Below are 56,393 nucleotides of genomic sequence, written 5' to 3' on the forward strand. Positions count from 1 at the left end.
GCATCCCGGCCGCGGGCCGCCGCTGCCGGCGAGCGCCTGCCGACCCGCTTAGGCAGCCAGTCCGGTGGCACGCAGCGCGACCGCAGCCAAGGCGCCAACGAGCACCACCACGAGGTATGGGGCTTTGAAGACCAGCGCGATCGTTGCCGCTGCCAGCGCACCGATACGCGCGTCAATGACAAGTTCCTGCCCGCTGGTCACCGCGTTCATGGTGACCAGCGAGGCCAGCAGGGCAACGGTGAGGGTTGCTGCCACATGGCTCATCAACGGAGAATCAAGTACTTTTCGCGGCACAAAATAGCCGCAGATCTTCAGCGCGAAGGCTGCCGCGCAGGCGCCGAGCAGCCACCAACTCAATTCGCTCATGGCTTCTCCCGATCTACTTGCTGCAGGTCTCCGTGTTCGGTCGCCGGTTCGGCGCGGCGCCCGGTGAGCACCGCAAACGCCACCGCGCAGCCGGCGGTGATCAAAATTGGCACGCCGGGAACCGTCAGCGGCACGGCAAACGCGGTGACCACGGCCGCGGCGAAGGCGACGATAATCGGCTGGGCGGATTTCAGCCGCGGCCACAATAGTCCGAGGAACGCCGCGACCGCGGCTCCGTCGAGTCCCCACGCGGCCGGATCCCCCATCCGTTCGCCGAGTAGGGCGCCAACGAGCGTAAACAGGTTCCAGAGCGCATACACGCCGAGCCCGGCGGTCCAGAAACCACGGTGCCGCTCGCTTTGGCTCGCCTGTCCAAGGCTTGTTGCGGTGGACTCGTCGATGGTGACCTGAGCCATCAGCGGAACCATGCGCACCCCGGGGCGCAGGGTCTGTTTGAGCTGCATCCCGTACACCGCATTGCGCACTCCGAGCAGTGTCGCCGCAGAGAAAGCCGCCGAGGCGGCCCCGCCGCCGGAGATCACCCCGATGAAGGCGAACTGCGACCCGCCGGTGAACATCAGGGCGCTCAACGCCACCGTCTGCCAAAGGTTCAGCCCCGCGGCGATGGCCAGAGCGCCAAAGGAAATCCCGTAGAGGCCTGTCGCAAGCGCGATGGACAGGCCCATCTTCGTGGCCGGGGTCAGCCAGCTAGACGGTGTGGCGGGCATCGTAGCGAATCTTGTAGACACCGCGTTTGACCCGGGCTTGGCCAATTTTTACCTCGTCCAGCTGCTCCACGTGTTGCACATGGGTTCCACCGCACGGTTCGCTGTTCACTCCGGCGATGCTAACCGTACGGTGGCCCTGCTCATCGATCAGGGTGCTGATTTCGCCACCCCGGGAAATCAGCTCATCCACCCGCTGCTGCAGCCAGGCTTCCGCCGCTGCCCGCTCGGCTTCGTCGCCCAGCGGCAAGTCCACGCTGGAGGGGTCAAAATCCAGGCGTGACTGTCCCTGGAAATGCGAGTGGCCGCGGTGCTCCCAACCGCGCTCTTCCCCCGCAAAACCAAGAATATGCCCCGCGGTGTGCAAGGCCGCATTGCTGCGCCGGGTTTCGGCGTCAATGCTCGAAGTGACTGTTTCCCCGACGGCATGGTCTCCTGCGCCGTAGAGAATCACCGTTCCGCTTGCCGAGCGGCCCACATCGACCGCAACGCCGTTGACCGTGCCCCGGTCCTCCTGCTGCCCGCCGCCGCGCGGGTGGAAGATGTTCGGGCTCAGCGCAATCCAGTTCCCCGTCTCGTCGCTGCCCGAGCCGATGACCGCGGCTTGGGCGGTGAAGACGTAGGAATCGTGAAGATACAGCTGATATTGCGTAGTGGTTGTTTCGGTGCTCATGATTGCTCTAGTTCCTGCCGGAGTTCTGCCGGGCGGTTGCTGGTAATTTGGGTGACGCCTAAGTTGATCAGGTACTGCGCGTCGGCGGGGCGGTCAACCGTCCAGATCCGGGCGGTCAATCCACGCTCCAGCCACCTGCGCACCAGCGGCTCGTTGGCTCGGACCCAGGCGTTGCCAGGGCCAATGATACCGGCGCCACCGGCATCGATGAGTTCGATGCCCTCGGCCACCGAACGGCGCATGACCTCATAGAGCGCCGCGCGTCCGGTCTGCCCGCCGGCCATCAGCTCGGTGACGTATTGCGGATCGATCTCGGTCATCAGCTGGCAAAGCTGTGCACGATTGACCGTACGCGAGAGGAAGCGGAGGCAGTCCGGCTCGAAGCTCATCAGCGTCACCTGGATCTGCCCCCTCCGACCGGCTTTGCCAGTTTGCGGGTCGAACCCGAAGCCGGCAAGCACCTTCAGCGTTTCCTCCTCCAGCAGGTGGCCAAAGGGGCTCGGATGCTTGAGCTCTACGGCCAGCCCGATGCCGAGGCCGCGTTCGTCGATGAGCTCAAGGAGTTCGCCAAGGCTCAGCAGCTGTTCATTTTCCGCCCCATACTCCGCGGGAACCGCTACCGGCATGTAGGAGGAAAAGTCCATGGATCGCAGTTCGTCAAGCGTGTATCCGGCCACCTCTCCGGTGCTATCCGAGGTGCGGTCCACGGTCGGATCGTGGTGGCAGACCACAACACCATCCCGGCTCAGATGCACATCGCATTCGATGCCGTCCGCCCCCTCATCCATCGCCTGCAGATAAGCGGCACGGGTATTTTCGGCATATCTGTGCGAACTGCCGCGATGAGCGTAGAAGAGCGTGTCCATAACCCCTACGCTACTGGTTTGCCCCTGTGGCGCACGTGATTAATGCCGTGCCGCGCACTGGGTAAAGTGGGGCGCATGCCAGAACTTCTCGATCAGCGCGCCCAGGACCTCCGAGGGATGAAGCGTGTAGCTACCCTGCTCTTCCTGCTGATGTGTGCCCTGTTCATCATCAGCGTGCTGTTCCAGGAGCTTGTCCCCGGGCTTAGCTACCTGAAGGCGGCCGCTGAGGGCGGCATGGTGGGCGCCGTCGCCGACTGGTTTGCGGTGACCGCGCTCTTCCGGCACCCCTTCGGACTGAAGATCCCGCATACCAATCTGATTCAACGGAAGAAGACCGAGCTGGGCGCCTCGCTAGGCGACTTCGTTCAGCAGAATTTCCTCACTCCGGATGTCATCTCAGCCAAATTGCGCCAAGCGGATCTGGGCCTGCGCGCGGGCCGCTACCTCTCCAGCGACCCGGGGGCGCAGGCCACGGCGGCACAGGTTTCCGCCATGGCTACCGGTGCTTTGAATTCCCTGGACGATGAGCAGGTGCTGACGGTGCTGCAGGTGCTGGCCACCGATTACATGGTCGCTCCCGAATGGTCCACGACCTTAGGCACGCTCGGCCAGAAACTCATAGATGATGGGCACCATGAGGCCGCGGTCGAATTGCTTGCGGAGCGGGCAGGTTCCTGGGTGGCGGACCATCCGGAGGTTTTCCTCGAGGTAGTTTCCGGGCGCTCCCCCTCATGGGTTCCGCGTTTGGTCGACGAGATGCTGGCGCAAAAGGTCCACCAGGAACTGCGTGGATTGCTTTTTGCGGTGGCCGGAACTAAGCGCCATCCGCTGCGGCTGGCGCTCACCGGCTGGTTGGCGGAATTCACCGTGGCAATGCAGCACGATCCCGAAACCATCAACAAGGTTGAAGGGTTCAAGCACTCGCTGCTCGGCGATCAACAGCTGCGTGAGCTGGCAATGCGCGGCTGGGCTTCGCTGAAGACCGGGCTGATCGATTCCCTGCAGGACCCGGCGTCCCCCTTGCGCAGCGCACTCCGTGCGGCAATCGCCACCTTCGGCGAGCGCCTGCAAAGCGACACGCAATTGCGTGGAAATTTGGAGGACCGCGCCATCGATGGCGTTGCCTCGCTCGTCGCACGGCACGGTGCGACGCTGGCCGGATTGGTCAGCGACACGGTCCAGGCCTGGGATCCGGCCGAGGCCAGCGAGAAACTCGAGCTGCAGGTGGGCCGGGATCTGCAGTTCATCCGAATCAATGGAACCGTGATTGGCGCGCTGGCCGGCGTGGTCATTTTCTCTGCCGGGGAGCTGATTTTGGCTTTTTCGAGCTGACCTGCCAATTCTTCCGTTCGTCACACCCGTTGATGCATCTTTCCATCGAGGCCGACAAGAGATTAGTATTCAAGCAGTCTCAATAACTGTCGAATAAGTATTTCTCACTATCGAACCGGCTGGCTAGAGTTGCCATGAACGTCGCTACAGCCTTCAGCGCGGATCGACGATCGGAGCATCCATGGAAACCAGACTTTTACGCTACTTCGTCGCAGTTGCCGAAGAACGCCACTTCGGCCGCGCTGCCGAACGGCTGCATATGGCCCAGCCCCCGCTCTCGCAGCAGATCAAGCAGCTCGAAGAGCAACTGGGGACCCAGCTTTTCATCCGCACCACCCGCAAGGTGGACCTCACCCCCGCCGGAGAGCTGCTGCTCACCCGCGCCCGGGCGCTGCTCGAAGAGCACCAGCAGCTGGCTCGTGACGTGCGCACCGTGGGCGCCGGGGCCAGCGGCGTTTTGCGCTTGGGCTCCACCGGCAGCGCCACCTACCGCATCATGCCGCAGGTCATTGCAGCGACCAGCGAGCATATGCCAGGGCTGCAGCTGAACGTCCAGGGGGAAATGCTCACCCCGGAAATGGAAGAAGCCCTCGCCGAAGGCCGGCTCGATATCGCGATCCTGCGCCCACCGGTGCACAACGAGGAGGTTGAATACTCCCTGTTGGAGAAGGACTTGCTCGCCGTCGCTCTGCCGGCCGGGCACCGGCTGGCTTCGCACGGGGAAATCGATATCGCCGAACTGCGCACCGAGGACTTCATCTGCTACCCCACCGCGTCGGCGGTCAACACCATTTTCGTTGAGACCTGCCGCAATGCCGGGTTCATCCCGCGCACCGCGCAGGTGGCCCGCGAAACCTCAACCTTGCTCACCTTCATCGCGGCGGGCCTGGGCATTGGCATGGTCCCGACCTCCAATTACCTGCCGCACAGCGAGCGGATCGTCTTCCGGCCGCTGCGCAACGCACCGGCAGTGGATCTTGCGGTGGCGTGGAAGGCCGGCAACCAGGCTCCCCTGGTCCAGAACTTCTTGAAACTCTGCACCACCTTGACCTCCGTGGAAGGAAATTCCGAATGAAAATTGCGCGCATCGAAGCGATTCCCTACGCAATCCCCTATACCCACCCCTTGCGTTTCGCCAGCGGCGAGGTGCATACCGCGGACCACGTGCTGGTTCGCGTGCACACCGACGAGGGGATCATCGGCACCGCCGACGCACCGCCCCGCCCGTATACCTACGGCGAAACCCAGACCTCGATCCGCACCATCGTGCAAGACATCTTTGGCCCCCAGGTGATCGGCCTGGACATCTTCGACCGGGAAAAGATCCGCCAGATCATGGAGCGCACCATCCACAATCAGGTGGCCAAGGGTGCGCTGGACATCGCCATCTGGGACGCTATCGGCCAGGCTGCCAATACCCCGGTGCACAAGCTCCTGGGCGGCTTCACCGATTCGATGCGGGTCTCGCACATGCTTGGTTTCCGCCCGGCCCAGGATTTGCTCGACGAAGCGCTGCGCTTCGGCGAAGAGTACGGAATCACCACCTTCAAGCTCAAGGTGGGACGGCGCCCCTTGGCGCTGGATATCGAGGCTTGCCGGGTTTTGCGCGAGGGCTTGGGCGAAAACGTCGAAATCTACCTCGATGCCAACCGCGGCTGGACCGCCAACGAGGCCATGGAAGTCCTGCGTCAGACCGAAGGCCTCGGGCTGACGATGCTCGAAGAACCTTGCGACGCCAAGGAAGCCATGAGCCGGCGCCGCCTCGTCGAGCACTCCCCGATCCCGATTGTCGCCGATGAATCCGTGCCAACCGCCGGTGATGTCTCGCGCGAACTGCTTTCCGGCGGTGCCAACGCGATCTGCATCAAGACCGCCCGCTCGGGTTTCACCGAAGCCACCGAAATCCTGGGCCTGTGCACCGGGTTGGGCGTGGATGTCACCATGGGCAACCAGATCGATACCCAGGTCGGTTCGCTGGCCACCGTCACCTTCGGCGCCGCCCACCAAGCAACCACCCGCAAGGCCGGCGAGCTGTCAAACTTCTTGGACATGACCGATGACCTGCTTGCCGATCCACTGGTTATCACCGATGGCCGCATTTCGGTGCGCAACGTTCCAGGAGTCGGTGCCGCCATCGACGAAACCAAGCTGGCGCACTACCGCCAGGACTAGCAGTAGCCCACCCCAACTTTAGGAGAACCCATGTTGTTCCTTGCACGTATGGACGTAACTTTCCCCGCATACCTCACGGCCGAAGAGGTCACCGACTTCCAGGTCCGCGAGAAGGCCTATTCGGCACAGCTGCAGCAAAGCGGCAAGATGCAGGGCCTGTGGCGCATCGTCGGAGAGTACGCGAACCACTCGCTATTCAACGTCGAGTCAAATGACGAGCTTCACCAGATCCTCAGCGGCTTCCCGATGTACGCGCACATGAAAATCAAGGTAACTCCCCTGGCGAAGCACCCGAATTCACTGAGCTAGCGGCTTTTTAAGAGCCAACCACCGGCTCGTACGCCAGCCCACAAGTATTGATAGGCAAACAGTCTCAGTGTGCGGGAAATAAGTATTTTACACGCTATAGACCCTGCACTACATTGAATATCAATCGCACAGGATGATGGGGGTCACAATATGAATCTCCAGCAGCCACACCACACAAAGACAAGGGAGTCATCATGACCGCCGAAACTCCAGCAGAGGCAACAGCAGCCAAGTCGGGAAATGCCGCTACCGACAGCTTCCGCAGCTCCGGCAAGCTTGCCGCGATAGAGACGTCCGTTGAGCGCGTGAACCTCTTGGCGAGCAAGCTAGTCAAGGCCGCAAACGACATCATCCTCGAAGAGCGCGTGAGCTACGACGAGTTCAACGCCCTCAAGGCTTGGCTGATCAAGGTCGGCGACGATGGCGAATGGCCGCTGTTCATGGACGTATGGCTGGAGCACTCGGTGGAAGAGGTCGCTACCGACCACCGCGAAGGCAACAAGGGTTCCATCGAGGGCCCTTACTACGTGCCAAATGCTCCGGAGCAGGATTCCCCCGCCACCATCGCGATGCGCGAAGACGAAAAGGGCACCAACCTGCTCTTCCAGGGCCAGGTCCGTTCCACCGACGGCAGCGCGCTGAAGAACGCGAAGATCGAGCTGTGGCACGCAGATGAAGAAGGCTTCTACTCGCAGTTCGCTCCCGGCATCCCGGAGTGGAACCTGCGCGGCACCTTCATCGCAGATGCGGAAGGCAACTTCCAGATCAACACCATGCAGCCAGCTCCGTACCAGATCCCTACCGACGGCGCCTGCGGCCAGCTGATCGCCGCCGCCGGCTGGCACGCATGGCGCCCGGCCCACCTGCACCTGAAGGTCTCGGCCGAGGGCCACGAGCTGCTCACCGCGCAGCTGTACTTCCCGGGCGACGCGCACAACGATGATGACATCGCCACCGCGGTGAAGCCAGAATTGATGCTCGACCTGCAGCCAGCGCAGTCCGGCGACGGCAAGCAGGTCACCTACGATTTCGTGCTTGACCCAGTCAAGTAGGTCCTAGCGCACCTCCTCACGGCGGGGCTCCCGGCAACACTGCTGGGCACCCCGCCGTTGTCGTACAACGAACGTTGCGCTTGCCGCCCTGGCCAATGCCCAGGCAGAAGACCGCACGCCTTCGAATCCACCCCAGCAGCAACCGATCTCAAGGGAGAACATCATGATTGCCTCAACACTGATCAACCCTGCCGTAGCATTCCAGTCCGGAACCGTTGCGTGGCCCGCTACCGGCACTCGGGAACCTCAGAACCACTGGGCTTGGACCGGCTGGATGCCCGAGGCCGAACACGGCGGCTCAACACTAGCCGCCTAGACTTCCGTCCGCTGCAGCGCGGACGCATGCGCAAGGCCCCCGACAGCAAAGACGCTGTCCGGGGCCTTCCGCACATCCGCACCCGGTGCCCGGCAGCAGCGATGTATTGCCCGGGCTAAGCCTCGAGGAGTCCCATGGCGGTAAAAGCCCGTTGGTAGATCTCTCTGATAACCGCTTCCTTGCGTGCGTTGTACTGCATGGAGTGCTCGCCGGCATCGCGTGACAGCTCTGAGGCTTTTCGCTTGGCATTGGCGTAGAGTTCCCGATCGCCTGGATTCGCACGGAGCCACTCACGGAAGAGCCGATGCTTGATCGTCTCGGGACTGTCAAAACCGAAAACGTGGAGATTGCAGGCCGGGTCGAGATGGCGCAGGAACCGATGCCCAAACCACCAAGGTTCGCGCACCCTCAGCTCGAAACCCGCCCGTTCAAGCGCGGGAACATACGCACGCTCATCGTCTGGGTCGGCGACAATCAGGTCGATGTCGATAATGGGCTTGGCCGGGAGCCCGCGGACCGAGGTCGAACCAACATGTTCGATAGCCAAGGCCCGCCAGCCAAGGGCCTCCCGGACCCGTTCAGCAAGCAGCTGGAACTGGTGCGGCCAGGCATCGTTCCAATCGGCTAGCTCAACCTCTGGCGATGGGCCGGCCCCCGGAAGGTACGGCGATTGCCCGTCAGGAACAGGCGGTTCGTGGAAAGTGACGATGTCGATGAGCTTTGGCATGAAACCATTCTCGCCGATGGCCGCCGTGCCTTGCGAGGCGCAACCTAGTGCTCAAAACCCTCGCGAGTCAGCGCGGCAAGTTCGGTCCGTGTGGATACCGCAAGCTTCGCGTAGATTTTTGTCAGGTGATATTGCACCGTCTTGGTGCTGACAAACAGCTCCTCGGCCACTCGGCGGTTGCTTGCGCCCTCGCAGACGAGCTTGGCGACCGCCTGTTCCTGAGCGGTCAGCGTTGACCAGTCCATCGCTTCGCGGCGCGCCATGCCAATGCCGCTCGCCTGCAGTTCGCGGGTGCAGCGTTCAACGTAGACGGTGGCGTCCAGGTGCGTGAAGATCGACAGCGCACGGGTTAGCGGGGCAACGCAGTCCGCCCGCTTTCCCGCGCGCCGCAGGCACTGCCCGTAGGCAAAATCGATCCGCGCCCGGTGATAGGCGGTGCCAACGCCCTGGAAGCAAAGCAACGCCCGCTCGAAGGCCTCTCGCGCCGCATCGATGTCCCCCAGGGCCGCCAGCAGCATGCCGCGCACCCCGAGGAAGGCTCCGATGCCGTTGTTGTGCCCGGCCTTCTCCGCGGCCTCCAGCAAGGGGGCGATGAATTCTTCGGCTTCCTCCAGCCGCTCGCTGCGAATCAGCGCTTCGGCATACATGTCTTGCCAAGTCCAGAAGCCTGGTTCGTCGATGCCCTGGCTGCGGTCAAGGCGGAGGATGGGTTCCAGGGCCAGCAGCACTTCCTCGTGATTGGCCTGGGCGCGCGCGGCTTCGGCCCGCGCCATGCGATACGGCACCTCCATCACCTGGTAGCTGCCCACTCGCACCCACGATTTGGCCAAGTGGACCTCGACAAGTTCCGTGTTTCCCCGCAGCGCATGAATCTGCACCGCCGTGTACTGGATCAGCGGCCGCTGCACCTGAATCCCGAAGCGCTCCTGGATTGCTTGCGCCCCACGGACCGTCTCCAGCGCCTGGTCCCAGTCGCCCACGAGGAATTCGGCCCGTGCCAGCCAGGCCTTGGCCCACAACGAGATTCGCAGCGAACCCTCGCTGAAGTCGGTGGAACTGGCTGCCGCCAATTCGTGGCGGGCCAGCTCGATCCGCCCGCTTGCCAAATACACCCAGCCGAGGGACATCTCTGCGCGTTGCCGCTGGGCGCCGGTGGGAAGCTTGCCCAGCAACTGAAGCAATACCCTTTCGCCTTCCTCCCTGCGGCCCATCATGGCCAGGCCAAGGCCCTGGATGGCAGCGCTTTCGATGGCCTGCGGACTGCCTGCCTGCGCGAGGCGCAGCGACTGTTCGGCCCAATCGAGAATTTTCTGGCCTTCGAGCTGGCAGAGGGAATGCAGCACGCGGCGTTGCGAAATGACCGCCATCGTGTCGCTGAGCTGCAGGCGTACCGCGCTCTGCCAGGCGCTGGTCAACCAGCGGTTAGCGGTCTGCGCCCGGCCCTGGAGAATGGCGATGTACCCCGAAAGCACGTCGCGTTCGGCGCTGCTTCCCAAGCTTGCCAGCTGGTGGGAAAAGGTCAGCGCCCGTGGAATCTCTCCGGCGGCAACCACCGCGTCTACCGCCTTGAGCAGCAATGCCTCGCGTTGCGCAGGTTCAGGTGTCAGATGCATGGCACGGAAGAACGCGGTTGCCGCCGAGGACCATTCACCGCGCTGCCCTTGGGCCACCGCGTACCCCTCCAGTTCGCGCGAAAGCCCGATATCTGGCAAGAGGCTCGCGTCGGCTCGATGGCCCAGTACGACCCCGCGGTCTTCGGCAATCTCGGCAGCTGCCGCATGCAGGCGAATGCGGGTGCTCAACGGAATCTGATGATAGACGGCCATCTGGGTCAGCTCGCTGTCAAAACCCAGCCGCACCTTTCCGCTATGCCCCTGGGTGCGCGCCAGCGAGGCATCAACAATCTGCTGGATGCAGGCCAGCGGGGAATCTTCCTTGGCAAGCCTGGAAATGAGGTCAATCCGAGCTTGGCGGCCAAGCACCGCGGCCGCCTCGACGAGCGCGCGGGCGCGCGGCTCCAACTCGTCGAGCAGCTGCTTGATATGCAGCGACAACGCGCGCGGCGCCGGCGGCCAGCGATCCCATTGTTCCCAGCTTTGTTCCGGATTTTCCTGCGCCAGTTCGAGCACCGCATGCAGATTGCCTTGCGTGTAGCGCATCAGATGCTCGGCCGCCATGGACGGCAGTTCGATTCCCAGCCTGGTAGAGACGATTTCACGGGCCTGGGCAGCCGTCGGCACATCAACGTGCAGGACCTCTAGATCGGTGTCGCCTAGGAACTCACGTGTTTCGGCGGGAAGCATCGCGATGTCCTGGTCGCGCAGAACCAAGACGATAAGTACGCGTTCGGTGTGCAGCCGGCGCCAGGCGTAGCGCACCGCCTCGAAGCTTGCGGCATCTGCCCATTGGGCATTTTCGATGACCAGCACCCGGGTTTGCTCCGGATCCGCGCGCAGGTATTCCAGCAACGCCGGGCCGAGCTCTTCGCTTGGCCCGGGGTTTCCGCGTTCCAGCAGTGGCCCCAGAGCCGCGCCAGGGCGCCTGGATTCCCAGCGCGAGGCGGTAACCACGGTAACCGCTGCCATGTTGGAACGGCGCAGCAATTGCTTTATCACGGTGCTTTTGCCGCTTCCTTGCGGTCCTTGCAGGACGGCCAGGGCGCTGCGCTGCTGCTGCACTTCACGCAAAAGGTCGGCGAGCGCATCCTGGGCAACTAGTTGACTCATTTATGCGTTCACCGACCTTTCAGCGTTGCCGAGTTGTTTCTCGCTCCGTCTCTACTTCTCTGCGTCCGCAGCTGCGAGCTCGACCCGCGCGGGCCGCAGCTTGGCGGTGATCTCGGAATTGCGCAACGGAACGCCGAGGGTGATCAATGCACCAACGATAGCAACCCCGGAGAAGACATAGAAAGCGACATGGTTTTGAACGCCGGCCGCCATCAGCAGCCCGCCGAACAGCGGCCCGAAGATGCCGCCCAAACGGCCGAACCCGGCGCACCAGGCCACCCCGGCGCCGCGGGCGGCGCTGTTGTAGTAATTGGACACGAAACCGTAGATCAGCACCTGGGTGCCGATGGTTCCCACGCCGGCCACGGCAACCAGCGCAAGCAGGATGCCCAACGGCAGATGCATGGTCAGCAGCACCATGGCCACCGCGGCGAGGAAGAACGTGGTGCACACGGTGCGCTTCACGCCGAACCGGTCCGCGCCCACCGAGGCGATCAGCCCGCCGAAGATCGCGCCGGCGTTGAAGACCAGCAGGAAGGTGAGCGCGAAGTCCTTGCCATAGCCGAACTGCGACATAATCTGCGGCAGCCAGGTGTTCAGCCCATAGGTCAGCATCAGGCCGGTGAAGCTCATGAATCCGAGCAGCAGGGTCGGGAACGCGTACTTCTTGGAGGCCAGCGCCCGGAACCCGATCTTTTCGGCGGCCACAGCGGCTTTGTCCGAACCGGCTACCGGTTCCAGCACGTGGATCGGGACACCGGTGCGGATCGAAACGCGTTCTGCTTCCGCGGTGCGGCCGCGGGCCATCAGCCATTCGGGGGATTCCGGGAGCTTGACCAGCGCCATTGGGAGCAGGAAGAGCAGCGGGGTCGCGCCGATCAGGAACAGGCCGCGCCAGCCGATCGCATCGAGCAGGATGATGGCCAGCAGGGAGGCCAGCACGCCGCCGATGGGAACACCCGAGTAGACGATCGCATTGTAGAAATTGCGCTTGCCCTTCGGGGCGAACTCGGCGACCACCGCACCGGCGGTGGCAACCAGTGCGCCCACCCCGATTCCGGTGGCGAAACGCAGGGCGCCGAAGGAAGTGACGTCATTGGTCAGGGCGGTCAGGCCCATGGCCACGGAGAACCAGATAATTCCGGTGATCATGATCTTGCGCCGGCCCAGGTAGTCGCCGATGGCGCCGGCAACCAGCGCGCCGACCATCATGCCGGCCGGCGCCCAGCTGCCCAGCGCGCCGGCGGTGGTCGGGGTGACCTCTCCGAGCTGCGTCGGATCGCCCAGCAGCAGCGGAACGATGGTTCCGTAGACGACCAGGTCATATCCGTCGAAGATCAGCGCCATGGTGGCGATGGCCACGACCCAGCGGACCGTGCTTTGCTGTTTCCTGTTGCTGCTTGCTTCCGAAGTTTTCACGAGTTGCTCCATTTTCATTGGCCCGGGCGCACGTCATCGTGCGGGTATCGAGGCACTGGGAAATACCGCGGCGCGAGGGCGCGGCGTGGGAACCGTGGCCCGAAAGATCGTCGGGCGGCGGGTTTTGGAGGGCACACAGGCGGCGGGGATCCCGCCGCCTGCAAGCGATCATTGATTTCTGGCGCGTTGGCTAGCCGAGGTCTCCGCCGGCCACCGCCAGGGTGGCTCCGGTGATGTAGGAGGCTTCCGCAGAGGCCAAGAACACAATCGGCGCGGACTGTTCGTCCAGGGTGCCGTAGCGCTTGAACAGCGTCGAGTCGACGGTCTGCTCCACGATGGCCTGGTACCAGGCTTTTTCCTGTTCGCCGGTGGGCGCCGGGCCGCGCTTGACTACCCGCTCAGGGGCTTCGGTGCCGCCCGGGGCGGTAGCCACCACACGGATTCCGTGGGCGGCCCCTTCCATGGCCAGGGCCGAGGTGATCGCCTTGACCCCGCCCTTCGCCGCCGCATAGGGCACCCGGTTCACCCCGCGGGTGGCCACCGAGGAAACGTTCACGATGGTGCCGGACCCTGCCTTGACCATTTCCTCGAAGGCCGCACGGCACATCCACAGGGTCGGGAAGAGCGAACGCTGGATTTCCTTGCTGATTTCTTCCGGCGCGTAGTGCTCGTACGGCTTGGCCCAGATGGTCCCGCCGACGTTGTTGATGAGCACATCGATCCGGCCGAATTCATCCATTGCCGCGGTCACCGCCGCCAGCGCACCCGCGTAGGTTTCGAGGTCTGCGGTCACGCTCAGCGCATTCGCGCCGTGGGCGCGCAAGCCCTCGGCGACGTCGTGGATCAACCCGGCGCGGTCAACCAGAACCAGTTCCCCTCCCTCGGCGGCGATGCGCCGGGCCACGGACCAGCCGATGCCTTGGGCAGCGCCGGTGACCATGACGACCTGGCCGGCGAAGCGCCCGGGGTGGAAGGACTCGGGGTATCCGGCGGCTGCGGTCTCGTTGGCCGGGGCGTTGTCCGCGCTCACTAGCTTTGTTCCTGCGAGGCCGCGGCCATGGTGGCCTTGGCGTGCTCGTTGTGCGAGATGATCGCCGCCCGGGCCGCCGCGATGTCCTGCTGCTCGAAGGCCGCGACGATGGCGAAGTGGTCGGCGTCCACCGCACCGTCGATCCAGTGCTCCTGGCGCAGCACCTTTGCCATGAGCGCCGGAACCTCCAGGCGGGTGTAGGCCTGGAGCAGGTGCTCGTTGCCGACGCAGGTGAACAGGAACTCATGGAAGGCATCGTTGGTGACGGTGAATTCGGCGGCGTTGACGAACTTCTCGCCGTCCAGGGTCTTGCCCGCAAGCTCCGCGAGGACCTTGAATTCACCTAGCTGGCCGTCGGTCAGCTTGCCCATGGTCAGTTCCACAATTGCCAGTTCAAGGGCCATGCGGGCATCGAACTGGGCGCCGAAGGTTGCGTGCTCCTCGCCGATTTCGTAGCCGGCTGCCGGTGCCTGGGTGGGTTCGGCCACCGGCGCCGCGGCTTCCGCTGCCGGTGCGGCCTCCGGCACGACGGCCAGGGCGAACTTCTCGAAGTAGAAGTTCTGCGGCTTGATTCCTTCGCCGTCCAGGTGGCGGCGCACGCCCTCAACCATCGGTGGCGGACCGCAGAGGTAGATGTCCACGTCGCCCTCGGCCAGGTGCTGCGGCTCGAAGTGGTTGGTGACATAACCCTTCTTTTCCGCGGCGCTGTTCGGGTCGCCGACCACGGTATCGAAGCTGAAGCCCGCGATACGCGAGGTATAGGCTTCGAGCACGTCCAGCTCGACCAGATCGGTATCGGTGTTCACGCCGTAGATCAGGTGGACCGGGTGCGGGTTTTCCATGCCGACCAGCTTTCCCAGGATGGACAGCAGCGGGGCCAGCCCGGTGCCGCCGGCCAGCAGCAGGGACTGGCGCTTGGGTTCGCGCAGGAAGAAGCTGCCCATCGGGCCGGTGAAGGTGAGCCGGTCCCCGACCTGCGCGGTATCGCGCATGTAGGTGGACATCAGCCCGCCGTCGGTGATGCGGATCAGGAAGGAGACGGTCTGGACCTCTGGTCCCGAGCTGAAGGAGTACGAGCGGGTCTGGCCGCCGGATCCGGGAACCTCGATGTTCACGTACTGGCCGGGCAGGAAGGACAACTCTTCGCGCTTGTCGACCTCTAGGCTGAAGGCGTAGGTGGTCTCGGAGATGCGGCGGATCTCGGTCAGCGTCGACTCGAAGACGGTCGCGGCGGTCTTGGCCACATCCGAGGTGGTCGGGATCTGCAGCACGAGATCGGATTCGGGGACCATCTGGCAGGGCAGGCAGAATCCCTTTTCGGCTTCGTCGTCGGTCAGCGCTTCCTCGATGTAGTCGCCGCCGTCGAATTTGCCCGATTCGCAGAAGGACTTGCAGGTGCCGCAGGCGCCGTCGCGGCAGTCAAGGGGGATGTTGATCCGGGCCTTGTAGGAGGCATCGGCGACGGTTTCGCGGGGGCCTACTTTAATGAAGCGGGTGATCCCGTCTTCAAAAGCTAAGGCGACCTGGTAAGTCATAAGGGTGCTCATTTCAAAATTGTGCTGGTGGGGCAGCAGTAAGTTCTTTGCTGCGCTGCGCCGGGCTGACGCCCGGCGCAGCGCAGGTCGGCTTGGATGATGCGGCCGAATTAGATGTGGTAGATATCCACCACGTGGTGGATGAAGTCGTTCTTCAGCACTACCTTCTTCGCGGTGATCACCGGCTGGGTGCCGGAGTAGTCGATGGTGTAGAAGGAGTTGCCGAAGTAGGTGTCGACGTTCTGGTAGCGGTAGTACAGCGTGAACCAGTTGAAGCGGACCTCAACCTTGTCGCCATCCACGGCAACGATCTCCACGTTGGTGATGTTGTGCCCGGTGCGCGGCTCCGGCAGGCTGGTGGCCGAGGAGCGGTCGGTCTTGATGCGGAAGACGCGGTCTTCCAGGCCACCGCGGTTTGCGTAGTAGATCAGCGAGATCTCGCGCTGCGGGTCCTCGGTGAGCTTGTCGTCATCGGCCCATGCCGGCATCCAGAAGGTCGCTTCCGGGTGGTAGCAGTCGATCCAGCGGTCGAAGTCGCGGTCATCCAGGAAGCGGGCTTCCTGGTAGAGGAACTGCTCGACGTCCCCGGTGGTGACGGTGCCGTTGCTGGTTTTGGCCTCGGTCAATGCAATGGTGCTCATGTGGCTTTCCCTTCGGCCTTAGTTCTTGGTTTCGAGTTCGGCGGCCAGCGCCTTGCGCATGGTGTCCAGCCAGTAGCCATGCTGGATCGGGTACAGGCCCTCGTCCTCGGTGCGCGCACCGGAGGCGATGGGCTCCAGGCCGATCTTCTTCGCGTTCTCGTCGGCGCCGGTGATCTGGTGCGCCGAGCCGCGGCTCATGTCGTTCCACTTGGCCGCGGTGGCCATGTAGGTCTTCTGGCAGGAGCGGAATTCTTCCAGGTCATCCGGGGTGGCCATGCCCGAGGCGTTGAAGAAATCCTCGTACTGGCGGATGCGGTTGGCGCGTGCGGTGTCGGACTCGCCCTTGGGTGCGATGCAGTAGATGGTGACCTCGGTCTTGTCCACGGCCACCGGGCGGAACACGCGGATCTGCGAGGAGAACTGGTCCATCAGGTACACGTTCGGGTACAGGCAGAGGTTGCGCGAGACACCGATCATCCAGTCGGCCTTGGCCTCGCCGTATTTGGCGACCAGCTCATCGCGCTTCTCGGCCAGCGGACGGTTTGCGGCGTCCAGCCATTCGGTCCACAGCAGCAGGTGGCCGTTGTCGAATGAGTAGAAGCCGCCTTCCTGCTTGTCCCAGCCGCCGGCATCCATGGTCTTGGTGTCGTTGGTCGATTCGCCGGCGCTGCGCCGGGCCTGGGTGGCGGCGTAGTTCCAGTGGGTCGCCGAGACATGGTAGCCATCGGCGCCGTTTTCCGCCTGCAGCTTCCAGTTGCCGTCGTATGTGTAGGTCGAGGAGCCGCGCAGCACCTCGAGGCCTTCCTCGGACTGGTCGACGATCATGTCGATGATCTTCGCCGCTTCGCCCAGGTGCTCTTCCAGGGGAAGGACGTCGGGGTTCAGCGAGCCGAAGAGGAAGCCGCGGTAGTTCTCGAAACGGGCGACCTTGGTCAGGTCGTGCGAGCCGTCCTTGTTGAACTGCTCCGGGTAGCCGGCGCCGCGGGAATCCTTGACCTTGAGCAGCTTGCCCGAGTTGTTGAAGGTCCAGCCGTGGAACGGGCAGGTGAAGGTGGTGCGGTTATCGGTCTTGCGGCGGCAGAGCATCGCGCCGCGGTGGCTGCACGCGTTGATGATGGCGTTCAGCTCATCCTGCTTATTGCGCGAAATGATGATCGGCTGGCGGCCGATGTTGGTGGTGAAGTAGTCACCGATGTTGGGGATCTGGGATTCGTGGGCCAGGTAAACCCAGTTGCCCTCCCAGATGTGCTTCATTTCCAGCTCGAAAACTTCTTCGTCGGTGAAAATGTTTCGGTTGGTACGGTATACGCCGGTCTCTGGGCTGTCGACAAGCGCGTTGTCGAGCACCTCTGATACGGCGTTCAAAGTCTCGGTCATGATGTGCTTTGCTCCATCCTTCATCTGGGCCCGGGAGGGCGCAACCGCTCGAGGCGGCCATTCAAGATCTCTATCCTGTCAGGCTGTGCGCGCCGTCACACTAGGCATCTGCCTAGGCTTAGCCTAGGCATCGGAACCATGAGTTTTTGCATATCAATGGCGGTATTTTAAGTATTTGTCGTTCACCTGTGACCTGCGTAACGTGGGCAGACGTTGCGGTCAGCGAAACGGGAGCCAGGTCATGCCAGAAGAAAAAGCGGTCCAACCGCGTGGGTTGCGCAGGCTCGGAAATGACATTTCCTTCTCCGCAATCTGCGCCGGATTCATCGCCATGGCCGTGTCGTACGCCGGCCCGATGCTGGTGATACTGCAAGCAGCACAGCGCGCCGGGCTCAGCGAGGCGCAGAGCAGTTCCTGGGTATGGGCGGTCTCGGTCGGCAGCGGAATCACCGGCTTGCTGCTCAGCCTGTTCACCCGCCAACCAATTATCGTCGCATGGTCCGTGCCGGGAGCCGCCCTCTTGCTGACGGTCCTCGGCGACTACAGCTATTCCGAAGCCATCGGCGCGTATATCGTTGCCGGGCTGCTTGGGCTGCTCTTGAGCCTCAGCGGGTTGCTGGGATGGCTGCTGGCCCGCGTGCCAAAACCGGTCTTGGCCGCGGTTCTCGCCGGGGTGCTGCTGCCCTTTGTGATGGAGGTGGTTCAGGCGGTCCTTGATTCGCCGCTGATCGCCGGCGGCCTAGTGGCCGCCTACTTCTTGGCCCGCCGCTGGTCGCCGGGCTATGCGGTCCCGGTAGCGCTCTGCGCCGGCATCGCGCTTGCGGCAGGTTCTGGCCAGATTTCGAACGCACCGCTATCGTTCATGCTCACCTCTCCGGTATTCACGGTTCCGGCATTTTCCCTCTCCGCCATCATGGGCATTTCCCTTCCGCTGCTGATCGTCACCATGGCAGGACAAAACGGCCCGGGCCTGACCATGCTTCGCAGCAGCAATTACCGGCCAAATGATCGGCTCCTGCTCAGCGGGGGCTCGCTTGCGAGCATCCTTTTCGCACCCTTCGGCTCGCATGCGATCAACCTTGCAGCAATTACCGCAGGGATCTGCACCTCCGCCCAAGCCCACCGGGATCCGGCGCGACGCTATGTGGCGGGCATTTCTTGCGGTGCGTTTTTCATCTTCTTCGGGCTGTTCAGCCAGACTTTTTTGCAGCTTTTTGCGGCGGTCCCGGCCGAGCTGGTCATCGCTGTCGCGGGCGTGGCCCTGCTTCCGGCCATGCAGGGATCGATGCAGGATATGTTTGACGGCCCGGCCAGCGGTGCGGCGGAGGCCGCGGTCTGCACCCTCATCATCACCGCGTCCGGGGTGGCGCCGCTGGGCATCGTCTCGCCCTTCTGGGGTATCGCAGGAGGCACCCTGTGCTTCCTGGCGCTGCACAAGCGACGCCCGGCCTACGCCGCAAAGGGCCCAAATGCGGCCGTGCCCTCCGGTTAGTTCCACCCCGCGGTTGCATCCCGGGTATCCACATAGCGCGCATAGATCTCGGGAAGCGGTTCACCCTGATAGCGGGTGGACGCCGCGACGTTCCAGACCGGTGGTTCTTTTTCTCCGCTCAGCGCCCAGGCGGCCTGCCGCGCGGCACCCAACGCCACATATTCGGCAGTCTGCGGAACATCTACCGCGACGCCAAAGACCTGCGGCGCGATGCGGCGCACCGCTTCGGACCGCGCGCCACCGCCGATCAGCAGGATTCGCCGGGTTGCTATGCCGGTGGCTTCTTCGAGGGCAGCGACCGCGTCCTTCATGGAGCACAGCAATCCTTCAACGTAGGCACGGGCGATCTGTTCACGGGTGGTCGTGGTACGCAGGCCATGCATCAATCCCGTCGCGTCGGGCCGGTTCGGGGTGCGTTCTCCGCCGAAGTACGGAAGCAGCACCGCTCCCCCGGAGCCGGGCTCCGCGGCCAGCGCAAGGTCAGAGAATTCTTTTTGGCCCACACCGAGCAGCCGGGCACCAAAATCGAGTACCGGAGCGCCGTTGAGGGTGCAGGCCAGCGGCAGGTACCTATTCGTGGCATCCACAAACCCGCTCACCATCCCGGTGCCATCGTGAACGCTGTGATCCACCACCGCGGATGCCACCCCCGAGGTTCCCATGGAGACGCACACGTCCCCGGGCTGCAGATCCAGTCCCAGCGAGGCGGCCATATTGTCTCCGGTGCCGGCCGCAATTTTGAGGCCCGCAGAAGTTTCGCCGACTATTTCATTTGCCGCCGCGAGCCGCGGCAATGCCACCGGCTTGCCCAGTGCCCGGCGCGCCACCTCGGGCAGGAAACGACGCTGCGCGGTCGAGTAGTATCCGGTGCCCGAGGCGTCTCCGTGGTCGGTGGTCGCTTCCTTGCGTCCGCCCAGATGCCAGGTCAGGTAGTCGTGCGGCAGCAGAACCCGGGTGGTGCGGTTCGCATTTTCCGGCTCGTTTTCGCGCAGCCAACGCAGTTTCGAGGCGGTCAGCGATGCGACCATCACGCTGCCTACAAGTTGCGCGCACCCCTGCTCTCCGCCAAGCTCGCCGATCAGGTCCCGCGCCTGCCCGGCGGAGGAGATGTCATTCCACAGCATGGCGGCGCGCACCGGAGCGCCCTGCTCATCCAGGGCAACCATGCCGTGCTGCTGGCCGGCGATCGAGAGCGCGGATGCCCGCTCGAGCAGTCCTGCGGTGCTGGCTTCAAGGGCCCTGATCCACTTGGCCGGATCGACTTGGGTCCCGCCAGGGTGGGGCGCGCGCCCGGAGGCTTTGACCTCACCGGTCTGCGCATCAACGAGCAGCGCTTTGCACGATTGAGTTGACGAGTCGATTCCCAAGACATAGGTCGATGGCATGGCTAATCCTTCGGTGAGCTAGCGGCGAGGTGGATAGTGAGGTTTAGCGACTTCAGCAGGGCCAAGAGCTCGGGAGCCAGCTGGTCATCGATGACGATGTCATCGAATTCGTCCAATCCCATCACGTGATAGAGCCCGGTGCCCTCAAATTTGCTTGAGTCAACGATCAAAATTTTCCGGCCACCGGTTTTCAGCAAGGCGCGTTTGGTCAGCGCCGCTTCGGCATCCGGGTGCAGCAATGCCTGATTTTTGACCGCGGTGGTCGAGACGAACACCGCATCTGCGGTGAGCCGTTGAGCCTGCTCGACTACCACCGAGCCGAGGAATGAATCGGTTTCTGCATAGTATTGGCCGCCCAACCCCACCAAGGCGATGGACGACTGGGCCGACACGGTGTTCATCAGTGCCAGCGAGTGGGTAATGACCGTCGAGGGCCGGCGGCTTTCCAGATGCGGCCCCAGCTCGCCGACGGTGGTGGAGTCGTCCAGGGCAATGACCGCGCCGGGCTCGATGAGCTCGGCTGCGGTGCGGGCGAGCCGTTGCTTGGTGCGCGCGTTGAGATGGCGGCGCAGCCGCACGTCGCGTTCGGCCAGCCGCGCGGTGATCGCTCGTGCGCCGCCGCGGATGCGTTCGAGGCGCCCCTCGCCCGCGAGGACGTCCAGGTCGCGGTGGATGGTCATGGCGCTGACCCCGAAGGCGTCGGCCATAGCTTCCACGCGCGCGGTGTGGACCTGATTGACGTAGCTGGTCAGCTCGTCGCGGCGGCTCTCCGGAGGCAGCCCACTGGATCGCATCACTGCGGATCTCCCTTCGGCAAGTTCATCATTTCTCACACCTCCGATGATAGATGCTGTGCTCGCACTCTCAAAACATCATGATCCAAACAATATTTAACAGAAAATCTGTTGAATTTGTTTATTTGGTGTTAGATTAGTGAAATCACGAGCGGCAGCAATGCCCCACGCAAAGGAGCGCCATGATCTCGGAACCCTCGAACCCAAGTGCACCCCCAACGACCAGGGGCGGCACCGGGCTGCTAGACCGCATGGGACTTCCGCGCCCGCTTTTATGGGGTTTCATCGGCTTAACCCTGTTCATGATCGGCGACGGCGTGGAAACCAATATCCTCACGCCCTACCTGACCGGCGAACACGGATTTTCCATCCCGCTGGCAGGAACCCTGATCACCATCTACGGGGTCACGGTGGCCATTGCCGCATTCCTTTCCGCCTCGCTGTCCGATTTGTGGGGCCCGCGCAAGGTGATGTTCATTGGCGCTGGAATCTGGGTGGCCTTCGAGCTGCTCTTCCTGCTCGTCGCGCTGAACTCCTCCAACGTGGTGCTGATCTTCATCGCCTACGGACTGCGCGGCTTCGGCTACCCCTTCTTCGCCTACGGCTTCCTCGTCTGGATCTCCGCAACCGCCAACGCCAAACGCCTCGCGGTTGCCATCGGCTGGTTCTACGTGGCCTTCAGCGCCGGGCTGCCCACGCTCGGCGCGCTGACCGCGACCGCCTCGCTGGAAATCTTCGGGCTGAACTACTACCAGACCCTTTGGATCTCGCTGGCCCTGGTGATCCTCGGTGCCGCGGTGGCGTTGCTCGGCGTCAAGGAGAAAACCGGACGCGCCCCGCTGGTGGATAACCCGGAGCAGGTGTGGAAGACCATGAGCTTCGGGCTTCGCCTTTTGGTGAGCGACCGCAAGGCGTTGATGGTGATGCTCACCCGCACCATCAATTCGGTACCCACCTACGGCATGGCGGTCTTCTTCCCTGCCTTGTTCGTGGATCGCTTCGGCTGGAGCGTGGGCCAGTTCTTGATCCTGACCACGGTGATCTACGCGGTGAACATTCCCTTCAACCTCTTCTTCGGGGCCCTGGGCGACAAGCTGGGCTGGTCAAAGACCGTGGTCTGGTTCGGCGCGGTGCTCTGTGCGCTGTCGATGGCGGGGCTCTATCTGGTGCCCGCCTGGGCGGTAGACAACGGGATCGAACACGCTTATCTGCTGACCCTGCTGATCGGTGCGGTCTTCGGCATCGGCCTGGCCGGGTTTGTGCCGCTTTCGGCCATCGCCGTCTCGCTGGCGCCGGAGCATCCAGGAGCCGCGATGGCTTCCTACAACCTTGGCATCGGTGCCGCGGTCTTCGCCGGACCGTTGCTGGTCGCCTTGCTCTACACCACCCTGGGCGCCGCAGGAATGGTGTATCTATTCGCCGCGCTGTACTTGGTTGCGGCGCTGATGTCGCACTTGTTGCGCGGAACCCAACCCGGATTCAACGGCGTTCCCACCCCCGCACCGCAGCGCGTCGCCTGAAGCGATCGCTTGAGCAACTGATATTTCCCCCATAAGGAGACTGCGAATTCATGAAACTCTCTAATCAGACGCTGACAGAAATCCCGCCAGAGGTACAGGTACCGGCCTATGACCGCAGCGAGGTTTCCGCTGGAATCGTCCACTTCGGCGTCGGCGGATTCCACCGCGCCCATCAGGCCATGTATCTCGATCGGCTCATGAACGAGAGCCAAGCCCTCGACTGGGGTATCTGCGGCATGGGAATCATGCCCTCGGACACGCGCATGCGAGATACCCTCAGCGACAGCGACGGACTATATACCCTGGTAGTCAAGAATCCGGACGGCAGCCGTGAGGTGCGGGTCATCGGTTCAATTATCGATTACCTGTACGCTCCGGATGACACCCGTGCGGCTATCGAGAAGCTGGCAGATCCCGCGATCCGCATCGTGTCGCTGACCGTCACCGAGGGCGGATACAACGTCAACCCGGTCACCGGGGAATTCGACCTGCAGAACCGCGCCATCGCCGCGGATCTGGCCGATCCGGAAAACCCGAAAACCGCCTTCGGCCTGATCAGTGCCGGGCTGAAGCTTCGCCGCGAGCGTGGCCTCGCGCCTTTTACCGTCATGAGCTGCGACAACATCCAAGGCAACGGCGAGGTGGCGCATAAGATGTTTGGCGCCTTCGCCACCGCGCTGGATGCAGAATTCGGTGCCTGGGTGCAGGCAAATGTTCCGTTTCCCAACTCGATGGTCGACCGCATCACCCCGGTCACCACGGACGCTGATCGGCGCGACGTGACCGAGCGCTATGGCATCGAAGATGCCTGGCCGGTAGTGTGCGAAGACTTCGTACAGTGGGCGCTAGAGGACAAGTTCGTATCCGGCCGCCCGGAATTCGAGCAGGTCGGAGTCCAGGTAGTTGCAGATGTGGTGCCTTTTGAACTGATGAAGTTGCGTCTGCTCAATGCCACCCATCAGGGCCTGTGCTATTTCGGCCATCTGGCCGGATACCGCGCGGTGCATGACGCGGCACGCAATGAGCTCTTCGCCCAATTCTTGCTGCGCTACATGCGCACCGAGGCGCAGCCTACGCTGGCGGCCTTGCCCGGAGTGGACCTGGCCGCCTATCAGGACAAGCTGATCGAGCGGTACCGCAACGAGCACGTGGCCGACACTATTGCGCGGCTTTGCGCGGACTCCTCGGATCGCATCCCCAAGTGGCTCATGCCGGTGGTCCGCGAAAACCTCGCCGCCGATCGCGACGTGCGTCTTTCGGCCGCCATCGTGGCCAGCTGGGCACGCTATGCCGAGGGCACCGACGAAATGGGCGAGCCGATCCAGATCGTTGACCGTCTGGCTCAGGAAGTCTCCGCCGCCGCTGCGAAGCACAGCGAAGATCCCTTGGCATTCCTGCGCCAGCGAGACCTGTTTGGCGACGTCATCAACGATGAACGGTTCACCAAACCATATTTGGAGACCCTCGCATCCCTGCATTCACAGGGAGCGATTGCCACTCTGGAACGGATTATGGCGCAGAGCGCCGCCCATTAGTTCGCCGGAAAAGAATCTCACCTTGCCGAGCGGCTCCCCATTAAGGAGCCGCTCGGTCATTTTGTACCCGAAATCCTTGGAACCGGATGAATGTTGCTAAACTAAAGTGACACTTTAGTTTAGGAATCGCTATGAATGATGGAATCTTGCCGGTTAGTACGCGCCCACGCAGCGTGGCAACCCATCACAAGGTCTTGGACTCCACCAATGAACTACTCCGCGACACGGGTTTCCGCGGGATTTCGATTGAGCGCATCGCCGAGCATTCAGGCGTCAGCACCGCGACGCTGTACAAGCACTGGCCCTCCAAGAATGCAATCGTTGCCGAAGCTTTCGGACGTGTCGCAACAAAAGCGCTGAAGATCCCCACCGACGGAGACCCCTTGGCGAATCTCATCGACTGTACTGTCGAATCGTTAACCTTCCACAGCATCCAAAGCGGGCGCGTATTCTTTCAGCTGCTGGCCGCCTGCTCCTTGGAGCCGCACGGCGCCGCGTATTTCGAGCAGTTTTATCTAGCTCCGCGGCGTAAAACTCTCAAACCCCTCTTTGCGCGCGCACTCGCTTCGGGCCAGTTGGCCGAAGGCCTGGATGTCGACGTTGCCATGGACGTGGCCTTTGGTGCAGCGGTGTTCCGGCTGATGCGCGAGGCCGAAAGCGTTGACCTGGCCTCCATTGAAGAAACCGTCCGCTGGTCCGTGCGAGGATTATTGGCTGAGCAGCCCTAGGAGCATCACGCACACGACCCATTCGCTACAACACAGAAGAGATCTCGTGGCACACGCCAACAACTACGTCGCCGACAAACTCGGCTTCACCACCGCACTCATTGGCCTTTGCCTCATCGCAGCACACTCCGGCACGCCGTCACCGATCTTCCCGCTGTACTCCGAGCAATGGGGACTGTCTTCCCTTGAAGTCAGCAGCGTCTTCGCCGTATATATCTTCGGTTTGTTGGTTACCCTGCTGACCTGCGGGGCACTGTCCGATCATATTGGACGCCGTCCCGTCGCCTTTAGCGCGTTGCTGATTGCCGCGGCTTCGATGCTCGTCATGGCATTCGCCGATTCATTGAATGCGCTGCTGATCGCCCGGATCCTGCAGGGTATTGCCTCGGGCCTCGGATTCGGCACCCTGGGCGCAGCCTTGCTCGATTACTCCCCCGCCTCGCGCCACCGGACCGTCGCCATGCTCAACGGCGCCGTGCCACCTGCGGCAATCGGCCTCGGCGCCCTGCTCAGTGGCATTCTCGTGCAGTTCGCACCGCACCCCTTCCAGATCCCTTATCTGGTGGTCGCCGCATTGTTGATTCTGGCGCTGATTCCGGCGAGCTTGCTCAAGGAGCGCCACCCACGCCGTCACGGTGTATGGCGTTCGCTCATCCCCTCGGTAATGATCCCCAAGGAGGTGCGCCGCGAGTTCCTCGTCGCAGTCGGCGCATTGCTCGCCAGCTGGGCGCTGGTTGGAATGTATCTGGGATTGGGCGCGAGCATCACCAAAACGTTGATGAATATTCAAGCACCGACGTTGAGCGGCCTAGCCATCTTTGCGCTGACCGGCGCGAGTGCGGTGCTCGGCGCCGTCACCTTCCGGTTCGACGCCTTGAAGGTCATGACCCTTGGATGCATCTCGCTGATCGTTGGATCGGGCGGGCTCGTACTAGCTGTTTACACGGAAAACACGGCGATCTATTTCATCTCCAGCATCATCGGCGGCATCGGCTTGGGCGGCGCCTTCCAAGGTGGGCTTCGGACCCTCGTGGAGAACGTCCCCACGCTGCAACGCGGCGGCACGCTCTCCTCGGTATATCTGGTGAGCTACTTAGCCTTCGGCCTGCCCACACTGATCGGCGGACTGCTGATCCCAACCCACGGACTAAAAAACGTCACCTACGGCTACGCCGGACTAGTTGTCCTGCTCTCTGTCATTGCCCTGGCATTGATCGCCGGAACTTCCAGGAAGAGCAGACCGGCAGCTTCCGATTCAGAACGAAAAACAACCGCAGGATGTTTCATGTGAAACATCCTGCGGTTGTTTTTCAGTTTCGGACTATTTGCGCTTCCGCGGTTTCTCCACAACATCGGTGTCGATAATATCCGGGTCATCCAGCTCAAGCTGGCTTGGAGCCACGGTATCGATTCCCTCGAACGCTACCGCCGCGTTTTCAATAACCCGCTTGGCCAGATAGCGGTTGCCGGCCCCGCCGATAACGGCCCCGATGCCGAAAGGCACCAGCCGGCCAAGCATGCTGGCACCTTGGGTGCCAACGATCTTGCGAATGAACTTCTTCTGCAAGCTCTTCTGCGCCGTGGCCATCAGGCTCGTTGACTTGTTCGAGCCAAATGATCTTGCCCAGCCCTTGACCGGTCCGGAGCCGCGACCTGCCGCCTGACTGGTCAGTGCCGAAATCATCGAACTGCCTTCCTCGCCCATCAGCACGCCCATGACCAGCAAGCGCGATCGGTCCGGGTCGTCAATGGCAATGCCATGAAGTTCGGCCAAGGACTGCGCATAAAGCGCAGAGGCTTCCAGGAACCCGATCGTGGCGGCCAGCGAGAGCCCCAGCGCTACAGCGGTACCTACCGCCGGCACCGCCGCGGTACCACCCACGGCAGCTCCAGAGCCGGTGACCACGACCAAATAATCGCGTTCAACGATCTTGGCCAGCTCGGCCGCAGATGCCTGGGGATGTTTCGCGCGCAATCGCTTGAGATATGCAAGGACCAACGGCCGCTGCACACCGACGCCCCGCATGATGGCGTCTTGGACGGCCGAACGAGGTTTGCCGCTCGAGTCTATGAATGTCATCGAAATGGGATCTTTGCTCATGATAATCCCAGACTAGTAGCTCCAGCCTGATAGTTCCCGGGAAAATGCCGGATTCTCGCCGCGAATTATCAATACCAAGCCAGAACCGAGCTTTTCCTTGATACGCTCGCGTCGCGGCGCAAGAGGTGGCCTATGAAGAATGCGCAGGCCACACGTTATAACCTGGCACTGGAAAAGGCCGGAATGCGTGAACGCCAGGTCGGTTTACTCGATTAAAAAGCCTTCGACCAGAATGCGATCGCTCTGCGCGAACGAGCGGGGAACATCTCCATACGAGCTATCTCGTGGTGCATCGCTAAGTCCGCGACGAAGTTCCAGAATACTTCCCTGCCAGAGCGACCGCACTGGGGCAAAGCGCATTTCTTGGGAGCTTCGCAGCTGTACCCGCGATTCGCCGATTTCCAGGCGATGCGCTCTAAGGCAGACCCGCAGGGGTTGTTCCTCAACGGGCACCTGCGGCAGCTGTTGGTGGAAGAAGTTTAGAACTGAATATCGGTCCAGATCAGGGCGGGAGCCGAATCGTTGATTTGGGCCGGGCCGTCGATAGTTTGCGCTTGGAGCGGTGCACGGTCCCCGATATGCCCCTGGCCAAGGACCTGCCAGGCGCTACTTGGAAGGAGATAATTTCCCGAATCGCTGAGCGCCTCGGGACGGTCGGCTTCATGCAGCAGCGCATCCCGCGCGGCCAGCGAGGATGGCTGCTGGCCTAGGGATCCGGCTAAGACATACGGGCTTTTTCCGACTCCACGGGTTTTTATCCCCTGGTCATCGCGCAGGTATTCTTCGCCGCCGAGGTAATCGGAGATGACTCGCAGCTGGTCGAGTTGGCGCGCTTCGGCAAAGGAATAGCCGCCGGAAGCGTCGTCAGTTTGCACGGCGAGCACATGAACGTGCTTGCCGCGGTACTCGATCGGGATATCCCAAAGCCCACTGCTCATCACGGGAATTGAAGCCGCCAGTGCGCCACTCAATCCAGAATCATCGAGCCTGCTCTCCGGGACGGCGGACCATTTCAGCTCCGATATTCCGGTGACTGAGTCTTGGTCAATCTGATATTTGGAAAGGACAACGACGGCGCCTTGGCCTTCGAAGTTGCCCTGCCCCCAAGCATCTTCTGGGCCGCCGACAATCCGGTCCCCGTTGAGATCAGCACCGCTTGGTTTGCCCTTGTTGCCCGGGCCTAGGTAAACGTAGTCGTATTCAACGTCCCGCCGGGAGTCCTCTGGATTGTTCAGGTAATGATCCTGGAACGCCTGCACGGCTTGTTCGTCTGCATCCATCCCGGTAAGCACCACGAAGTCGGCATTGGCTGCGGTGATGCTGTCCGCTGCCTGCGCGGCTTCGCGGTCATCTCCCTGCATGAGGTCTGCGGAGAGCTGCCCCGGAACATCCCGAGTCATCTCGGTGGCTAGCGTGGCTACACGCAACGATGTTTCAGACAGCCCCTGGCTCGGCGCGGGGTTGGGGTCTTGCGCGTCCCAAGGGGCGGCAATAGCGCCCGTGGCGGGAAGCATTAATAGCGCTCCCAAACCTAGACTTGCCGTTCCTACTAAGACTTTGCGCACTCTGCAACCCTACGCCGAATCAGCACTCATAATCCAGCACCTTAATCGGATTGTGATGCCTGCGCCGCGGTGGCCCGCGCGTTCGCGGCCAGTATTTCCTCCATATATGGTGCCCGAACGTTCGGTGAGATCCGCGCATCCACCAGACATATTCCCTTCGCCCCCTGATCTACCCACTGCCGAACCTTGGAAAAATCGGCCACCGAGTCGATGCGAAGCCCCGTTGCGCCCACTGCGGTGGCGAGTGCCGCGAAGTCGACAGTTGGGATGAGCATAGGATCCTCGTGCAGGCCAATGGAACCGTATTGGTGGACCTCCGCCCCGTAGGCTGAGTCGTTGTAGATCACGATGACTCCGCTGCTGATGGTGCGCACGATCGATTCGAGATCGGCTAGGCCCATCAGGAATCCGCCGTCTCCGGCGGCCAGCACTACGGTGCGGCCCTCGGCCGCTGCCCCCGCGCCGACCATGGATGCAATACCTAGGCCAATGGACTGGTAGGCGGTGCCTACGCAGGTCAGCGCTCGCGCCCCGGAAGTTGACCAATACATGGGCCCCCAACCGATGAAGTGCCCACCGTCCTGAACCAGAACCCGGTTCTCGGGCAAGATCTCCTCCAGTTCGCTGGCCACTCGACGCGGATCGAGCAGACCGTCCGCGGCGCGCTCCTCCCCCAGCGGGCGGTCGCGGACCGCGTCCAGGTTTATCGAGCCGGCCCAGCCCGAATCCTGGGCGCCCACGGCGCCCAAGAGACGATCAACCGCTGCGGAGACGTCTCCGGTGGCGAAGTAATCCACTCGCGGGCTCGTGGCGTTAGCCGCAAGATCGATCTGCATTACCTGTGCCTCGACGTTGACCAGATCCCCAAAGCGCATGGTGAACTGATTAAGTCCGGCCCCGAGCACCAGCACGGTATCGGCCTGCTCGATGATTTCGGCGTTTCGTTCGGTGGCGAAGCCACCGGTGATTCCCAGATCGTACGGGTAGTCCAACAGGTCGCGGGCCAGCAGTGTTCCCGAGGTGGTGGCTCCGAGCCGTTCGGCAAGTTCGGCAATACCCACTGCCGCGTCGATGGCTCCACGACCATAGAGGATATGCGGGCGTTTGGCGGCCAAAAGCCGGTCGGTGATGGCCCGTAGTTGAGTTGCATTGAGTTCAGGCGCCGGCGGAACACTGCGGAAGCTGTTGAACTGCGGCAGCTCGACTTCGAGGTTTGGTGCCGCGGCGAGGTCATAGGGGATGGACAGAACCACCGGGATCTGTTCGCGCAGCGCGTGGGCGGCCGCGGCGAGCGCCGTTGCGCCCGGGGTGTGCCGGTCCACCTCGTAGCGCACGGCCCGCACACCGGTGTCCATGGCGGCCTGGTCGACGTCCCAACCGCGCAAGCCGGTCGTCGGCGCGTCGCCGGTGACTAGCAGCAACGGAGTGCGCGCCGCCGCAGCTTCGGCCAAGGCGGTGACGGCGTTGGTATAACCTGCGCCGTACGTGGTCGAGGCGATAGCGAGGCGGTTTGAAATCCTGAAGTAGGCGTCGGCGGCGGACACCGTTGCGGACTCGTGGCGCACGGCGGTGTAGCTAAAGCCTGCGCGGACGGCGGCATCGAGGAAGTGTGCGTTGCCGTTGCCCATCAGGCCAAAGATCTGTGGAGCAATCGGCTTAAGGGCATGGGCAATGGCAGCTGAAACGCTGGACATAATGGACTCTTTTCCTGAAGAAAACTAAAGAAAATTCCATATATGTCTGCCGTTACCAGTTGCATTCGGCAACGGGTATCGCCCCTTTTGAGAGCGCCGGAGCCTTATGAGGTGGCTCCTGACAAGATCAAGAATAGGGCACAAATCACTCAACGCGCTAGATCAAGCTCGTCGTTCCTGTCCTGCATCGATATCGAGCCGTCGCGTGATGTCTGATTCCAGATCCTCGAAAATGGATCCACGAAGCCAGCCATTGAGCTGGGCCATGACTGCCAAAGCGATAAAGCCGACCAGCATTTTATCCGCCAAGGAATACAAGAGATTCGATTGGAATACTGCGACAAACATTGGCAAGCCAAAGGACTCTAGGTTCATCCGGGTTCCCTCAGAGGCATGCCCGGTACCGCCGCCGAAGAGGAGCACCAATAAGCTCGTCGCAACCACAGTGCATGCAAAGCCAACCAGCAGGTTCAGCGCAAAATAGCGCCTGAGAGTTCCCTTTCGACGCACCCACAGCGCCCCATATCCCCAGAGCAAGGCACCGGTGACGTTGACCAGCCCGAAAGGTATCGACGAGGAATCGGTGATCCCGGATCCTAGGAGATTCGTTGCCACAGCGACACCAACGCCTGCCCAAGGGCCCAGCATCATTGCCGCAACCGCGGTGCCGAGCATGTCCAGGTACAGTGGCACTCCAAGATTCGCCACCAGCCAGAACCCCAGCAGGTTGGCCAGGGCGCAGCCGAGGGCCAATATCACCTTTCTGACATGCACTGCGATCTTCTGCTTCGTTTCCTTGGCGGCCTCGGGCTCGGCCAACGGGGCATTTGGTCGTTCGGGTACGACGGGTTCTTCAGATCCAGGGTATTCGGTGTCTTCTGTTGCGGCCTGTTCACGTCGAGCCTGCAAGCATCGCAGCCGCCAACTCTCAATGTCTTTCTCCGTTCCATCCAGTGCACGGACGATTTCAGAGACCAGTTCCAGATTGAGCCGGGTTCGTCCGCGCCGAAAGGCATCGTAGACAGTTGATCTGGCAGGGCGGGACGCATCTGGTGCGACGCCTTGGGCTATTCGATTTCGGGAGATCCTGCGAACAATTTCTGCATACGGAACGTCACCGCCATCAAGGCGCAGCTGCTGCAGGTCGTCGACGATGCGGTCGAACGGCGATAGCATCCTCTGGGATTGATCTCTGAAATCCGACACTTTCACTGCCTTCGCTCTTCGCGCCTTCCTTTATTCCGCGTTGTGAATTAACTCTAGGGTGCATGCAGAGAATTCAAGACATTCGTGGGAAACATTTCACGCAATGCGCGTCGCGGACAAAGGGCGCGGTCATATATTCCATTACAAGAATATAAGCTCTGAGCTGATAATACACATTCCCCTAAAGGGCAAATCTTGTCCGGATTTGTCCGAACCCCGCCCTTTCCATTGCCGACGCAGGATGCGGACGGCTAAATTATTGTAGCTAGAAGTTTCAGTTTGATGCGTCGTAGTTAGCTCCGGAAGTTCGATAAACGCCACTGTCAATCGAATCTCGCATAGGTGGACGCTGCACCAGCATCTGCATTTTGGGGGCAAATGCTGGGTAGCCACGGAAACTTTCTGGACCTCCCGCAAGGGTCGGACAGCCGAGCGCCTTCGTAATCTTCGAAGGCGCTCGACGTATTTCACCCCCGGCACCGAACACTTGCGTTGCAGCGGATGGCAGAGTGCTATTCCAGCGATCCCTGCGGGCAATCGGGGTCTCGTGTTGTTGCGTCATATTTAGGAACAACCAGAGCACTAGCGTTTCTGCTCTAGGGTTTGAGGTGAGCCCCGACTCGTGCACCTAAGGAGATCGCCACGCATCGCAACCCAGCCAAGAAGAAATGGGCCTTGCTCTGGGTCATCGCCGGAATCGCCATTTTGGCGCTGAGCCTGCGCGCGCCGATCATCTCGCCCACCGCGGCAATCACCGATATTCAATCCGACACCGGGCTCAGCGCCGCCGGCGCTGGGTTGCTCACGGGTCTTCCAGTTTTGCTCTTCGCCATCGCGACGCCTCTGGCAACCGGCACCATACGCCGTTTCGGCGCCGAGGCCACCGTCATCCTGTGCTTGGTCGGCGTGCTGATCGGAACGATAATCCGCTCGCTGGGTTCCGCCCCGCTCCTGCTGACTGGCACGGTGCTGATCGGCGCCGCGATAACCCTGGGAAACATCGTAGTTCCGGTCATCATTCGCCGCGATGTGCCGTGGCGACGGGCCCCGGCGGCAACGGGGGTGTACTCCGCGGCCATGAATGTCGGTTCCATGGTGACCCTGCTTGGTACCGCCCCGCTCGCGGCCGCTTTCGGCTGGCGCCTCGCGATCGCCGCATGGACGGTTGTCACCGCCCTGGGGCTGGTTTTCTGGCTGGTGCTTCTCCGGATGCGCCGCGCGGGCGCGAAACCCGCCGAGCTGCCAGCCGAGCCGCCTCCCAAACGGCCTACGAGCCAGGCCGACGCCGCGATGCTGGTTGCCGCGAGATCCCGGAACCGCAAGGTGACCGCCCTGCTGGTCTTCGGTTTCTGCGGCCAATCGGCCGCCTACTACGCGACCACCACCTGGCTTCCGTTGCTGCTGGCCGAAACCGTGGGGCTTTCCCTTGCTTCTTCGGCCGCTAGCGCTTCGCTGTTCCAGATCGCCGCGGTGGTGGGCGCCTTGGGTGTTCCGCTGCTGGCCGCCCGCACCGGGCCCTGGGTTCCGGCGCTCGTCGTAGCCATCTGCTGGATTGCCCTGCCGTTGGGATTGCTGGCCGCACCAGAGGCCTACATCGCCTTTTCCGTGATCGGCGGCGTCGCCCAGGGTGGAGGGTTCACCGCGATCTTCTCGCTCATCCCGCGAATAACAAGCACAAATGCGCAGGCGGCCTCCGCCTCGGCTCGAATCCAGGGCGGAGGCTATGTCGCGGCTACCATCGCTCCGCCGCTGGCCGGATGGCTCAATACCACCACCGGGGGCTGGAACGCGCCGCTGGCTCTGGTGCTGGCCGCAACCTTGGCCTTCACCATCGGCACCTTGTCCGCGGTCCGTCTCGTCGCGCGCGGCTAAGCGATCCCGGTGCCTTGCGCCAACAGTTCGATCACATGGCGGTAGTCCTTGCCGGTAGCCCGGCTCATGCCCAGCTCGCAGGTGCGGTTGCACGAGGCATGGGCGCTGGCGGCCAGCTCGCGCACCTCGGCGGCTTCGCGCGCGGTGGCCGAGGCGGTGAGCTCCGGATGCAGCATGCCACGGTCTCCGGCAAAGGCGCAGCAACCCCAATTCACCGGAACGTGCACGGTGTCCGCGACCGCTTCGGCGACCTTCTGCAGATCACCGTTCAGGCCCATCTGCGTTGACGAGCAGGTGGGGTGCAGGGTCAGCGAATCGATCCGCTTGGCTTCCGGGAGCTTGTCCAGCAGGTGCCGTGAGGTGAAGGCCAGCAGGTCGACTACCTCGAAGCCCTGCTCTTCCAAGGTATGCGCGAAGCCCTCGGTGCAGCTGGTTGCATCGGAAATTACCGGTAGCCTGAACGCCGGCTGGGCAGCATGGACTTGTTCGAGCACGCGTTTGGCCATCACCGCATGCCCATCCTCGTAGCCCTTCGAGCTCCATGGGGTACCGCAGCACATCGATTCAATGCCTTCCGGGACCAGCACCGAAATGCCTGCCTGCCGCAGCAGCTGTTCGAAGGCCGGAGCCACCCCCTGCCCTTCACCGCCTGGGCCGAACATCGAGTTCACGCAGGCAGGCAGGTAGATGGCGCTTGGCTCGGTACCTGCGGCACCGAGATTTCCCGTCAGCGGCTTGCGCGCCTTGCCGCCAGCCGGCAGATCTGCGTCATAGCGCGGCATGGTGTCGTTACCCACGAGCTTGCGGGCCACGTCGGTGGCGCCACGGACCAGCGGCACCGGGAACTTGCCGGCGACGCTCAACGCCACCGAGCCGACGCGAGTTGCCGCGCCCCAGCCCTTGGCCGCGGCCTTGAATCCGCCCGCCATCGCCGGGTTCGCATCCTCGCGGCGCAGTCGCTTGACCAGCAAGCCGGTATTGATCTGCACCGGGCAGGCGGTGACGCACATGCCATCCACCGCACAGGTCTCTACCGCAGAGTACTCGAAGTCGCGCTCGAGTTCTGCGGCGAGCTCCCGGTTGCCCTCGGCCTCGGCCTTGGCGATCGCGCGGCGCACGGCGATGCGCTGGCGTGGGGTCAGCGTCAGGTCTTTGGACGGGCAAACGGGCTCGCAGTAGCCGCACTCAACGCATCGGTCGGCTTCAACCTCGATGGTCTCGTTCAGCTTGATGTTGCGGATGTGGGCTGCGTGATCTTCATCGATGATGACCCCCGGGTTGAGCATCAGCCGCGGATCGCAGGCAGCCTTGAGCTGCACCATGACTTCGTAGAGCTCATCGCCATACTGGCGCCGGACGAAGGGCGCCATGGCGCGCCCGGTGCCGTGCTCGGCTTTCAGATTGCCGCCCTTGGAGAGCACCAGGTCGACCATCTTGTCATTAAACGCGTTGTAGCGGTTCAACGCCGTCTCGCCCTCGAAGCGGTCGGTGAGCATGAAGTGGATATTTCCATCCTTGGCGTGGCCGAAGATCACCGAATCTTCATACTCGTACTCCTCAAAGAGCTCCTGCAGGCTTCCGCAGGTTTCGGCCAACGAGGCAACGGGCACCGCAACGTCCTCGAGCAACGCGGTAGTTCCCGACACGCGTGCGCCGGCCACCGAAGCATAGAGCCCCTTGCGGAACTTCCACGCGGCCTGGCGGTTCGCCGCATCGGTTGAAAGCATGGCCGGGGCGCGGAGCGACGCCGCGTCCAGCAGGCGCTGCCCATCACCTTGCAGCCCGGCAAGCTCTTCCTCCGAGTCCGCGTGGTATTCCACGAGCAGGGCCGCTTGGGCGTTGATTTCGAAGCCCATAATTGCCTCGGGCACCCCGGGCAGGCTCTGGCCCACGCGCAGCGAGGTGGAGTCCATGAGCTCCAGAGTCGCCGCGCCCGAGTCCAGCAGATCCGGTAGCGCGCGAGTTGCCAGATCCAAGGAATCAAAGACCGCCAGGGTGGCGATCGCGAGCTTGCGAATCGGCACGGTCCAGAAGACCGCCTCGGCGACAAAAGCCAAGGTGCCCTCGGAACCGATAATCAGGTGCGCGAGCAGATCCGCCGGCGTCTGGTGATCCAGGAAGGAATTGATGCCGTAGCCCATGGTGTTCTTCAGGGCAAAGTGCTTTTCGATCAGCGCCACGGAATCCTTATTTCCGCGCACGCGGTCCCGCAAGCGCTCAAGGGTGGCGACAAGTTCCGGTTCGGCAGCGGCCAGCTTGGCGTCGGCATCCGGGGCAGCGGTGTCGATCATGGTGCCGCTGGGAAGCACAAAGGTCATCGATTCCAGCGTGCGGTAGGTGTTGAACTCGGTACCACAAGCCATGCCCGACGAGTTGTTGGCGATTACGCCACCAATGGTGCAGGCCGCCTCGCTGGCCGGGTCTGGCCCAAGCTTGAAGCCGTATGCCGAAAGCCGCGCATTGACCTGACGCACCGTCGCGCCGGGCTGCACCCGCACGCGCTTGCCCTGATCAAGCACCGTGATGCCGCGAAAGTTTCGACGCACATCGAGCATCAACCCGTCACCGCTCGCCTGGCCGGCGAGCGAGGTGCCGCCGGAGCGAAGCGTTACCGGCTGACCGGCGCGCATGCTGGCCGCAAGAAGCTGCGAAACCTCGACTGCGTCCTTGGCGATGATCACCGCCTGCGGGGTGTAGAGGTAGTGCGAAGCGTCGGAGGCGTATGCCACCCGGTCGATTGACGTGGTTTTGACGCGGTCGGGCTCGGCGACCAAGTCAAGGATGCTCGGCGAAACCTTGGTTTCGCCGAGTGCCGGCGTGCTCAATGCCATGATGCGCTCCTGTGCGGTTGGTAGGCCCAGCCTACCGAATAAGAATATTGTCTAACAAGTACACATGCTATGTTAGTGCCTTTCGTGGGATACTCGAGGGGTCAGCAAGTTTCTTGAAAGGAATTCCATGCCCGCAAGGCTCGGTGTCGTCTCGGTAGTCCAGGCGATCATCAATGATCTGCGGAGCAGAATTTTCGCCGGAGAACTGCCCCCCGGCACTGCGCTGAGCGAGGCGGACGTCGCCGCGCATTACACCGTGGCCAGGCCCACCGCGAAGGCGGCACTCGAAAACTTGGTGGCCAGCGGGCTCTTGACCCGCAACGCGCATCAGAGCGCCCGGGTCACCGTGCTGAATTCGGCCGACGCCCGAGACATCTACCGGACGCGCGCAATCATCGAAGCCGAAGCGGTGCGACTGCTTGCAACTACCGGGCAAGTTCCAGCGGCGGCATATGAGGCCAACGCCCAAATCACCGCACTATCCAATGCCTCACCGGTGCAGATCGTGGAACCCGATGTCAGATTCCATTCTGCGCTGGTCAATGCCTTGGGCTCACAGCGCACCAGCGCAAGCTATGCCCAGCTCAGTGACGAGATTCGGTTGTGCATGACGCACGTGCAGGATGCCACGCTGCTAAGCACCAAGGACATTGCCGCAGAGCATCAAAAGCTGCTGGAGCAGATCGAGGCGAATGACGCGCAGGGGGCCGCCAGCACCTTGGCCGATCACCTCAGCCGCGCCAGCAGCAAGCTCGAGGCGCATCTGGATCATATCCAGCAGACCGCCAAGTAGGCACCTGCCGCCTTTCCGGCGAGCGCCGCCGGAGGACGCCGATGCGAGTGCTTATTCGGCTTGCGGCGGCAGGTGTTCGGGGTGTAATTCGGAATGCGGCGCATCCATCTGGTGCAGGAGTTGGTGAACTCCTGCGTGAACTAGTCGCCAGCGCCGGAAACGCCCGTCAGGCGTGGATTGAACTACCTGCGCCCGCTGCAGTGTCGCCAAGGCCTGGGTGACGGTATTCGGGCTGAGTCCGGCCGCCGCAGCGAGCTGATTCACCGAGGAATCCGGGGCTGCATGAATGGCGAAAAGTATTTTTATTCTGGTCGGATCGGCGCAGAGGGAAAACACCTCTGCCCACTGGGAAATGCGTCGTTGGGCATCATTGACCGCATCGGCAGCGATCTGGCTGCGCTTGCTTTCCATCAATACGTTTCCTCCCCCGAAATTCGGTCCCCGCGGCGCAACACCTGTTCGGCTGGACACATGTATCCTGTGAACATATCCCCATCCTCTAGAGTAGCGAAAGGATCCTCCCTGCGTACGCCAAACAGCCGCGGCCGCGTCATCGCATTCTTGGCGCTTCCGCTGATTTTATTCACCGCCGGCTGCCAGCCTGCCAGCGGACAGGCTGCTGACGAGCAACCCATCTCCCTGCTCACCGCGGCGCTGCCGGAAACCCTGAATCCACTGTCCGGCTTCGACAGCTACGGCCTAGGGAAAATCAACGAGTCGCTGTTCACCCTCGAGGGCGAACCGGATCAGCTTCCGAATCTCGTGCCCCTCTTGGCTGCCAAAGAACCGACAATTTCCGCTGACTCTCTGGTCTGGGATATTTCGCTGAGCCAGGGCATCAAATTCAGCGACGGCACCTCCTTCGACGCCCAAGACGTCGTGGCCAGCTATCAGGCGATCCTCGATCCACGAACCGCCTCGCCCCTTGCCGGCAGCTTGGAAAACCTGGAATCCGTCTCCGCACCCAACGAACATACGGTGCGCTTTAGGCTCAAGGAAGCGCAGACGTCCTTCAAGACCTCGCTGCTGATCGGCATCGCTCCGGCAGAACTCGCCGACCCGGCGAAACCCGTCGCCGAATCGGCGCTCAGCCGCACACCGGTTGGCACCGGACCGTATGCCGTGGAAGATTTCTCCTCCGCACAGCTGGTACTCACCGCCAATCCGAATTACCGCACCGGCCCGGTCCAAGCGTCCCCGGTGATCTACGAGGCGGCGCCCGATGACAACGCCCGGAGCCAACGACTGGCCACGGGAGGATTCACCGGCACAGTCCTGCCTCCGCGGCTGGCCCACAGCTTTGCCGGCCGCGCAGGCTACGAGGTGCTCACCGCTACCTCGGCGGACTGGCGCGGCATCTCCCTGCCCGCTGAGCATCCGTTCACCTCAGAGCCCGAGGTACGGCTGGCGCTGAACCTCGCGGTCGACCGCGAGCAGCTGATCGACGCCGTGCTCGATGGCAGCGGCCGGCCGGCATACACCTTCGTTTCCCCCGAATACGGCCGGAGCTACGCGGCGAAGGCGACCTTCGCGCATGACCCGGAACGCGCCGCGGCCTTGCTCGAGGCAACCGGCTGGGTCGAGTCGGAGCACGGGGTGCGCAGCAAGGACGGTACCGAGGCGGCATTCACCGTGCTGCACAACCCGGGAGACACCTTGCGCCGCGACCTCTCCCTGGCGGTGGCCGCGCAACTAGCCGAACTTGGCATCACGGTGGATGTTCGGGCAGCGACCTTTGACGAGGCCGAGCCGCGCAGCAACTACGATGCCATCATGCTCGGCGGTGGCGACGACCCCTACGACGTTGATACCCAACTCTACAAAATGCTTCATTCCTCCTACCCGGACGCCGGGGCCTATTACGACAACCCCAGCCGGTATGCCGACCCGGCGATGGATGAACAGCTGCATATCGGACGCACCAGTCTAGACCCGGACGCGCGGTCCACGGCCTACCGGAAGGTTCAGCAGCTCTACGTTCAGCAGCCCTCCATGCTTCTGCTCGCCTTCCTGGACCACAGCTACGTGCAGCGCAGCGACGTCAGCGAACACTGGGATACTTCCTCGCTGCTCCTGGAGCCCCACGACCACGGAACCACCTGGGGTCCTTGGGCAAAGATCCATGAATGGACCCGCAAGCAATGACACGGCGCCTCGGGCCGCCAGGTGGCCAACGGCTGCGGGTGCGCACCGCCTCAGGCATCCTCGTGCGCCGGTTGCTCCTGGCGCTTCCGGTCACCGCGGGCATCACCGCACTGGTGTTCTGGCTGGCCTCTGTTGCTCCTTTCAACCCGTTAGCCAACTATCTCGGCTCGCGCTACGTACGCACCGATGCCGCGCAGCGCGAAGCGCTGAACGAACAGTTGGGGCTGGACAATCCTTGGTTCCTCATGTGGTGGCGCTGGGCAGTAGATGCCGTGCAAGGGAACTGGGGATTCTCCCGGCTCTACGCGCAACCGGTGCGCGAGGTACTGCTTGAACGTTTGCCCTATACCGCGCTGCTGGCCCTGGCCGGTTTGCTGCTTGCGGTCGTGGCTTCTCTGCTGCTGGCCTGGCTGGCCGCACGGCACCGAGGGGGCGTCCTGGACCGGGCGGCGGTGCTCTTCGCGCAGTGTGCCCAGGCGCTTCCACCCTTCGTCCTGGCCTTGATCGCCATCGCAATCTTTGCACTGGGGTTGGGCATGCCCGCCGGTGGGGCCTCCTCGTCCGGAGCGGCCCCGACCGCCGGCACCGTGCTGGTGCATCTGATCCTTCCGGCGATGGTCCTGGCCGTGAGCCTCCTGCCCTGGCTGCTGCTGAACCTGCGCAGCTCAATGTTCGAGGTCCTCGAATCGGATGCGGTACTCGCCGCGCGTGGGCGCGGGGTATCCGAAGCGCAGATCCTGCGCCACGAGGTATTGCCGGTTGCGGCCTTGCCTTTTTTGACCGTGGTGGGCAGCAGGTTGGGCGAGCTAGTCACCGGGGCGCTCCTCGTGGAGAGCGTATTCGCCTGGCCGGGCATCGCCTCGGCCGTCATCGATGCAGCGGTGGCGGGAGATTTTGCCCTGCTCGCGGCCGTCACCGCTTGTTCCTGCCTGATGGTTTTTGCCGGCAACGCGTTGGCCGACGCCGGGTACGTCCTGGCGGATCCGCGGGTGCGCGATGTCTAGACGACAGCTTTCCGCCGTACTCATAGTTGGCGCGCTGGTGCTCTATGCGGTGTGCGTGCCATGGCTGAACCCGCAGGCAGTTCACGGCGCCGACCTTGGTGCCGTCTATCAGCGCCCAAGCCTCGATCACCTGTTCGGCACCGATCAGCTGGGACGGGACCTGTGGGTGCGTTCGGCGCAGGCGCTGCGGCTCTCACTGCTGCTGGCAGCGGCCTCCGCTGCCGCATCCACGCTCATCGGTGTGGGAGTCGGCGTGCTGGCCGCCTACGCAGGGGGAATCGTCGACCGGATCGCCATGCGTCTGGTGGACACCTTGAACGCGGTGCCGCACCTGCTGCTGAGCGTGGTGGTGTTGTCCATGTGGCCCGGGCGGTGGTGGGCTATTGTCGCCGCGATCGCGCTGACGCACTGGACGCAGGTCGCGCGCATTGTCCGTTCGCGTTTGATCAGCGAACGCGAATCACAGTATGTGGCGCTGTCCCGGGCGGCTGGCGCGCGGCCCCTGGCGATCTGGGTAAATCATCTGATCCCCGCGGTAGCTCCCCAGGCTGCCATCGCCTTGGTGCTGCAGCTGCCCCATGCCATCTGGCATGAATCGGCATTGTCCTTCCTGGGCGTGGGACTGCCCCCGCAGGCGGCGTCCTTGGGGCTCATCCTGGAAGACGCCCGCGGCGGGGTGCTCTCCGGAGCCTGGTGGCTGCTGGTGATCCCCGTGGGCTTGCTGGTGCTGCTCAGCGCGGCGCTCTCCGCACTGGCCCACGAATCGGTTCCGCGATCCCGGACTCGGCGGCCGGCACCGCAGAACGCTTCCGGGGGATCCGCACCCACCGCAGCGAACCAGCCCGCCATTGAGGTCCGGGACCTGCGGCTCTGGTCCGAGTCCAAGGCCGGGGTGCGCACCGAGATCCTGCACGAGCTGAACTACCAGGCAAAAACCGGACGCGTCAACGTCATCCTCGGGCCTTCCGGCGTCGGCAAAACCATGCTGCTGCGAGCCATGGCAGGGGTGCTTCCGCCTGCGCTGCAGGCCACCGGTTCCCTGTTTCTGCATGGGGCACGGCTGCAGTTGGGAACCACGCCTCATGCCACCGGCGGGCGGTTGGCCTTCGTTCCGGGGTCCGCGGCCACCGCGCTCAATCCGGTGCGCACCGTGGGCGCCACGATGCGACGCGAATTGCGCCGGCAGCGCCGCGGCAGCTCCGCCAAGGCGGTGGGCCAGGCCTTGGAACGGGTCGGACTGGATGCGCAATTGCGCATGCGCTTTCCGCATGAGCTCTCCGGCGGCCAGGCCCAACGCGTGCTGCTTGGCTTGGCATTGCTCGGCGACGCGCAACTGATTCTCCTCGACGAACCGACCTCGGCCTTGGACCCGGCGAGCCGGCAGCAGCTTGGCGAGGTGCTGCAGGGTCTGGCCCGTGCGGGCCGCACCGTTGTCATGGTCACCCATGATCTGGAACTTGCCGCCGAGCTGGCGGACGAGGTGAGCGTGGTGCAAGACGGCCGCGTGGCGCGCAGCATAGAAACGCGGCAGGAGAAGATCCAATGAGCCTGGAATTAGTCGACGTCTGCTCTGGATATCCGAGTGCGCCGCAGCTGCTTCGCGGGGTGAATCTGCGAATCGAGCGGGGCGAAGTAGTGGGTATCCGAGGGGACTCCGGGGCCGGGAAAAGCACCATGCTCAACATTGCGGCGTTGCTGAAGTCCCCCGCCAGCGGGCGGGTAGTGGTCGCCGGGCAACCGGTGGACCCGCGCCGCCCGGCGCCGCTGGAAATCCGCACCAAAATTGGCATCGTGCCCCAGTCCCCGCGCGCGGCCACCGATCCCCGACAACGTCTAGGTGCCCTGTTGGCGGCCCCGCTGGCCTTCGCCGACGGCGCGATCAAGGTCCGCCCCGAACGCTACCGCGAGCAATTGCATCGGCTATGCATGCTCGTAGAGCTCGACCCGGGCTTGCTCCAACGCCGCGCGGCGGAGGTTTCCGATGGCCAGCTCCAGCGGGTGCTGCTGGCGCGCGCGCTGAGCCTGGACCCTCGGGTCCTGGTGTGCGACGAACCGACCGCGCAACTCGATGAGGCGACCAAGGCAACGGTTCTGCGGCTGCTCACGGCGCAGGCGGCGGCAGGTACGGCGGTGCTGCTGGCCTCACACGACGCCGCCAGCCTGCACGCGATTTGCGACCGGGTACGGGACTTCCCCGGCTCATTTATGCCACCTCCTGCCGCTGACCCGGTGGCACCCGGCGCACCGGACTTCGTGTGAAGCTGCGCCAATCGGGCTCTTTGACCCACTATTTAGCCTGCGAGCCCGGTGTTTAGGGTTCCGCGTGCTTCTTTGGAATAATCCCAAGTGGTGGCGCTTGGCCACCGGCGCCTTTCGCCACTTCTTCTCCGGCCAGTGAGCCACCTCCTGCCGGCCAATGACCGCGGCTCTCAAGCCAGATCAAGGGACTGTGATTCTAATGTCTTCGAAAATCCGTATTGGCATAGCCGGCTATGGCAACCTCGGCCGCGGCGTGCAGGCCGCAATTTCCAAGAACCAGGATATGGAACTGGTCGGTGTCTACAGCCGCCACGACCCGCAGAGCCTCGAGCTGGCCCAGCCAGCCGCGCGCTACTCGGTCGACGTCTTGGCCGAGCACGTCGACGATATCGACGTGCTGATCCTCTGCGGCGGTTCCAAATCCGACTTGCCCGAGCAGGGCCCGCGGCTGGCGGCGCTGTTCAACACCGTGGACAGCTTCGACACCCACGCGCGCATCCCGGAGTACTACGCGTCCGTGGACGCCCCGGCGAAGGCCGCGGGCAAGACCGCGCTCATCTCCGCCGGTTGGGATCCGGGCATGTTCTCCATCAACCGGGTCTATGGCGAAGCCCTGCTGCCGGACGGGGAAACCTACACCTTCTGGGGCCGCGGGCTGAGCCAGGGACATTCCGACGCGGTGCGCCGCGTGCCCGGAGTCGCCGGCGGCGTGCAGTACACCATCCCAAGCCCCGAGGCGATCGAGCAGGTGCGCGCCGGGCTGCGCCCGAGCCTGAGCACCCGCGAGAAGCACCAGCGCGAATGCTTCGTGGTCCTTCAAGACGGCGCAGATGAGCAGACCGTGCGCCAGGCAATCGTGAGCATGGAGCACTATTTCGACCAGTATGACACCACCGTGCACTTCATCGACGCGCAGACTCTGGCGGCGGAGCACTCGGACATGCCGCATGGCGGATTCGTGATCCGTTCGGGCAATACCAGCGACGCGCAGAAGCAGGTTATCGAGTACTCGCTGGCGCTCGGCTCCAACCCTGAGTTCACCTCCAGCGTGCTGGTGGCTTATGCCCGTGCGGTGTACCGCATGAACCGCGCCGGGATCACCGGCGCGCAGACCGTCTTCGATGTGGCCCCGGGGCTGCTTTCGCCACGCACCGCGGCGCAGCTGCGCGCGGACATGCTCTAAAGTCAATCCGCGCTAGTACTTGCGCAGGTTCACCGGTCCCTGGCCGCGCAAGCGCGCACGCAGCTCGTTGACGATGCCCAGCATCACCGCGGTGGCGGACTCGGTCGAGGTGCCAAGCGTGCGCACGGCCACCCCGGCGGTGGGCGTCTGTGAGACGCCCACCTGCACCGCTTGGCGCTGCTGCCCGGCAATCCGGTAGGCCACCTCGCGCAGCTGCTCCACCAGCACGGCGTCGATGCGCGCATCCACCGCCAACAGCATGCCCACGTGGGTAGCTTGCTGGAGGTAGAGCTGCGAGTCGATCGACTGGTCGCCAGGCTTCACCCAGAGGTTGTCCAGCACCGCCAGCTTTCCCTCCACCCGCACCTGCGTGCGAAGCCGCAACTGGTCATAGCGGAAGAGCGTGCCGTCCGGGCTCCACCCCGGGGTGAGGATCTCGAACTGCACCAACGAGGCATCGGCGGCCATATCCACCACCAGTTCCTGGCGGTAGCTGGCATCCCGGTAGGCGATCAGCTGGTCGGGCAGGTATTCAAGTACCGCACCGGGGCCCAGGCGCACCAGCATCTCCTGGCTGGCCTCGCCCTGCGGGGTGCGGTAGACCTTGGTGGCCGACTGCGTGGTCAGCAGCAGGCTGCTGCCGGCTTCCACCTCCACCTCGATGCCGTAGCGATCGGCTCCCAGGTACCCGCCGCCGGGGTTAACGATGGTGTAGCAGACCTGCGCGCTGTCATCCAGGTAGTGCGGACGCAGCACCCGCAAGGCACCCTGATGGTACTGCGCGGTGGCGATGTCCTTGCCCGAACGCCGGCCGATGCGCAGCCGCAATTCCCCGACCAGCCGGCCGGCGAACGGAGTGGGAGCCAGCGCCGGGACGCGGCGCGCGGTGGGAGCGGCCACTAGCCCAGATCCGTCATCAGCACGTCGCGGCGCAACCAGCCAATAACCTGCTCCAGTCCTTCATCGGTTTTCAGGTTCGTGAAGCAAAATGGCTTGTCCGCGCGGAACTGCTTGGAGTCCGACTCCATCACCGACAAATCCGCTCCGACGTATGGGGCCAGGTCGGTCTTGTTGATGATGAACAGGTCGGACTTGATCATGCCCTGCCCGGCCTTGCGCGGGATCTTCTCGCCCTGGGCTACGTCGATGATGTAGATGGAGAAATCCACCAGCTCCGGCGAGAAAGTAGCCGAGAGGTTATCTCCCCCGGATTCCACGAAAATGATCTCCAGGTCTGGGTGCTTGGCTTTCAGTTCCTCGATGGCGGCGGAGTTCATCGAGGTGTCCTCCCGGATGGCGGTGTGCGGGCAGCCGCCGGTCTCTATGCCGACGATCCGATCCAGCGGCAGCACCCCATTGGCGGCCAGGATCTTGGCGTCCTCGATGGTGTAGATGTCGTTGGTGATGGCCGCCATGGAGATCTGGCCATCAAGCGCGCGGGTAATGCGCTCAATGAGCTGGGTTTTTCCCGCCCCAACCGGTCCTCCGACGCCAATACGAATTGGTTCCATAACTGTGCTCCTCAAATTATTGGGGCCGCCACTCGGCGGCCGGTGTGCTAGGACATGAACATGCGGGCGCGCAGGTGTTCATGCCGCATTTGCGCGATCTCCAGACCGGGGATCGCGGCGCCCAGATCTTGGTCATCAAGGCTGAAGATCTTCGCCACGGAGCGCGTCACCGGTTCGTGCATGGCCCGCAGTACCCGTTGGCCCGCATTCTGGCCCAGCGGGATCGCGCGGATCGCGTTCTGCGTCAGGCTCGTGACGGTGGAGAACAGATAGCTGTTCACGGTGTCCGCCACCGGGGCTCCGGCCGCGCGGGCACCGAGCGCGAAGGCGATCCCCGGATGCCCGGCGCAGTGCCCGGATTCGACCGCCTGCACATAGCCTTCGAGTTCCTGGCTCGGAGAGACGACGCTAGCCACCGCGAGCATCCGCTTGCCCATTTTGACCGCGGCTTCGCGCAGCTGCCGCGGCAATGCCGCGGCGTGGATCATCGCGTCCAGCTCCATGATCCGCTCCGGACTCATCGCCTCGTGGGCCAGGCGCACCACAAGCCCGTCGGTGTAGCTCAGCGATTGGGTGAGGAACAGCTCCACCCACTTGGCGAAGCTCCCCTCGTCATGCACCTGCCCGTCCGCCAGATAGCTTTCCATCCCGAAGGAGTGGCTGAATGCCCCGGTGGGCAATGCCGAGTCGGAAAGCTGCATCAGGGTCAGCAGGTGCGAGGCGCTAGTGGGTGTGTTCGGCATGGCGGAACGGTACCGGCATCACTCGTTCTTGCCGGTTGTACGGGGTTCGCTGGTGTTCCAGGAAGTCGGACACGGTGTGGTCGTACTGGACCACCATGACCTGAGCCGCGTATTCGGATTCTTCGCCGAAGAATTGCGCCTGCAGGTGGCGGTTGCCCAGCGCGTGGGCGACCTGCCCCATTTCCAGGATGCTGCGCGGGGCGATCACCAGCACATCGGTGGGCAGCACCGACACGGTGATCATTTCGGTGTCCGAAAGATACAGGATATCCCCGTCACGCAGGTCCGGGCCGGGGGCCAGCCGGATCCCCAATTCCCGGTCGTGGTCGCTGGTGACCCGTTGGATTCTCTTGACCAGCGCGGAGCTGGGCAGCACCACCTTTTCGTGGTGCCGGCCGGCGTATCGCTCCGCCGGCAGCTCGTGGACATTGCCCACAAGTTGTTCAATGATCATTGTTCTCCTCTAGAATTTGCCGGGCCGCAAACGGCTTAGAACAGGAAGTAGCGCTGAGCCATCGGCAGGACCTCCGAAGGTTCGCAGGTGGCCAGCTCCCCGTCCACGGTGACCTGGTAGGTCTGCGGGTCAACCAGGATCTCCGGGGTACCGCTGTTATATTTCAGATCCGCCTTGGACAGCTCGCGGATGCCCTGGCAGGCGCGGATCACCTTGCGCAGGCGCAACCGCTCGGGCACGCCCTCGTCGATGGCCGCCTTGGACAGGAAGGTGATCGATGAAGCCTGCACCGCGGTGCCCAAGGCGCCGAAGTTCATGCGCATGGTGCGCGGCTGCGGGGTCGGGATGGATCCGTTTGCATCTCCCATCACCGACTGGATGATCTGTCCGCCCTTGATGATCATCTCCGGCTTGACCCCGAAGAAAGCCGGATCCCAGAGGACCAGGTCGGCGAATTTGCCTTCCTCGACGCTGCCGATGGAGTCTGCAATGCCGTGGGCAATGGCCGGGTTGATCGTGTACTTCGCGACGTAGCGCTTGAGCCGGAAGTTGTCCCCCACCACGCCGTCGCCCTCCAGTTTGCCGCGCTGGCGCTTCATCGCGTCGGCTACCTGCCAGGTGCGCAAGACGACTTCGCCCACGCGGCCCATGGCCTGTGAATCCGAAGAGGTAATCGAAAAGACTCCCATATCGTGCAGCACGTCTTCGGCGGCGATGGTCTCCGGGCGGATCCGCGAGTCGGCGAAGGCCACATCCTCGGGGATGTCGGCATTCAGGTGGTGCGCGACCATCAGCATGTCCAGGTGCTCGTCCACCGTGTTGACGGTGTAGGGAAGCGTCGGGTTGGTCGATGCCGGCAGCACATTGGGCAGCCCCGCCATGCGGATGATGTCAGGGGCGTGGCCGCCGCCGGCACCCTCGGTGTGGAAGGTGTGAATCACTCGCCCGGCGATCGCGGCGATGGTGTCTTCCACGAAGCCGCCTTCGTTGAGCGTATCCGCGTGAATGGCTACCTGCACGTCAAATTCATCGGCTACCTTCAATGAGTTGTCGATGGAGGAGGCAGTCGCGCCCCAGTCCTCGTGGATCTTCAACCCGATGGCTCCCGCGCGCACCTGTTCGGCGAGCGGCGCACGGTCGCTGGCGTGGCCCTTGCCGAGCAAACCGATGTTGATGGGCAGGTTCTCCACCGCCTGCAGCATCCGGGAGATATGCCAAGGTCCGGGGGTAACCGTGGTGGCCTTGGAAGCGTCGGAGGGGCCCGCTCCGCCACCGATGAGCGTGGTGGTGCCGGCGGATAGGGCCACCGGAACCTGGTCCGGGGAGACGAAGTGGATATGGGTATCGATGGCCCCCGCGGTGAGGATCTTGTGCTCGCCGGCAATGATGTCGGTGGCCGCGCCGATGACGATATCCACGCCATCGGAAATATCCGGGTTGCCGGCCTTGCCGATCTTGAAGATATGCCCGTCGCGCAGGGCCACATCCGCCTTGTAGATGCCGGTGTAGTCAAGCACAACGACGTTGGTGATCACCGTATCGGGCACATCCTGGTCACGGGTCAACCGTCCGTTTTGGCCCATGCCGTCGCGGATGACCTTGCCGCCGCCGAAGACGACTTCCTCGCCGTAGGTGGTGTAGTCCTTTTCAATTTCAAGGATCAGTTCGGTGTCTGCCAGGCGGATGGCGTCGCCGGTGGTAGGCCCGTACATTTCCGCATATTGCTTGCGGCTGAGTTCGAAGCTCATCTTTAGCTATCCTGCTCTTCGTCCGGGCCTGGCGTCTGCGATTTCTCGGCCTGCCGGACCTTATGCGGCTTGGGCGGCAAGCTCTCGTCCACCGGGTCCACGCCGAAGGTGGTATGGAAACCAATTGTTTCTTCGCTCTTGTTGGGCAGATCGATATCGTAATCCTCGACTAGATCGGCCTCGACGATCGGGTCGATACCCGCGGTACCGCCAATAGCGTCGGTTTCGACAACCGGGACGGTGCGTCCCAGCGGTCCGTTCACCCGGTCCTGGAAGCCGTGGACTTCGCGTGCGCCAGCGTATTCCACCAGGTGCACGGTGCGCGCATCCCCCGGTTCAAAGCGCACGGCGGTTCCCGCAGGGATGTCCAGGCGGAATCCGCGGGCTGCGACTCGGTCAAAATCCAGCCGCGGGTTGGCTTCTGCAAAGTGGAAGTGCGAGCCGACCTGGACCGGCCGGTCCCCGCGATTGACCAGGTTCAGGATTCGGGTCTGTTGACTCGCATTACAGACGATTGGGTCAGCGGCAAGTATGTACTCTCCCGGTTTCATCTCTACTCCTGTACTTAACGAATCGGATTGTGGACGGTGACCAGCTTGGTCCCGTCGGGGAACGTTGCCTCGACCTGGACGTCGTGGATCATCTCTGAGATTCCGTCCATGACATCCTCGCGGGTCAGGATCGTTGTACCGTAGCTCATCAGATCGGCAACGGTGCGTCCGTCGCGCGCCCCCTCGATAAGTTCGTAGGTAATAACGGCCACCGCTTCGGGGTGGTTGAGCTTCAAACCGCGTTCTTGCCGGCGGCGGGCCAGATCGGCCGCGACGACGATCATAAGCTTCTCTTGCTCGCGGGGAGTTAAATGCATCAGTTCCCTTCCAAATAATTAACAAATTGACGGTAATTTCATGCCGTCGGATTTGCTCTAGGCCAGGTTTTCGACCTGCATTTAAGGCAAGGATAGCAGAGCAAAGTCGAAGCGCTCGGAGCACGGGAATTCGGGAAAGATGTCGCACCACCTGGATTGCACCAACGTTTGTCGCAATCACTACCTACCACCTTGTCAGGTATCAATTAGGGTGGAAAATCAACACCATTTCAGCGCCAGATTTTTGCCGTCCTCCAGGGTATCGGGCGCGGGTAAAAATAATTCTGGCCGCGGGATGGCGAACAAAAATGGTTATTTAGCTGCAGTCCCGATTTGCTGGTGGTCTGAGCAACCGAGGCGCGGGGTTGTGCCGCATTCTTTTGGATGAATGCAAATGCCCGCGGCGCGCCAAAAGCCGGGATCCGATTATTGATGTCGATTCCCGGCTCGGGCGCGGATCACTTGCTACTTTTGCAACGCCTCAACCTGTGCAAAGTGCGGCATTACCTGCTCGATGAACAACTCGATCGAGCGCTTCTTTTCGGCATGGCTGAGCGTGTTGTCGTTCCAGAAGCTGAACTCGGTGACTCCCAGCTCCTCATAACGGCGCAAGCGCTCGACAACTTCGGCAGGGGTGCCGATCATCGCGGACTTGTGCAGGGATTCGGGAGAGAATTCTTCTCGTCCGGCGAATTTTCGATGGGGCTCGGCTCCATGAACCCATCTACCGGATCCTGCTTGTTTCCAAACCACGCTTAGAAGGTGCGGTAGAACTTCTGCACGCCCTCGGCGGCCGCACGCCAGCCCTCCGGCTCTTCTTCAGCGCGACCATCACGTTGCAGCCGTTGGCCACGGCACAGTCATGGGATTCCGGGCTGCGCACGGCAACCCAGACCGGCAGGTCGCGCTGCACCAGATTATTCCTGGGAACTACGCCTGAAAGCGGAAAACCTAAGGATTTGGCCATCTCTGTATACTCTTCAATCCCTTTGAGCCTCGCTGGCTATGGTGTGCGTACATCAGATTCCTTCTACCTGCTCTGCGTTGTTCGCGACCGCTCACTTAGCCAACTGTGCCCCTTCACGTGAGCAGATAGACACCTGTTTCATCCTTCTTTTCCAATTCGGCTGACAAGTTCGCTGATATCGTTTGGCAAGAAGATTCTGGCTGAAGCCCGTTGAACAACTCTTCAATCGCAATGATTGTGGCGGAAATTCGCGAACGCTTCCAGGTCAGAACTCTCACCATTTTCGTGCGCCGCGTTCGTCACGCAGAAGTTTCCAACATCGAACCGATGGTCTACAAGGCCGGTCGATTCTACGACGGCGCAAATCTAGAGACGCTCTAGCACCCGTCAATCAGCCGACCTCCTAGGCACCGTGTCAAACGATGTCAGAACATCGAAGCGGAGAAAATCATGGTCGAAAAAACCCTGGCCGAGGAGTCCAGCAATGCCTCCTCGGCCAAGAAACTAGACATCCCTCTCGGCAAGAAAGCGCACGTGGGCAGCGTATTCTATACCGCCATGATTCTGCTGGCGGGGATCCTGCTCTGGGCTAGCCTTTCACCGGAAAGCCTTGGCCAGCTGATGGCCTCCAGCATGGACTGGGTCACGCGCACCATCGGTTGGAGCTACCTGGTGGTGACCCTAGGATGCATCGGACTCATGATCTTCCTAGGAACGAGCCGCTACGGCGGCATCCGGCTGGGCAGCGAGGATTCACGCCCCGAATACTCCACCTGGGCTTGGCTGGCAATGATCTTGTCCGCCGTAATGGGCATCGGTCTGATCAGCTACGGCGTAGCAGAACCGATCTCGCACTTCATGGCCCCGCCACACGGACTGGAAGACCCCGGCACCCTGAACGCGGCAGTTCGCGCGCTGCAGTTCAGCTTCTTTGACTGGGGCCCGCATGCTTGGGCGGTCTTCGGCGTCTTCGGCCTGGCAATCGGCTACTCCACGCACCGGAAGGGCCGCCCGGGGCTCGTCTCACCGATGTTGCGACCGGTTCTCGGACGCCTCGTGGACGGCTGGTTCGGCAAGCTGATTGACGTGTTTGCCATTCTGGCGACGCTGTTCGGCACCACGACTTCATTGGGTCTGGGCGCTGCGCAAATCGAAGAGGGCCTGAACCGAGTATTCGGTCTTGCCACAGGTGTCGGCGTGCAAATTGTCATTATCGCGGTCATCACCGTCCTGTTCACCTTGTCTGCACTTTCCGGGGTCAATCGCGGCATCAAGTACATCAGCCAGATCACGATGTCATTGTCGGTGCTGCTGGCACTGTTCGTCTTGATCTTCGGCCCCACCAGCTTCATCGGAAACATTTTCTTCCGCTCCGTAGGCCAGTACTTCAATGATTTCTTCCAGGTTTCACTGACTACTCCGACAACAGCTGATGACCTTCAGTGGATGCAGTGGTGGACGTACTTCATGATGGCCTGGTGGCTTAGCTGGGGCGCATTTGTCGGAGTATTCCTTGCCAAGATATCCAAGGGCCGCACCATTCGTCAGTTCGTCGCAGGCGTTTTGGGCATTCCAAGCTTGGTGTTCTTTGCATGGTTCACCATCTTCGGCGCAAGCGCAATCAAGTTCGAAATGGATGGTGCTCCGATCGCGGCGCAAACCTCGGAGAATCTCAACTCCGCGTTCTTCGCGATGCTCGCCGAGCTTCCACTGGTAGAGCTCACCTCCGTGGTGACCATGATCTTGGTCGTGCTGTTCTTCGTCTCCGGCGCAGACGCAAACACGTTTGTTTTGAGCATGATGTCCAGCAACGGGCATTTGAACCCAACGCGTCCGGTTCTGGGCATCTGGGGCATCCTCACCGGCCTGAGCGCAGTGCTGCTGCTGCTAGTTGGCGGGCTCTCTGCCCTGCAACAGGCGGCAATGCTTTCGGCGCTGCCATTTACGATCATCGTGGCGCTACTGGGAATCTCGCTCACGATGGAACTGCGCAGAGATTCAGGTCTCCCGGTTTTGGTTAAATCATAGGATCGATAGTTGCCGAGTTGCTTACGAACTAATGCTCGCGCCGAAGACTAAGGGCCCAATCCTTAGGCATCTACGCCACGGTGGCTCACGCAGAAATGCGCGACGCTGCTGTGGCGGCCTTGCTTTATGCTGCCACTAATCAGATTCAAGTGTTTTTGCGGACCTGCCGAAGGACTGAACTAAGGTTGGGTTCAAAGGTCGGCTACCTAGCCCGGCACCTGAGGTAAAGGAATTCCGCTTGGCTTGGTTTGGACGTAAGGAAACCGTTGATCCGGAGAAAATTCAGCGGGGCTTAGCCCTAGTCCCGCAGCTCGAAGGGCCGGGATTCATCCTGCGCGCTACGAGTGCGCCTGCAGGATTCAAGTCCCGCTCCTTGGCTACTGTTGCGGAAATTAGATTCGAATTGGGCGCCGGGTGGTTCCACCAAGATGATCTGCAACGGTTTTTCGATAGGAAAAATTCAATTGCTGAATCCTGGAATGGCAGCGATACCGAACTTTTCCTCTGCATGGTCTCAGGCGTCGCCAAAGGCTCCATGGCCGATAAAGCGCTATCGGCCCAAGCCGGGCTCCCCGCCGATTCCGCAGTCCTGCTTCGGCCGGCAATCGACGGGCTAGAGATCGTTCTACTGCTTGACTCCTTGCAGTTAGAGCGCATCTCGGTTTGGCTGCAAGCCGTGCCCAAGCTCTAGCGGCTACCGCACAGCAACGGCCAGTTGGACAGAAGACTGCACCAAGCGGTCCCTGCGGATTCAGTTTTCACGCAATTGCCTATCGAGGCCGTGTACCGAATCTTGAACGGTCTAATCGTCTGCGGCGTGAACGTCTTTTTCCCACGCTTCGACCGGACCGGGCACCACACGAAATAGCGGATGAGGCGGCAGCCCGCCGACCTCCCGCGCCATCAGTGCGCTGGCGCTTTCTGGGGCACGAATCTCCAGCTTGCGCAGCAGGTGGCAGTACTCGAAATTCAATTGGCCGCTGGTGACAGCCAGTTGACCGCGGCTCCCTGCTGGCACGGAGTGCAGAATTTTCGTCTGGTCAAACCGGTACCCGCGCTTCAACGATTCATCGTGAAGCCCCTGCAGGTATGCCCCCACCATCCGCAACGGGGCGCCCGACGCCCGGAAGCGGACCAATTGCGGGTGATTTACATAGCCGGCGGTCTGCCCGGCGAGAGTTTTCTGGGCCAGCAGTGTTTCACGCCAGCATGCGACAAGACCCTTGGCATCGAGCAGTTCGGGATGTAGGGACCAGAGGCGCATTCAATGATCCTACGCCGTGGGGAAGTCGATGATTTCGCTGCGGATGAGGAAACGTTTGCCTTCCGGAGCCTCCACGGAAAAGCCCGATCCCCGCCCGTCGACCACATCCACGGTGAGCTTGGTGTGCTTCCAGTATTCGAATTGTTCCTTGGACATCCAAAAGTCGATCTGCCCCAATTCTTCTCCCGTCGCGTCCTTTAGCTCCAGCACCCCGAGCAGGATGTCCGCATTGCCGGTTTTGAAATCGCCTGCCGGATAGCACATAGGCGATGAACCGTCGCAGCAACCACCAGATTGGTGGAACATCAATGGTCCATGGATATTCCAGAGTTTGCGCAGCAATTCCAGGGTCTCGTCCGTAAAGGCGACGCGGGAAAATTCTTCCCCAACGATCGCAGCCCGGGATTCGGTGACGGTGCTCATGGAGTACTCCTTTGCGATAGCGGTTAATTACCGCTGCCCGGATGCAACGATGGTTCGTTGAACCCGGGCAACGGTCCTTGCGGCAAACCCGTTAGGGCCAGTGTCCTACTATTTCTCCAGGTAGTCTATGACCACTCGTCCATCGATTTTGGCGTGACGCATCTCGTCAAAGACCGCATTGATATCTTCCAGTTTCCGGGTGTGGAATGTCGGTTTGATTTTGCCATCCGCATAGAATTCCAGAGCCTCGATCATGTCCTGGCGGGTGCCAACAATTGATCCACGGATGGTCAAGCCTTTGAGCACAATGTCGAAGATTGGTGCGGGGAAATCACCGGCAGGCAAACCGTTGAATACGATCGTTCCACCGCGCCTGGTCATGCCAATAGCCTGCCCAAAGGCTGCCGGGTGCACTGCGGTAACCAGCACACCGTGAGTTCCACCGATCTTTTCCTGGATGACGTCGGCAGGTTCCTGCGCGAACGCGTTGACCGTGATTTCCGCGCCATGCTTGGTCGCCAGCGCGAGTTTCTCGTCTGCCACATCAATGGCAACCACACGCATTCCCATGGCAACCGCGTACTGCACGGCGATGTGGCCCAAGCCTCCGATGCCGGAAATTGCGACCCATTGGCCCGGGCGCACCCCGGTCATCTTCAGCCCTTTGTACACGGTCACTCCAGCGCATAGCACCGGAGCGATCTCATGCGGGTCGGATCCTTCCGGAATCTGCGCGGCGAATTTAGCGTCGACTAGCATGTACTGGCCAAAGGAACCGTCCAGCGAGTAGCCTCCGTTGGCTTGGGACTCGCACAGGGTCTCCCAGCCGGTACGGCAGAACTCGCAGCTACCGCAAGCGCTGGCCAGCCAGGCATTTCCAACCAGGTCTCCAACCGCTACCTCGATGACGCCTTCGCCGATCTTTTCAACTGTTCCCACACCTTCGTGGCCGGGGATCAGCGGAAGCTTCGGCTTGACCGGCCAATCGCCTTCCGCCGCGTGCAGGTCAGTGTGGCAAACACCGGAGGCAATCAGCTTCACCAGGGCCTGCCCTGGGCCGGGCTCGGGAATCGGCGCGTCCTTGATCAGGAGCTCTTCTCCGAAGCCTTCAACGGTTGCGGCTTTCATCGTAGTCATGTAATTTTTCCTTTGCATGGTTTTGGAGGCGTGGGAGCACACGTGCATGTCCGGGAATGAGTCCAATCGTGCCCCGGGCGAGCACCTAGGTGACCCCACGCCTTCGGGGTCTCTTGAATTTTCTAGCGTAGCCGGCGGCAGTGTGCCGGCTTAGAAGAAGCCGAGCTTGTTCTCCGAGTAGGAGACGAGCAGGTTCTTGGTCTGCTGGTAGTGATCCAGCATCATCAGGTGGTTCTCTCGACCGATACCGGAGGATTTGTAGCCACCGAAGGCCGAGTGCGCCGGGTAGGCGTGGTACTGGTTTACCCAGACACGTCCCGCTTGGATATCGCGGCCTGCACGGTAGGCGGTGTTGCCGTTGCGGCTCCAGACGCCGGAGCCCAGACCGTAGAGGGTGTCGTTGGCGATGCTCAGCGCGTCGTCGTAGTCGCTGAATTTCGTCACCGCTACGACCGGCCCGAAGATCTCTTCCTGGAAGATGCGCATCTTGTTCTGGCCCTCGAAGATGGTCGGCTGCACGTAGTAGCCGCCTTCCAGGTCACCGCCGAGTTCCGCCCGGGCACCACCGGTCAGCAGCTTCGCGCCTTCGGCCTTGCCAATATCCAGGTAGGAGAGGATCTTCTCCAGCTGGTCGTTGGAGGCCTGCGCCCCCATCATGACCTCGGTGTCCAGCGGGTTGCCCTGCTTGATGGCTTCGGTGCGGGCGATGACCTTTTCCATGAACTCGCCGTAGATGCTTTCCTGGACGAGTGCTCGCGATGGGCTGGTGCAGACCTCGCCCTGGTTCAACGCGAAAAGCGTGAACCCTTCTTGCGCCTTGTCGTAGAACGCATCATCCTTGGCCGCGACGTCCTCGAAGAAGATGTTCGGGGACTTTCCGCCGAGCTCCAAGGTGACCGGGATCAGGTTCTCGGAGGCATACTGCATGATCAGCCGGCCGGTGGTGGTTTCGCCGGTGAACGCGATCTTGCGAATGCGCTTGTTGCTCGCCAACGGCTTGCCGCACTCTACGCCGAAACCGTTGACGATGTTCAGCACACCGGCAGGCAGCAGGTCACCGATGAGTTCGGCGAGCACCAGAATCGAGGCGGGGGTTTGTTCGGCGGGCTTGAGGACTACCGCGTTGCCGGCAGCTAGCGCTGGAGCCAGCTTCCAGACCGCCATCAGAATTGGGAAGTTCCACGGGATGATCTGACCGACCACACCCAGCGGCTCATGGAAGTGATAGGCCGTGGTGTCCTCATCCAGCTGCGACAGCGAACCCTCCTGGGCGCGGATCGCACCGGCGAAGTAGCGGAAGTGGTCTACCGCCAGCGGGAGGTCTGCATTCAGGGTTTCACGCACCGCCTTGCCGTTATCCCAGGTCTCGGCGACGGCAAGCATCTCGAGGTTGTCCTCGATTCGATCCGCAATCTTATTCAGGATGACCGCGCGGGCCGCCGGGCTGCTCTTGCCCCAGGCTGGTGCGGCCGCATGGGCGGCGTCCAGTGCTAGTTCGATGTCCTCGGCGGTTGAACGGGCCACTTCGCAGAAGGACTTTCCGGTAATGGGGGTGACGTTTTCGAAATACATGCCCTTCACCGGGGCAACCCACTCACCACCAATATAGTTCTCGTAGCGCGATTTGAAATTGACTAGTGCCCCATCGGTGTTCGGGTTTGCGTAGACGCTCATTGCTTCACGACTCCTTCGTCATCATCCGTGCGGTGGCGGAATGTTTCCGCCACCCGGCCATGAATGTGACTCTAGTCACTCAAAGGTTGCGGTTAGGTTGCATGCCCTGCGCCGCAGCCAAGGAAGTTCAGTGCGGCATGGCCGGAGACGGGGAGTCCACCGCCGCCGGTGCGCCTGCAGCCGGATCGCGCCGCCCGGTGCGC

Annotated in this window: 53 protein-coding genes and 1 pseudogene (1 of these 54 running past the window's edge); 22 read left to right on the plus strand and 32 right to left on the minus strand. The window is 62.5% G+C overall.

The window, feature by feature from the left end:
- Positions 1–48: 48 nt before the first annotated feature.
- From ACT3TP_RS10740 to ACT3TP_RS10755, 4 genes are read right to left on the minus strand one after another with little or no spacing between them, the layout of a single operon-like run.
- Positions 49–366, minus strand: coding sequence for an AzlD domain-containing protein (locus ACT3TP_RS10740; protein WP_096285839.1), 318 nt, complete (start codon positions 364–366; stop codon positions 49–51).
- Positions 363–1,094, minus strand: coding sequence for an AzlC family ABC transporter permease (locus ACT3TP_RS10745; RefSeq protein ID WP_444620579.1), 732 nt, complete (start codon positions 1,092–1,094; stop codon positions 363–365). Before ACT3TP_RS10745 ends, ACT3TP_RS10740 begins: the two co-directional genes overlap by 4 nt.
- Complete coding sequence (locus tag ACT3TP_RS10750) at positions 1,075–1,764, minus strand: hypothetical protein (RefSeq protein ID WP_444620580.1); 690 nt, start codon at positions 1,762–1,764, stop codon at positions 1,075–1,077. Before ACT3TP_RS10750 ends, ACT3TP_RS10745 begins: the two co-directional genes overlap by 20 nt.
- Positions 1,761–2,630: a glycerophosphodiester phosphodiesterase gene (locus ACT3TP_RS10755; RefSeq protein WP_444616727.1), complete on the minus strand. Its 870-nt coding sequence runs from the start codon at positions 2,628–2,630 to the stop codon at positions 1,761–1,763. Before ACT3TP_RS10755 ends, ACT3TP_RS10750 begins: the two co-directional genes overlap by 4 nt.
- A gap of 75 nt (positions 2,631–2,705) precedes the next feature.
- On the opposite strand from ACT3TP_RS10755, the gene ACT3TP_RS10760 reads away from it, so the two are divergent.
- From ACT3TP_RS10760 to ACT3TP_RS10785, 6 genes are all read left to right on the plus strand, one after another.
- Positions 2,706–3,962: a DUF445 domain-containing protein gene (locus tag ACT3TP_RS10760; protein WP_176484159.1), complete on the plus strand. Its 1,257-nt coding sequence runs from the start codon at positions 2,706–2,708 to the stop codon at positions 3,960–3,962.
- A gap of 181 nt (positions 3,963–4,143) precedes the next feature.
- A complete protein-coding gene (locus tag ACT3TP_RS10765; protein ID WP_096285850.1) occupies positions 4,144–5,037 on the plus strand; it encodes a LysR substrate-binding domain-containing protein in 894 nt (297 codons plus the stop codon).
- Positions 5,034–6,134 carry an enolase C-terminal domain-like protein gene (locus tag ACT3TP_RS10770; protein WP_096285852.1) on the plus strand — a complete coding sequence of 367 codons (1,101 nt, stop codon included), beginning with the start codon at positions 5,034–5,036 and terminating at the stop codon, positions 6,132–6,134. Before ACT3TP_RS10765 ends, ACT3TP_RS10770 begins: the two co-directional genes overlap by 4 nt.
- Positions 6,135–6,164: 30 nt before the next feature.
- Positions 6,165–6,443, plus strand: coding sequence for a muconolactone Delta-isomerase family protein (locus ACT3TP_RS10775; protein ID WP_096285854.1), 279 nt, complete (start codon positions 6,165–6,167; stop codon positions 6,441–6,443).
- Positions 6,444–6,637: 194 nt separating this feature from the next.
- Positions 6,638–7,495, plus strand: a complete 858-nt coding sequence (gene catA / locus ACT3TP_RS10780; RefSeq protein WP_096285856.1) for a catechol 1,2-dioxygenase — start codon at positions 6,638–6,640, stop codon at positions 7,493–7,495.
- Positions 7,496–7,658: 163 nt separating this feature from the next.
- Positions 7,659–7,811 carry a hypothetical protein gene (locus ACT3TP_RS10785; protein WP_176484160.1) on the plus strand — a complete coding sequence of 51 codons (153 nt, stop codon included), beginning with the start codon at positions 7,659–7,661 and terminating at the stop codon, positions 7,809–7,811.
- Positions 7,812–7,926: 115 nt separating this feature from the next.
- On the opposite strand, the gene ACT3TP_RS10790 is transcribed toward ACT3TP_RS10785, so the two are convergent.
- From ACT3TP_RS10790 to benA, 7 genes are all read right to left on the minus strand, one after another.
- The gene (locus ACT3TP_RS10790; protein ID WP_444620581.1) at positions 7,927–8,538 is read right to left on the minus strand and encodes a GrpB family protein; all 612 of its coding nucleotides are present in this window, start codon (positions 8,536–8,538) and stop codon (positions 7,927–7,929) included.
- Between the two features lie 44 nt (positions 8,539–8,582).
- A complete protein-coding gene (locus tag ACT3TP_RS10795; RefSeq protein ID WP_444620582.1) occupies positions 8,583–11,264 on the minus strand; it encodes a LuxR C-terminal-related transcriptional regulator in 2,682 nt (893 codons plus the stop codon).
- 51 nt (positions 11,265–11,315) lie between these two features.
- Positions 11,316–12,683: an MFS transporter gene (locus tag ACT3TP_RS10800; protein ID WP_444620583.1), complete on the minus strand. Its 1,368-nt coding sequence runs from the start codon at positions 12,681–12,683 to the stop codon at positions 11,316–11,318.
- Positions 12,684–12,873: 190 nt separating this feature from the next.
- On the minus strand, positions 12,874–13,713 hold the full coding sequence (locus tag ACT3TP_RS10805) for a 1,6-dihydroxycyclohexa-2,4-diene-1-carboxylate dehydrogenase (protein WP_444620584.1): 840 nt from the start codon (positions 13,711–13,713) through the stop codon (positions 12,874–12,876).
- The gene (gene benC, locus ACT3TP_RS10810) at positions 13,713–15,260 is read right to left on the minus strand and encodes a benzoate 1,2-dioxygenase electron transfer component BenC (RefSeq protein ID WP_444620585.1); all 1,548 of its coding nucleotides are present in this window, start codon (positions 15,258–15,260) and stop codon (positions 13,713–13,715) included. Before benC ends, ACT3TP_RS10805 begins: the two co-directional genes overlap by 1 nt.
- A 98-nt stretch (positions 15,261–15,358) precedes the next feature.
- Positions 15,359–15,889, minus strand: coding sequence for a benzoate 1,2-dioxygenase small subunit (gene benB, locus ACT3TP_RS10815; RefSeq protein ID WP_105553599.1), 531 nt, complete (start codon positions 15,887–15,889; stop codon positions 15,359–15,361).
- A gap of 18 nt (positions 15,890–15,907) precedes the next feature.
- Complete coding sequence (benA, locus tag ACT3TP_RS10820; RefSeq protein ID WP_444620586.1) at positions 15,908–17,266, minus strand: benzoate 1,2-dioxygenase large subunit; 1,359 nt, start codon at positions 17,264–17,266, stop codon at positions 15,908–15,910.
- A gap of 241 nt (positions 17,267–17,507) precedes the next feature.
- Here benA and ACT3TP_RS10825 point away from each other — a divergent pair, with 241 nt between their 5' ends.
- Positions 17,508–18,758, plus strand: coding sequence for a benzoate/H(+) symporter BenE family transporter (locus ACT3TP_RS10825; protein ID WP_105569802.1), 1,251 nt, complete (start codon positions 17,508–17,510; stop codon positions 18,756–18,758).
- On the opposite strand, the gene xylB is transcribed toward ACT3TP_RS10825, so the two are convergent.
- Positions 18,755–20,143: a xylulokinase gene (xylB, locus tag ACT3TP_RS10830; protein WP_444620587.1), complete on the minus strand. Its 1,389-nt coding sequence runs from the start codon at positions 20,141–20,143 to the stop codon at positions 18,755–18,757. The genes ACT3TP_RS10825 and xylB overlap by 4 nt on opposite strands.
- Before the next feature lie 2 nt (positions 20,144–20,145).
- Positions 20,146–20,937 carry a DeoR/GlpR family DNA-binding transcription regulator gene (locus ACT3TP_RS10835; RefSeq protein WP_444620606.1) on the minus strand — a complete coding sequence of 264 codons (792 nt, stop codon included), beginning with the start codon at positions 20,935–20,937 and terminating at the stop codon, positions 20,146–20,148.
- A gap of 182 nt (positions 20,938–21,119) precedes the next feature.
- Between ACT3TP_RS10835 and ACT3TP_RS10840 the strand changes: the two genes are divergently transcribed.
- The 4 genes from ACT3TP_RS10840 (at position 21,120) to ACT3TP_RS10855 (ending at position 26,011) form a co-directional block, all read left to right on the plus strand.
- Complete coding sequence (locus ACT3TP_RS10840) at positions 21,120–22,457, plus strand: MFS transporter (RefSeq protein WP_444620588.1); 1,338 nt, start codon at positions 21,120–21,122, stop codon at positions 22,455–22,457.
- Between the two features lie 50 nt (positions 22,458–22,507).
- Positions 22,508–23,992, plus strand: a complete 1,485-nt coding sequence (locus ACT3TP_RS10845; protein WP_444620589.1) for a mannitol dehydrogenase family protein — start codon at positions 22,508–22,510, stop codon at positions 23,990–23,992.
- Between the two features lie 131 nt (positions 23,993–24,123).
- The gene (locus ACT3TP_RS10850; RefSeq protein WP_096285879.1) at positions 24,124–24,720 is read left to right on the plus strand and encodes a TetR/AcrR family transcriptional regulator; all 597 of its coding nucleotides are present in this window, start codon (positions 24,124–24,126) and stop codon (positions 24,718–24,720) included.
- Between the two features lie 46 nt (positions 24,721–24,766).
- A complete protein-coding gene (locus ACT3TP_RS10855; RefSeq protein WP_444616716.1) occupies positions 24,767–26,011 on the plus strand; it encodes an MFS transporter in 1,245 nt (414 codons plus the stop codon).
- Between the two features lie 30 nt (positions 26,012–26,041).
- Here ACT3TP_RS10855 and ACT3TP_RS10860 read toward each other — a convergent pair whose 3' ends face one another.
- Entirely contained in the window at positions 26,042–26,821 is a 780-nt protein-coding gene (locus ACT3TP_RS10860) for a hypothetical protein (protein ID WP_096285883.1), read from the minus strand.
- 327 nt (positions 26,822–27,148) lie between these two features.
- On the opposite strand from ACT3TP_RS10860, the gene ACT3TP_RS10865 reads away from it, so the two are divergent.
- Complete coding sequence (locus tag ACT3TP_RS10865) at positions 27,149–27,304, plus strand: D-arabinono-1,4-lactone oxidase (protein ID WP_255248430.1); 156 nt, start codon at positions 27,149–27,151, stop codon at positions 27,302–27,304.
- Here ACT3TP_RS10865 and ACT3TP_RS10870 read toward each other — a convergent pair.
- The 3 genes from ACT3TP_RS10870 to ACT3TP_RS10880 all read right to left on the minus strand — a co-directional run bounded on the left by ACT3TP_RS10870 (position 27,301) and on the right by ACT3TP_RS10880 (position 31,256).
- Positions 27,301–28,335 carry a hypothetical protein gene (locus ACT3TP_RS10870; RefSeq protein ID WP_141393525.1) on the minus strand — a complete coding sequence of 345 codons (1,035 nt, stop codon included), beginning with the start codon at positions 28,333–28,335 and terminating at the stop codon, positions 27,301–27,303. The genes ACT3TP_RS10865 and ACT3TP_RS10870 overlap by 4 nt on opposite strands.
- Before the next feature lie 92 nt (positions 28,336–28,427).
- Entirely contained in the window at positions 28,428–30,080 is a 1,653-nt protein-coding gene (locus ACT3TP_RS10875; protein ID WP_096285889.1) for a thiamine pyrophosphate-binding protein, read from the minus strand.
- 162 nt (positions 30,081–30,242) lie between these two features.
- Entirely contained in the window at positions 30,243–31,256 is a 1,014-nt protein-coding gene (locus tag ACT3TP_RS10880) for a hypothetical protein (protein WP_444620590.1), read from the minus strand.
- Positions 31,257–31,961: 705 nt separating this feature from the next.
- Here ACT3TP_RS10880 and ACT3TP_RS10885 point away from each other — a divergent pair.
- On the plus strand, positions 31,962–33,158 hold the full coding sequence (locus tag ACT3TP_RS10885) for an MFS transporter (protein ID WP_444620591.1): 1,197 nt from the start codon (positions 31,962–31,964) through the stop codon (positions 33,156–33,158).
- Here the strand turns inward: ACT3TP_RS10885 and ACT3TP_RS10890 are convergent.
- Positions 33,155–35,989: an FAD-binding and (Fe-S)-binding domain-containing protein gene (locus ACT3TP_RS10890; protein ID WP_096285895.1), complete on the minus strand. Its 2,835-nt coding sequence runs from the start codon at positions 35,987–35,989 to the stop codon at positions 33,155–33,157. The two genes, ACT3TP_RS10885 and ACT3TP_RS10890, sit on opposite strands and share 4 nt — an antisense overlap.
- Positions 35,990–36,116: 127 nt before the next feature.
- Here ACT3TP_RS10890 and ACT3TP_RS10895 point away from each other — a divergent pair, with 127 nt between their 5' ends.
- Positions 36,117–36,782 (plus strand): GntR family transcriptional regulator, encoded by a 666-nt coding sequence (locus ACT3TP_RS10895; RefSeq protein WP_096285897.1) that lies wholly within the window; start codon positions 36,117–36,119, stop codon positions 36,780–36,782.
- 51 nt (positions 36,783–36,833) lie between these two features.
- Here ACT3TP_RS10895 and ACT3TP_RS10900 read toward each other — a convergent pair whose 3' ends face one another.
- Positions 36,834–37,193, minus strand: coding sequence for an ArsR/SmtB family transcription factor (locus ACT3TP_RS10900; protein WP_255248422.1), 360 nt, complete (start codon positions 37,191–37,193; stop codon positions 36,834–36,836).
- A 69-nt stretch (positions 37,194–37,262) separates the two neighbouring features.
- On the opposite strand from ACT3TP_RS10900, the gene ACT3TP_RS10905 reads away from it, so the two are divergent.
- The 5 genes from ACT3TP_RS10905 to ACT3TP_RS10925 all read left to right on the plus strand — a co-directional run bounded on the left by ACT3TP_RS10905 (position 37,263) and on the right by ACT3TP_RS10925 (position 43,373).
- Positions 37,263–38,927 (plus strand): ABC transporter substrate-binding protein, encoded by a 1,665-nt coding sequence (locus ACT3TP_RS10905; RefSeq protein WP_444620592.1) that lies wholly within the window; start codon positions 37,263–37,265, stop codon positions 38,925–38,927.
- Positions 38,924–39,931: an ABC transporter permease gene (locus ACT3TP_RS10910; RefSeq protein WP_096286047.1), complete on the plus strand. Its 1,008-nt coding sequence runs from the start codon at positions 38,924–38,926 to the stop codon at positions 39,929–39,931. Before ACT3TP_RS10905 ends, ACT3TP_RS10910 begins: the two co-directional genes overlap by 4 nt.
- Entirely contained in the window at positions 39,924–41,477 is a 1,554-nt protein-coding gene (locus ACT3TP_RS10915) for an ABC transporter permease subunit (RefSeq protein WP_176484162.1), read from the plus strand. The genes ACT3TP_RS10910 and ACT3TP_RS10915 overlap by 8 nt, the downstream gene beginning before the upstream one ends.
- Positions 41,474–42,190 (plus strand): ABC transporter ATP-binding protein, encoded by a 717-nt coding sequence (locus tag ACT3TP_RS10920; RefSeq protein ID WP_096285903.1) that lies wholly within the window; start codon positions 41,474–41,476, stop codon positions 42,188–42,190. Before ACT3TP_RS10915 ends, ACT3TP_RS10920 begins: the two co-directional genes overlap by 4 nt.
- Before the next feature lie 199 nt (positions 42,191–42,389).
- Positions 42,390–43,373 carry a diaminopimelate dehydrogenase gene (locus ACT3TP_RS10925; protein WP_444620593.1) on the plus strand — a complete coding sequence of 328 codons (984 nt, stop codon included), beginning with the start codon at positions 42,390–42,392 and terminating at the stop codon, positions 43,371–43,373.
- A gap of 12 nt (positions 43,374–43,385) precedes the next feature.
- Here ACT3TP_RS10925 and ACT3TP_RS10930 read toward each other — a convergent pair whose 3' ends face one another.
- From ACT3TP_RS10930 to ACT3TP_RS10965, 8 genes and pseudogenes are all read right to left on the minus strand, one after another.
- Positions 43,386–44,273 carry an urease accessory protein UreD gene (locus ACT3TP_RS10930; RefSeq protein WP_444620594.1) on the minus strand — a complete coding sequence of 296 codons (888 nt, stop codon included), beginning with the start codon at positions 44,271–44,273 and terminating at the stop codon, positions 43,386–43,388.
- Positions 44,273–44,884 (minus strand): urease accessory protein UreG, encoded by a 612-nt coding sequence (gene ureG / locus ACT3TP_RS10935; RefSeq protein ID WP_096285907.1) that lies wholly within the window; start codon positions 44,882–44,884, stop codon positions 44,273–44,275. Before ureG ends, ACT3TP_RS10930 begins: the two co-directional genes overlap by 1 nt.
- A gap of 47 nt (positions 44,885–44,931) precedes the next feature.
- Positions 44,932–45,627, minus strand: coding sequence for an urease accessory protein UreF (locus ACT3TP_RS10940; protein WP_096285909.1), 696 nt, complete (start codon positions 45,625–45,627; stop codon positions 44,932–44,934).
- Positions 45,608–46,081: an urease accessory protein UreE gene (ureE, locus tag ACT3TP_RS10945; protein WP_444620595.1), complete on the minus strand. Its 474-nt coding sequence runs from the start codon at positions 46,079–46,081 to the stop codon at positions 45,608–45,610. The genes ACT3TP_RS10940 and ureE overlap by 20 nt, the downstream gene beginning before the upstream one ends.
- 35 nt (positions 46,082–46,116) lie before the next feature.
- Positions 46,117–47,829: an urease subunit alpha gene (gene ureC / locus ACT3TP_RS10950; RefSeq protein ID WP_096285913.1), complete on the minus strand. Its 1,713-nt coding sequence runs from the start codon at positions 47,827–47,829 to the stop codon at positions 46,117–46,119.
- 248 nt (positions 47,830–48,077) lie between these two features.
- A pseudogene (locus ACT3TP_RS10955) lies at positions 48,078–48,380 on the minus strand (urease subunit beta); the annotation flags it as partial.
- 14 nt (positions 48,381–48,394) lie between these two features.
- The gene (locus ACT3TP_RS10960) at positions 48,395–48,697 is read right to left on the minus strand and encodes an urease subunit gamma (RefSeq protein ID WP_096285917.1); all 303 of its coding nucleotides are present in this window, start codon (positions 48,695–48,697) and stop codon (positions 48,395–48,397) included.
- Between the two features lie 465 nt (positions 48,698–49,162).
- Positions 49,163–49,450 (minus strand): LLM class flavin-dependent oxidoreductase, encoded by a 288-nt coding sequence (locus ACT3TP_RS10965; RefSeq protein WP_141393527.1) that lies wholly within the window; start codon positions 49,448–49,450, stop codon positions 49,163–49,165.
- A gap of 424 nt (positions 49,451–49,874) precedes the next feature.
- Between ACT3TP_RS10965 and ACT3TP_RS10970 the strand changes: the two genes are divergently transcribed.
- From ACT3TP_RS10970 to ACT3TP_RS10980, 3 genes are all read left to right on the plus strand, one after another.
- Positions 49,875–50,045, plus strand: coding sequence for a hypothetical protein (locus tag ACT3TP_RS10970; RefSeq protein WP_217990367.1), 171 nt, complete (start codon positions 49,875–49,877; stop codon positions 50,043–50,045).
- A 69-nt stretch (positions 50,046–50,114) separates the two neighbouring features.
- Complete coding sequence (locus tag ACT3TP_RS10975; protein ID WP_096285919.1) at positions 50,115–51,692, plus strand: BCCT family transporter; 1,578 nt, start codon at positions 50,115–50,117, stop codon at positions 51,690–51,692.
- A gap of 238 nt (positions 51,693–51,930) precedes the next feature.
- Complete coding sequence (locus ACT3TP_RS10980) at positions 51,931–52,383, plus strand: hypothetical protein (RefSeq protein WP_444620596.1); 453 nt, start codon at positions 51,931–51,933, stop codon at positions 52,381–52,383.
- 111 nt (positions 52,384–52,494) lie between these two features.
- Here ACT3TP_RS10980 and ACT3TP_RS10985 read toward each other — a convergent pair whose 3' ends face one another.
- From ACT3TP_RS10985 to ACT3TP_RS11005, 5 genes are all read right to left on the minus strand, one after another.
- Positions 52,495–52,956 carry a pyrimidine dimer DNA glycosylase/endonuclease V gene (locus tag ACT3TP_RS10985; RefSeq protein ID WP_096285923.1) on the minus strand — a complete coding sequence of 154 codons (462 nt, stop codon included), beginning with the start codon at positions 52,954–52,956 and terminating at the stop codon, positions 52,495–52,497.
- A 9-nt stretch (positions 52,957–52,965) separates the two neighbouring features.
- Positions 52,966–53,379 (minus strand): DUF779 domain-containing protein, encoded by a 414-nt coding sequence (locus tag ACT3TP_RS10990; protein ID WP_096285925.1) that lies wholly within the window; start codon positions 53,377–53,379, stop codon positions 52,966–52,968.
- Between the two features lie 108 nt (positions 53,380–53,487).
- Positions 53,488–54,516, minus strand: coding sequence for an alcohol dehydrogenase AdhP (adhP, locus tag ACT3TP_RS10995; RefSeq protein ID WP_096285927.1), 1,029 nt, complete (start codon positions 54,514–54,516; stop codon positions 53,488–53,490).
- Between the two features lie 150 nt (positions 54,517–54,666).
- Positions 54,667–56,190 carry an aldehyde dehydrogenase gene (adh, locus tag ACT3TP_RS11000; protein WP_105553633.1) on the minus strand — a complete coding sequence of 508 codons (1,524 nt, stop codon included), beginning with the start codon at positions 56,188–56,190 and terminating at the stop codon, positions 54,667–54,669.
- Between the two features lie 127 nt (positions 56,191–56,317).
- On the minus strand, positions 56,318–56,393 hold the end of the coding sequence (locus tag ACT3TP_RS11005) for an EamA family transporter (protein ID WP_444620597.1). Its footprint extends 836 nt past the window's final position; 76 of the gene's 912 nt are visible here — the last part of the coding sequence; its start codon lies beyond the right edge, outside the window — the gene reads right to left on this strand; its stop codon occupies positions 56,318–56,320.

Origin of the sequence: Glutamicibacter sp. AOP38-B1-38 (genome assembly GCF_052377485.1) — a bacterium.
Lineage (GTDB): Bacteria > Actinomycetota > Actinomycetes > Actinomycetales > Micrococcaceae > Glutamicibacter.

Excerpts from the sequence above, each read along its gene's own strand:
- ACT3TP_RS10740 (WP_096285839.1), bottom strand. The coding sequence starts at position 366 with ATGAGCGAATTGAGTTGGTGGCTGCTCGGCGCCTGCGCGGCAGCCTTC.
- ACT3TP_RS10745 (WP_444620579.1), bottom strand. The coding sequence starts at position 1,094 with ATGCCCGCCACACCGTCTAGCTGGCTGACCCCGGCCACGAAGATGGGC.
- ACT3TP_RS10750 (WP_444620580.1), bottom strand. The coding sequence starts at position 1,764 with ATGAGCACCGAAACAACCACTACGCAATATCAGCTGTATCTTCACGAT.
- ACT3TP_RS10755 (WP_444616727.1), bottom strand. The coding sequence starts at position 2,630 with ATGGACACGCTCTTCTACGCTCATCGCGGCAGTTCGCACAGATATGCC.
- ACT3TP_RS10760 (WP_176484159.1), top strand. The coding sequence starts at position 2,706 with ATGCCAGAACTTCTCGATCAGCGCGCCCAGGACCTCCGAGGGATGAAG.
- ACT3TP_RS10765 (WP_096285850.1), top strand. The coding sequence starts at position 4,144 with ATGGAAACCAGACTTTTACGCTACTTCGTCGCAGTTGCCGAAGAACGC.
- ACT3TP_RS10770 (WP_096285852.1), top strand. The coding sequence starts at position 5,034 with ATGAAAATTGCGCGCATCGAAGCGATTCCCTACGCAATCCCCTATACC.
- ACT3TP_RS10775 (WP_096285854.1), top strand. The coding sequence starts at position 6,165 with ATGTTGTTCCTTGCACGTATGGACGTAACTTTCCCCGCATACCTCACG.
- catA (WP_096285856.1), top strand. The coding sequence starts at position 6,638 with ATGACCGCCGAAACTCCAGCAGAGGCAACAGCAGCCAAGTCGGGAAAT.
- ACT3TP_RS10785 (WP_176484160.1), top strand. The coding sequence starts at position 7,659 with ATGATTGCCTCAACACTGATCAACCCTGCCGTAGCATTCCAGTCCGGA.
- ACT3TP_RS10790 (WP_444620581.1), bottom strand. The coding sequence starts at position 8,538 with ATGCCAAAGCTCATCGACATCGTCACTTTCCACGAACCGCCTGTTCCT.
- ACT3TP_RS10795 (WP_444620582.1), bottom strand. The coding sequence starts at position 11,264 with ATGAGTCAACTAGTTGCCCAGGATGCGCTCGCCGACCTTTTGCGTGAA.
- benC (WP_444620585.1), bottom strand. The coding sequence starts at position 15,260 with ATGAGCACCCTTATGACTTACCAGGTCGCCTTAGCTTTTGAAGACGGG.
- benB (WP_105553599.1), bottom strand. The coding sequence starts at position 15,889 with ATGAGCACCATTGCATTGACCGAGGCCAAAACCAGCAACGGCACCGTC.
- benA (WP_444620586.1), bottom strand. The coding sequence starts at position 17,266 with ATGACCGAGACTTTGAACGCCGTATCAGAGGTGCTCGACAACGCGCTT.
- ACT3TP_RS10825 (WP_105569802.1), top strand. The coding sequence starts at position 17,508 with ATGCCAGAAGAAAAAGCGGTCCAACCGCGTGGGTTGCGCAGGCTCGGA.
- xylB (WP_444620587.1), bottom strand. The coding sequence starts at position 20,143 with ATGCCATCGACCTATGTCTTGGGAATCGACTCGTCAACTCAATCGTGC.
- ACT3TP_RS10835 (WP_444620606.1), bottom strand. The coding sequence starts at position 20,937 with ATGCGATCCAGTGGGCTGCCTCCGGAGAGCCGCCGCGACGAGCTGACC.
- ACT3TP_RS10840 (WP_444620588.1), top strand. The coding sequence starts at position 21,120 with ATGATCTCGGAACCCTCGAACCCAAGTGCACCCCCAACGACCAGGGGC.
- ACT3TP_RS10845 (WP_444620589.1), top strand. The coding sequence starts at position 22,508 with ATGAAACTCTCTAATCAGACGCTGACAGAAATCCCGCCAGAGGTACAG.
- ACT3TP_RS10850 (WP_096285879.1), top strand. The coding sequence starts at position 24,124 with ATGAATGATGGAATCTTGCCGGTTAGTACGCGCCCACGCAGCGTGGCA.
- ACT3TP_RS10860 (WP_096285883.1), bottom strand. The coding sequence starts at position 26,821 with ATGAGCAAAGATCCCATTTCGATGACATTCATAGACTCGAGCGGCAAA.
- ACT3TP_RS10870 (WP_141393525.1), bottom strand. The coding sequence starts at position 28,335 with ATGCTTCCCGCCACGGGCGCTATTGCCGCCCCTTGGGACGCGCAAGAC.
- ACT3TP_RS10875 (WP_096285889.1), bottom strand. The coding sequence starts at position 30,080 with ATGTCCAGCGTTTCAGCTGCCATTGCCCATGCCCTTAAGCCGATTGCT.
- ACT3TP_RS10880 (WP_444620590.1), bottom strand. The coding sequence starts at position 31,256 with ATGCTATCGCCGTTCGACCGCATCGTCGACGACCTGCAGCAGCTGCGC.
- ACT3TP_RS10890 (WP_096285895.1), bottom strand. The coding sequence starts at position 35,989 with ATGGCATTGAGCACGCCGGCACTCGGCGAAACCAAGGTTTCGCCGAGC.
- ACT3TP_RS10895 (WP_096285897.1), top strand. The coding sequence starts at position 36,117 with ATGCCCGCAAGGCTCGGTGTCGTCTCGGTAGTCCAGGCGATCATCAAT.
- ACT3TP_RS10900 (WP_255248422.1), bottom strand. The coding sequence starts at position 37,193 with ATGGAAAGCAAGCGCAGCCAGATCGCTGCCGATGCGGTCAATGATGCC.
- ACT3TP_RS10910 (WP_096286047.1), top strand. The coding sequence starts at position 38,924 with ATGACACGGCGCCTCGGGCCGCCAGGTGGCCAACGGCTGCGGGTGCGC.
- ACT3TP_RS10915 (WP_176484162.1), top strand. The coding sequence starts at position 39,924 with ATGTCTAGACGACAGCTTTCCGCCGTACTCATAGTTGGCGCGCTGGTG.
- ACT3TP_RS10920 (WP_096285903.1), top strand. The coding sequence starts at position 41,474 with ATGAGCCTGGAATTAGTCGACGTCTGCTCTGGATATCCGAGTGCGCCG.
- ACT3TP_RS10925 (WP_444620593.1), top strand. The coding sequence starts at position 42,390 with ATGTCTTCGAAAATCCGTATTGGCATAGCCGGCTATGGCAACCTCGGC.
- ureG (WP_096285907.1), bottom strand. The coding sequence starts at position 44,884 with ATGGAACCAATTCGTATTGGCGTCGGAGGACCGGTTGGGGCGGGAAAA.
- ACT3TP_RS10940 (WP_096285909.1), bottom strand. The coding sequence starts at position 45,627 with ATGCCGAACACACCCACTAGCGCCTCGCACCTGCTGACCCTGATGCAG.
- ureE (WP_444620595.1), bottom strand. The coding sequence starts at position 46,081 with ATGATCATTGAACAACTTGTGGGCAATGTCCACGAGCTGCCGGCGGAG.
- ureC (WP_096285913.1), bottom strand. The coding sequence starts at position 47,829 with ATGAGCTTCGAACTCAGCCGCAAGCAATATGCGGAAATGTACGGGCCT.
- ACT3TP_RS10960 (WP_096285917.1), bottom strand. The coding sequence starts at position 48,697 with ATGCATTTAACTCCCCGCGAGCAAGAGAAGCTTATGATCGTCGTCGCG.
- ACT3TP_RS10975 (WP_096285919.1), top strand. The coding sequence starts at position 50,115 with ATGGTCGAAAAAACCCTGGCCGAGGAGTCCAGCAATGCCTCCTCGGCC.
- ACT3TP_RS10985 (WP_096285923.1), bottom strand. The coding sequence starts at position 52,956 with ATGCGCCTCTGGTCCCTACATCCCGAACTGCTCGATGCCAAGGGTCTT.
- ACT3TP_RS10990 (WP_096285925.1), bottom strand. The coding sequence starts at position 53,379 with ATGAGCACCGTCACCGAATCCCGGGCTGCGATCGTTGGGGAAGAATTT.
- adhP (WP_096285927.1), bottom strand. The coding sequence starts at position 54,516 with ATGACTACGATGAAAGCCGCAACCGTTGAAGGCTTCGGAGAAGAGCTC.
- adh (WP_105553633.1), bottom strand. The coding sequence starts at position 56,190 with ATGAGCGTCTACGCAAACCCGAACACCGATGGGGCACTAGTCAATTTC.